Below are 57,671 nucleotides of genomic sequence, written 5' to 3' on the forward strand. Positions count from 1 at the left end.
TGTCATGAGTCGGTCTGCTCCACCGCATGTGAATAAGGCAAGAGGCGGCGAACCCGGGGGATACGCTCCAGCTGTTCCAGATGCTCAAACAGTGCTTGCGCTTGAGCCGTGGGCATTGCCGGTGTGGCGCAGCCCATGAACTTGTCGTGCAGTTGCGCCCGGGACAGAGGGTTGACTGCCGCCCCTAGCGGCCTTGCGCAAAACCGTTCGACGCTGCCGCCGTCATTGCGTACCACCTTGACCCATGCACCTTCTGGCGCCTGATCCAGCCACTCGGTGTTCCAGCGCTCGCTGCTGTGCATGCGCACCCGCTTCATCAGCCGTTGCATGTCCGGGCGGTTGATCGCTTCCGGTGTCAGCGCCGCGAGGGTGATGTCGCCCAACAGACAGGTGCCGGCCATGGCGAAGGGCATGCTGAATTGCGCTTGCTGGCGCTGGGCGGGCAAGTCATGGGTCAGGTTCTGGATCACAATGGGAGGAACGTCGCAGATAATTTCGGCGATATCCGTGACCGCTACCCCACCGCTCCCGAGTATGTCCTTCAGGGCATCCACGGCGGCATGGGATGACAGGCAAAGCGGGATGCGCTTTATGTCGACGCCCGGGTCAAGCAGGTTCCAGGGCTCCCCCAGAGGTGGCAACGTCTTGAGCACACCCGCGTTGAACATTACCGCCAGGCCATTGGCATGTTCGACGATGTCCACCGGCCCGCGGCTGCCCTGCTCGGCCAACAGCGCGGCCATCACGCCCGCCTCGCTGGTGCGCCCGGCCATCAGGGCCTTGGCATCGGTGCCAAAACAGGCCTTCATGGCCGCCGTGCCGGACAGTGCAATCCCCAGTGCCGAGGCGGTACGTTCGGCATCCAGCCCAAGGGCGTGGCACGCCGCCGCGCAGGCCCCGACGACGCCCAACAATCCGGTGGTCCACCAGCGGCGCTCATAGAGCTGGCGAGTCAGCGCATTGGCCAGTGCGTATTCACACTCGGCCCCCACCACAAACGCCATCAGCAGCGCCGCACCATCCAGGTCACGCATCTGCGTCACGGCCAGGGCCGCTGGCATGATCACTACCGAGCCATGGACGACTCCTGGGTAGCAGTTGTCGTCAAAGTCCAGCGCGTGCCCAGCCGTCGCGTTGACGAAGGCCGCTGCCGGTGCGCTGAGTCGCTGGGCATGCCCCAGCAACTCTGAATGCCCGGTGGCGCTGACGGCGAGGCCGATCGTTCGCGCCTGAGTGGCGACGTCGCTGTGACTGCCGGCCAGCGTGACCCCGAGCGTATCGATCAGGCAACGTTTAGCCGCGTACCGGACCGCGGACGGCACCTGTTCCAGACGCACGGTCGAGCTCCAGCGCGACAGTGCAACGAGGGTTGGGATAAGGTCGTTCATGGTTACTCTGGAAGCTCACCAGCCGGGGCTCCCAGCCATTTTTGCGAAATCGCGTCCAGCGTCCCGTCAGCCTTGGCGGCTCGAATGATCTCGTTCACCTTGGTACGCAGTTCAGGCTGATCCTTGTTCATCCCGATGTAGTTCGGCGAGTTGGACAGCACAACCTTGAGCGCGATGTCCAGGTCCGGGTTTTTCTGCTTGAGGGAGGCCGCGACCGTGGTGCCGATTGCGACCATTTGAGTCTGTCCCGACATGAAGGCGGAAATGGTGCTGTTGTTGTCCTCGAAACGCTTGGCCACTGCCTGTGGTGCCGTGTCAGTCAACTCACGGTCCTGCATCGACCCACGGGTAACCGACACCGATTTGCCGGCCATGTCAGCCAGGGATTTGACCGGTAACGCAGCGGCACCAAACACCGCGTCGAAGAACGGCGAATAGGCGATGCTGTAATCAATCACTTTCTCGCGCTCGGGTGTCTTGCCCAACGAAGAGATGGTGAAATCGGCCTTGCCCGACTGAATGTAGGCCACCCGGTTAGGTGCAGTCACAGGCACCAGCTCAAGCTTCACGCCCAGCTTGTTCGCCATCAGGTTCGCCACATCGATATCCAGGCCCTGGGGCACCATGTCGGGCCCCACGTAACCGTAAGGTGGGTAGTCCACCGGCACGGCGACACGTAGTTCCTTGCTTTCCAGAATGTGATTCAGCGCATCGCCTGCCCGGGCGAACGTGCTGGAAAACATTGCGCAGAGGGCTGTCACGATGAGGGTTGTTTTAAAAGACTGGCACGGGTTCACGTTCATGCGGGTGCTCCAAGGGTTAAACGGCTCAGGATTCGAAAACAGGTACAGATTGGGCGGCCGACCGCTCAGCCCAGGTCCCACCATTCGCCGAGACTCAGCAGTTGCTCTTCGGTGTGAGTGACCGAGGCTTCGGTGTTCTGACTGGAGCTGGCCGACATCAACGCCACCAGGATTTCACTGACCAACATGGCCGGCACGATGGTGTCGTAGAAGGACGGGGTCTGGTTTTTCACGATGATGGTTTCAGCCGCCAATCGGGCGGTGGGCGAAGTGACGCTGTCGGTGATGGCGATAACGCGCACGCCCTGCTGATGCAGGTAATTGGTCAAGGTGATCAGGCGCCGCGAATAGCGCGGCAAACTGCACACCAGCGCGACGTCCTTTGGACTGGTCTGGTTGATGATCGACATCACGCCGCTTTCGCCGGCGCCTTCGACCAGACGCACGTTCTTCGCGAAGTAAGAAGCCACATGGGAGAATTGAAACGCGACCCCGAACGACGAACGCATCCCCAGGCAATAGACTTGGCGGGCCCCCGCAAGCAGGGCCACCGCACGAGAAATCGACTCGAGATTATCCTGGCTGCACATCAACTGGATCTGTTCGATGGCGTTGTTGGCCATACCCTCAATCACGCGATGTGCGCCAACGCGCTGCCGGAGTTCAACCAGATCGTGGGCCCGAGAGCCATAAGCACTGTTATGTCCACGTAATGATTCGATGAACACTTCACGCAGTTCGTCGTACCCGGTCATGCCCAGGCGCTTGCCCAGACGCGTCATCGTCGAAGGCGGCACATTGGCCAGGCGCGCCAGATCACGCATGGACATCACCGCGACCTCATGCGGGTTGTCCAGAATGAAACTGGCTGCAGCGCGTTCCTGCCGGGGGAAGGTGTCGAACTGTTGTTTCAGTTGTGCACAAAGACAGTCACGGTCCATCGGCATAACCACGAATGAGTGCGGAAGATGCAGGTGAAATTGCAACAGCTGTGCCAGAAAAAAAACGAGTGAATCAAATGAACCAGCATTGAGAGCCCGTGTTTTTAGGCAGACAGAAGGTACTCAGTCGCCTGCCACCCAAATTCGATTGGCCTGATTCACTTTTTGATTCGCTTGAGTCATCGCGCACTGGACGGCAGTACAGTCACGACAGCGAAACTCAATGTCGCTCCTGATGTTTACGCGCCCCCATGGTGCAGCGCACCCGTGTGGTGCGGGAGGAAGGCATCACGACCTCTTGTCCTCGGAGGACTGATTCACCACCCTGCCCCAGCCTGACTGAGGCTCATGTACCGCCTACTCACCTCGTGGGGTGAGTAGGCGGTTTTTCGTTTAACGACCACCTGACGACCATGCCTGTGCGTCGTCCTAGAACAGAGCCCTCAAATCCAGACTGCCAAGACTCGAGGCCAGCTGAATACGCGCATTCTGCCAGCCCGCCACAGCACTGATTTGCTGCTGTTGGGCGTTAGCCAAGGCCGTCTGGGTAGTGATCACCTCAAGAATACCGGTCACCCCCTTGGCATAGCGCGCCTGCGCCGCATCGAAGGACTGCCTGGCACTCTCAAGAACCTCCTGGCTGGTGCGCACGTTTTCGGTACCGACTTTCAAAGTCTGATAATCCGACCAAACACCGGATGCCACCTGCAATTCGGCATCGCTAAGCGCCGCCTCTTTACCCTCAATCTGCGCCTGCGCACCACGGACCTGGTAGGTTCTGGTAAAGCCCTCGAAGAGAGGGATATTGACCTGAAGGGCAACGGAGCGATCCCGTATGGTCTCCCCCGTGAACTGCTGACCAACGCCCGAGCTTTGTGGTTGATTGTCATAACTGTATTTGCCGACGAAGCTGATGGTCGGCCTACCCTGGGCACGGACCATCTGCTCATTGGCCTGGGCCGCCGCCAACTCCGCACGAGCGGCAATCAGCGAGGGGTGCCTTTGCTGAGCGGTTTTGAGCAGATCCTCGACAGATTGCTCAAAAGCCCTATCAGGTGGAGCTACGCCCTCCTCCCCAAGAAGATGCAAAGGCAGATTGGGGCGCCGTCCCATGTCGATAGCCACCTGCCCCACCGCGCTTCGCCAGTCGCCTTCGGCTTTATTGCGGTTGAAGGTCGACTGGTAGTAGGACGTTTGGGCCTGCAATTGATCGCTGATCGCCGCCACACCATGGCGGACCCGCAACGTGGCAGCATCCAACACCTGCTTCGCATCCGCTTCAATTTGCTCGGTTGCCTGCCTGTCTTTCTGAGCGACAAGAGCGGCATAATAGTCTTTGACCGTGCTGGCAAAGACCGTCTGCAGAGCGCTGTCTTGCTCGGCCAATGCCGAGGCGAGTTTACTCTGGGCATAGTCGGCGCTCGCTGAACGAGCACCGAAGTCGTACAGCACCCAGTTCAACGTCATCACAGCGTTCTGAAAATGGCTGTTGGATCGGACCACGAAAGGGTTGGACGATGTCCCATGGCTCGTCGAGCTGTCTTTCGCCTCCTGCACCGTGCCACTCAGGGTTGGCAGGTAAGCGGCCTTGGACTCGCTCACCTGCGCGGTCTGGACCTTGACGTTGGCCCAGGCCTCCCGGGTCTTCGGGTTGCGACACAGCGCACTGGAGACGATATCCAGCAAGCTCAGATCGACTTTTGAATTGTCCATGCAGCCATCCACCGCTGGCGATGAGTCGAACATGTGGTTGGCCGCGGTAGCTGGGACATTATCGAACTGACGCAACGGATCGTCGGGACCCCATCCAGCAGCAGCTACGGGGTCCGCCCCGATAGCAACAGCAGCGCATGCCACCAGATGGCACACCATCGCCTTACGAATTTTCAGCATGCTTTGCAAACCCATCCTGGCCCTTCACTTCACACTCAAATGATCGTCACGCCATGCGTGTTGAGTTCGGCAGTGTTCCAAAAGCTGGTCGCTGAATATCGAGCAAAAAGATCCGGCGGAATACAGAGTGGGCGGGCCTGGTATTCGACTGTTTTTCGCACGGTGTGCAAGCCCGGCATACCCAGCTGGGCATCGTAATCCGGCTCGTCATACACCACGTTTTGCAAGTCGTGTTCGAACCAGGGCTGACCCAACTCGGTGTAAAGCCGCTCAAGGGTACGTCGTGGATCTTTGACCAGGTGATCGTAGGGGACCAGGATCAGACGCTTGGCCTGTTCGCTGAACCAGGCTTCACGCAGATTGCTCCAGGCCAAGCCGATCAGACCGGTATCGGAGTTCATCAATGTTTCTGCCCGAGCGTAGACGGAAGCGCCCGGTTGGAAGTTGAACATGCGCGACAGTTCCAAGGGGTTCTTGGCAAGCATTCGTTCGATGCTGTCGATGATCCAGCCGACCTCACGGACACAACAGATGATGCGCGACGGGGGGTACAGGGCTCCCCATAGTGCTGCTCGCCCCGTCCAGGTGCGGTTGGTATCGAAGAGCACCCGGTCCTCGGGCATGCTCGCAATCTGATCGGTGTAGTAGGACTCGACGACCGCGCGCAGGATCGTCCCACGCTTGTGGTCATCGAAAAAGCTGCCGAACTCACCGCCGCACATCTTGGCGTGTGTGGCGCCCACCAAAGCAGCAACCGGACTGGTTATCGCGGCTGAAAAACGTGGATTCTGACGCAGCAGGGCCGACAACAGCGTCGACCCTGAGCGCGGTAAACCGGAGATCGCATGAAACTGAGTAGCCAAGGGGGCTCCCTAGGTGTTGGCGGCTTCCGAACAACAAGCCAAAATCACCGTGCGCTGACAGGCAATCCCCTTGGCAGACAGAAGCTGCCAAGGGGATCTATCGGTTTATGGAAATGACGCGGGCAGGCGATCAAGCGGCGTGCGGAGAAGCACTCAGCATGACTTTCTGGTCCGCCAGCGAAGGTGGCAACAAGGTGGTGTCGGCGACCCCGCCATCAGCACTGAACGTCGACATGGCCTGAATCAACTGGCTTACGCCGCTGCCGCCCACTGGCGCAGTGCTGCTACCAGCACCGTAGAGCGATCCGATACCAACCAGGTCCGTTTGGTCCAATGTTCGATTGCTGGCCGTAAGCTGGTAGTTCATCACCGAGTTCTGGTCAGCGTTATCGGCAAGGCCCAGTGCGTGACCGATTTCATGCTCCAGTACCTGGGAGAGCGTGGCATCGGTACCGGTATAGGTCTGCTGTCCATCGGCGCCCGTGGTCAGTGCATCCTGCGTCGTGTCTTCAACCCGAATGATGGTGTCCGACTCCAACTGGCCAGCCTTGGCCTGATAGCTGGTGTAGCCAACCACCCCGGTACTGGCGGTATCGAAATCACCAAAGCCGATCCGGATGTCCGACTGCGAGGAGTCAGCCACTTCTTCGAACGTCACACCCGGCATCGCGTTGGCCCAGGCGCCAAAGGCCGCCTGCACAACAGTCTCCTCGGCACTGCCCATGTAGCCGGAGAACGGAGCAGCCTGAGTGCCCGCGCCATCCGCCAGGCTCCAGGTGATGACCTGCTGGTCCCACTTGGCGCCTTCAAGAACGGCAGAGCCGGAACCCGCAGTGGGCGTGAGCGCCGCAGTGCTCGCAGCCTGCTGCTGAGCAGCCTCTGCCGATTCAGCCGCCGAGAAATGGCCGTGGCTCAGATCGTACTGCGCGATCGAGCCAATGTTGGTCCCCATACGAGAGGACACGAGGGACTGCGTGCCGGCAAAACCGTATCCGCCGCCATCGTCCCCACCACCGTAGCTACCTGGCAGGTCTTCCCCAGGTCCGGTACCGGTGTAACCGTAGCCACCAATGATATCGCCGGTACCGTCATCGCCTGAATAGACAGAGTCGGTTTCAACGCCGCTGCCACTCCAGTTGTAAACGACCGAGGTGCCATCAGCGCGGTCATCGATGATGCGGTTATTGATGCCGGTCGAGGAGAAATTGTCCTTGTTACCCTGAACGACCATCGTGTTGTTATCGCCCTGAAGGGTGATCTGATCCGATGAGCCCTGGATCACGTTCCCAGAGCCATTAATCGAGAGGCTTTTCCCGACAGTGACGGTAATGGTGTTGTTGCTACCGGACAGCACATTGGAGGAACCATCGAGCGTAATGTTGCTGGTGTTCGCGGAGATCGCGTTGTTGTTGCCGGTGATGGCATCAGTGGCATTGCCATACCGGTTGCTGATGGTCAGGCTCTGCCCGTTGGCCGAAATCGTGTCACCCGACCCCGTGATGGCGGATCCATCACCCATGACGCTGATGGTATTGTTGCTGGCGGAGATACTGTCCGAGCCGCTGGCTGTGATGTCGTTGCCAGCGCCTACAACGTTGATCGCAGCGCCTGTGTCGAGAAAGACCTGGTTGCCTATGGCATTGATGGTATCCGTACTGAACTCACTGCCACCCGTTGTCCCAATGTGGATGAGATCCCCAGTGCTGGCATTGATGGTGTTGGCGCCCCAACCATCGCTGATCAGCGTGACATCGTTACCCAGTGTAATGCCATGGCCATAGCCATTGAGGTTGACTGAACTGCCATCTCCGAAGCTAAAGGCGTCGTAGTAACCGACCACATTCTCGTTTGCGCCGGTCATCGATACAGCGGCATGGCTAGCCGACAGGGTATCGTTCGAACCCAGCAGCGTCACGGCACTGCTATCGGCCGACACCGTGTTGCCATCACCCGTGATGACGTCGCTGGCACCACCGCTGGTATTGGAGATGGACAGGCTTTCGCCACTGGCAGAGATCGCATTACCCGCACCAGTGATCGCATCGCCGCCACTCACCAAGTCCAGCGTGTCGTTGCTGGCGATGATGTTGTCACCCCCATTGGCGGTGACGGTATTGCCGCTACCTACAACGTTGAGGGACGAACCGCTGGCCAGGCTGATGCTCTGGTTATCGCTCACGTACAGCTTATTCGTGAAGTAGTAATCCGAGCTCACCGTTGCGCCGATAGACAAGATGTCATCGGACGTCGCGTAAATCGTGTTGAAACCATCACCCACGCTGCTCAGACTCGAGCCGGCGCCCAAGGAGATCGTGTCGCCGTAGCTCGTCATCGATGCCGTGGTGTTGGGACCGAAGGTGACCGAGTTGTAATTACCAGAAACGGTTTCACCCTCCCCGGCCAGCGACAGTGTGTCAAAGGTGCCAGTAACCGACTCGCCAGAGCCCTCAAGGGTCACGGCACTGTGGTCAGCCGACAAGGTGTTGTTGTCACCACTGATGACGTCGCTTGCTCCTCCATTGTTCGAAATCGACAAGCTGTCGCCGCTGGCGGAGATCGCATCACCACCACCGGTGATGGAGTCGTTGCTACCCAGAATATTCAGCGTGTCGTTGCTGGCCGTGACAACATCCCCGCCATCCACCGCCAAGGTGTTGCCGCTGCCCACTACGTTGACAGAAGCGCCTGTGCCCAAGGTGATGTTCTGATTACCATCCGTATACAGGGTATCGTTGAAGTAGTAGCCCCAGTTCGACACCGCATTCAAAAGCACAGCGGAATCGGACGCTGCGTAGATGGAGTTGAAACCGCTGCCGGAGCTGGTCAGGCTTGAACCGGCACCCAGGGTCACCGTCGCCCCGTAAGTATTGAGGGACGCGGTATCTCCCTCCCCGATGCTCACCGAATCGTAGTTACCCGAAAGGCTCACACCTGATCCGTCCAAGGTGAGCGAGCTGTTACTGGCCGAAATGGAGTTGTTATCCCCCACGACAACGTCGCTCGCGCCACCAGCCCCCGTCGCAATGCTCAGGCTGTCATTACTGGCATTGATGGTGTCGCCCGCCCCCGAAATCGAATCGCCCGATCCCAGGAACGTGAACGTGTCGTTGCTGCCATACACTGCATCACCACCGGCGCCCGTGATCGTATTCCCCACCCCAACAATATTGACGTAGACGCCGCTGTCCAAGGCGATGTACTGGTTGTTGGAGACGTTCAGCGTATCGGTGTAGTAAGAGTCATAGCCGATGGTGACCTTGTCGTCAGAGGTCGCGTAGATGGTGTTAGAACCGTCACCATCACTGGTCAGCGTTACACCGGCTCCCAAGCTGACTGAAGCGCCGTAGGTATGCAAGACAGCCGATGCAGCGTCGTCCAGAGTGATGGTTTCGAAGTTGCCAGAGACAGACTCGCCGGTGCCAGAGAGTTCAACGGTGTCACTGCTCCCAGTGACGGTCTCACTCGATCCCTGCACGCTCAGTACACTGCTGTTGGCCGAAATGGTGTTGTTGTCACCGATCACAACGTCCGCAGCCCCACTGGCGCCACCGGAAATGAACAGCGAGTCGTTACTGGCAGAAATCGTGTCGCCGGAGCCGGTCACCGAGTCGCCGGAGCCCAGGAACGTGAAAACATCATTGCTGCCCCAGAGGGTGTCACCGCCAGCGCCCGTGAGCGCGTTGTCCGCCCCCTCCAAGTTGAGGTAAACGCCGCCGTCCAACGCGATGTTCTGGTTATTGGAAACGATCAGCGTGTCGGTGTAGTACGAGTCGTTGCCGATGGTCAACTTGTCGTCAGCGGTAGCAATGATGGTGTTGGAGCCGTCGCCATCACTGGTCAGGGTCACGCCATCGCCCAGGGTGATCGAGGAGCCGTAGGTGTGCAGCGTGGCAGAGCCACCATCATCCAGGTGGATGGTATCGAAGTTGCCTGAGACCGATTCGTTGCTACCCGAAAACTCGAGGGTATTACTCCCCCCAACGATGGACTCATCGGCCCCGTCCAGGATCAACACACTGCTGTTGGCCGAGATGGAGTTGTTGTCACCAATCACAACATCCGCAGCACCACTGGCGCCACCGGAAATGAACAGAGATCCGTTACTGGCAGAAATCGTGTCGCCTGAGCCGGTTACCGAGTTACCTGAGCCCAGGAATGTGAAAAAATCGCCGCTACCCGAGACAGTGTCTGCGCCGGCGCCCGTGAGCGAATTGCCCGTCCCCACCAGGTTGAGGTAAACGCCACCATCCAACGCGATGTTCTGGTTGTTGGAAACAATCAGTGTGTCGGTGTAGTAGGAGTCATTACCGATAGTCAACTTGTCGTCAGAGGTCGCCGTGATGGTGTTGGAGCCATCGCCACCACTGATCAGGGTCGCACCATCGCCCAAGGTGATCGAGGCGCCGTAGGTGTGCAGCGCGGCAGAGCCACCATCATCCAGGTGGATGGTATCGAAGTTGCCTGAGACCGATTCGTTGCTGCCAGACAGCTCAAAAGTATTACTCCCGCCAACGAGGGCCTCACCAGAGCCAATCACTGTCAGCGTGCTATTGGTGGCCGAAATGAGATTGTTATCGCCTGTTAGCACATCAGGCGCGCCACCTGAAGGGGTCGATATGATCAGACTATCATTGTTCGCGGAGACGTTATTGCCAGACCCGGAGAGCGTCAGCGAGCTATTCGGCTCAAGATTTACTTGAGCATCATCAAGCGACGTAGTCATTCCTTGGCCAGCGACTGTAGCCGTTTGCTTGCCATCCCCGTCGGTGTCTAGCTCCATAGCGCCAGTGCCACTTTGATTAGTGGTAAGCGCGACGGTGGGATCACCTGGGAGGGAGTTATCTTGAATAGTAGTTGTCGAGTCACCCAAACTGTCTATTGTATTTTTTAGTCCAGACCCATCTGGTGCCTGCATTGCATCCTGTTGAGATTGCAAGTAGCTGTTTAACTGATCCTGCGTAGTCGGCAAAACATTATCACTTGCCGGCGTCTCAGTACCAAATACGCCAACATCCGTTGGTAGCGGTACATTGGCAGCAGCCAGTGCAGTATTCGCGACACTGTTTGAGTTCTGTGTGGCAGGTGAATAGGTGAGTCCTAATGCCTCAATATCTTGATACGTCGAGACAATTTTTTGCCATTGGGCGCTTAGATCATCCCCAGTCATGAGAGTTTGCTGCTTGTAAGCTGTGCCAGCGTCAGGATTCCTTTGGCCTGTCACTGGATCATTCTGTGGAACCACGTCTACTCCTCCGGCAGACGTTGTGTCGCCGGGTATGAACGCCCCATTCCCTTCAACCTTCAGAGTCCCCCACACAGAAGGTGTATTATAAATCACATCATTCGCAGCGAGCGCAATATTACCCACTGTTTGAACTGGATTCATATCCAGTTTATTATTAGCAGTTGTTGGTCCCGCAGAAATATAGTAAGCGCCCTGAGGGGTTGTGTATATCAGCGTCTGATGATAAGTCATCACCCCTAACAAAGATCTGACAGGGACAAATGCAACCGATATTGAAGAACCATTTTCGGCATCCGACATACGCACATCCTCCTATTTATAAATTTGTTGACCTTGCAAAACAATCAACAACCCTCTCGAGCCTTTTCGGCTCGCCACCGGCCCCATACGGCCTAAAGGTAATTTGAAATAACGTATGGGATACCAGTGACTGCTCCAGCAAAAAGCCTCCGGCCATATCTTTTCTATCCGGACTATCAGCTGGGAGCTTATGATTAAAACTAGGGCCCAGAATCTCCCCCCCTTTTTTATCTGGGAGGGCTCCAGCAGCCGCCATGACTATCTCAATGTCAGAAAAAAGCATTCCTGCCGAAAAATATTTATTGCAAACATCCGTTAAAATATAGGTGCGCCGGGACTCCTCATTGACCATTTTTTTAAACTCGCCTTGTATCTCTTCCTTGAACTCTCGCCCCTTAATCTGAAGTTCGCCGCTACCCGCCACCTCAACCGAATCCTCATCGGACTCACGAAAAAATACAGCCCATATCAAGGCGACTGAAACAGCGCAAACTAACGCAAAGCTCATACCTCTGGTGATTTTCATTTAGAAATTCTCCTCAAACATAACCAAACCCTGGCAATTCGAAAGGGGTGAGATCTCAGACATAATTATCTCCTTTAGTCACTCCTGAAAAACATTCAACTTACCCAACCAGACAGAACCCAATACCAAGACACAACAAAAGAAAAAACCAACTCAGCGAACACAGGAGTCCTCAAGAAACAAAGCCCTGCCGCAACCGCGCAGCGAAATAAAACGAAACACCCCAAAAAACAGATATAATAGCAAAATAAAGAAACACCGATTTGTAATAGAAAAAATCTCGCCAAATCAGGAGTCTCTTCATCAGCTCATCAGAAGAGGCCAGTTCCCTGCCATCTTCCCCAATTATTTTCAGCGGATAAAAAGATCCATTACCGTTCCTAAGAATAAACCCTTCAACATTTACCTTCACACGAGGGACCCTCCCCCCTAGCTCCTCAACAACTCCTGGAGCAATTCGATTTTCCGTCCGATACTCAACCCCATTGTCAGTAGTGAAAATGAAATATGGCACCTGTTTCATGGCTAACTTTTCATCGTTTTTTGAGAACTCACCAGCCGTCCTTATAAGAGGAGCCTCAGGAGGCAGTGCCCCAGAAAACTTCTTAATATCGAAATAATTAAATATCGGCATAGACACTGTAAATATTACTGTCACCACGACAGAGAGAGATTTTATTTTATGAGCACGCCCCAACCCCTCGGCCTTTCCACGCCACATCATGCAAATAGCTGAACCCCAAGAAAGCCTAGATTTAAGCTCAACCATTTCCCCACTCCCTAAAAATTGAAAAAGCACACAACCACACCAGTGACGCTAACAAGTCACCTCATACCTAAAGCAGCCGGTCAACCTTATAATTCATGCCAACCGTCCCAGAGTCAACACGAACACCATCGCTATAAATTTCACACCTAAAATCTTTAATCGCACAGCTATAGCTAAAGCGCGCCTCCTTCCCCTTACTGCCAAAAAAATCATCAGGAAACATAGCGTGAGATGAAGCACCCTGGTTATCTGAGTTCTTTTCAGCGGTGTACACTTCATGCGATGCCCTTACTACATATTTTATGTGACAGGGAGGATGCCTATTGAATTTATCCCAAGCTGTCAACTCAAGCTCCCCACAGACACCAGCTACCCAGCAAGGAGATTTACCATCCCACTTATCGGCAGCTTGAACCGTATGAGCAAAGAGTAAAAAACGCACAAAAAAAAATAAACACTGATTTTCTTCACGACATCCACCACAGCCTAAGATTCAAATTTCTCTCAACCGCCCACTGGCAAATTCTTAAAAAACTCAATACGCCTTTCAGTTTCTTCCAGAACACAATCCACGGAAAAAATCGTCACCCACATGCTACTGCCGCCCTGTAATCCTCCAACATAGCTGCAATTCTCATCTCTATAAACTTGCCACGCGCTCTGCGCTTTTTTTAATTGCTCTTTTGTTTTTCGAACGTCCTCGCTACCAACCTCCGGCAGCTTATTCAGAGCATCTCTGTAATGTGCATCAAGCACTGCATTCAAGTCTTTTAGTTTTTCCGCCTTGCACTGTGCGATTCCAATGGAGCTATTTTGCGTCGAACATGGCTTATCATCGGCGACTGCATGCATACAACCAGACAATCCGATCAGCATGATAGCCAGTATTTTTTTATACGCAGCAAAATCAGAAATATCTACCACCCCCAAAACCCCTCATAAGTCAACTGTTGTGATTTTACTTTTAGCAGTTCAAGCATTAGAGCTTAGAAATCAACCTGCACAATCGCACGCTCATGATGCGTTGCGTCTTTATCGTTAGTTACGCCGACCACATAAAATTATCAGCGTGATGACTACCGAACATTACCCCGTCGCCGCCCCTTTAGTTTCATCAGCTTCTAGACTTCGTGTCGCGCCGTCGAAACACATACAATCTAGACCCATAGATTCACCGTTCCCGCAACGCCTCACTTTGGTACTTCAACAACGGCGTCAATAGATATTCAATAATCCGCCGTTGCTCAGTCTTGATTTCAACCGAACTGCTCATCCCCGGTTCCAGCTGAATCCTCTTGCCGTCGGCCACGATCTCATGTGCACCGAGTTGAATTCGGGCCAGGTAAATCAAGCCCAATTTGTCGTCCTTGACCGCATCCTGAGAAATCGACATGACCCTGCCAGCGATCGTGCCGTAGTGGGTGTAAGGAAAGGCATCCAGTTTGATCTCAGCGTCCTGACCCGGCCGAACAAAGCCAATATCCCGGTTGAGAATCTGCGCATCGACTTCCAACCCGGCATCGTCGGGAACAATCACCAGCAAGGCTTGGGCAGGCGTCACTACCCCACCGATGGTGTGCACCGCCAGTTCCTGGGCGGTACCGCTCACGGGAGCCGTCAGGTGTGTCTGCCCCTGTCGTTGCCGGGACTTGGTTTCATCACCCTGGTCCTGGGCCAGTTGCTGCTGCGCCTGGTTGAGCAGATCGAGCTGTTCACGGCGAAACTGAGCAACAGCCGTATCGATATCGTCGCGTTGCTCCTGAATGGTGGCCTGTAGCTCCTTGGCATAACTCTGCTGCCCGGCCAACTCCTGCTCTTGCTGAATGCGCGCTTGTACCTTTTCCAGGTACGCGTGACGGGGCACATAGCTCTGCTTGAGCAAGGTCTGGTAGTCCTCCTCCTCGGCCCGGGTCATGGGCAGGGTTTGCTGCAGGCTGCTGATTTTGTGCTGGGTGGTCTGCAGCTCCTGCAGGCGCTTTTGCAACTCCGAGCGCAGTCCGGTGAGTTTGCTGCGTTGCTCGTAGAACGCGCTTTCGGCAAAGCGCTGGGTATCGCGCTGACGATCCTCACTCGCGTCCTGGACCGCCGCGACAACCGGCGCCCGGTTGGTCGTTTGTGTATCCAGCAAGGACTGGGCGCGATTGATCACCAGCATCGCGTCTATCCGAGCCGTTCTGGATTTGCTGACATCCGCCGTGGCCTCGGTCGGGTCCAGGTCGATCAGCGCCTGTCCCTGGGTCACATGCTGACCGTTATCGACCATGATTGCCTTGACGATGCCGGCTTCCAGCGGCTGGAGGGTCTTACTGTTGCCATTGGGCACGACCTTGCCTTGCGCCACGGCGACCACATCAAGCTTGCCGACGACGGACCAGACCAGGGCAATCGTGAACAGCAGCATCAACATCCACATCAGGCCACGCCCGATTGGCGATGCCGGGGTTTCGAGCACCTCCAGTGCCGCGGGCAAGAACTCGACCTCATCACGCTGGCGCCGTGACGGAGCGCTGTGGGCTTTTTCAGCCTCGAGGGCGGCACGGGCAATGTCGCGATAGTGCCGCAACCGGGGAAAGAAACGATCAAGCAGCGACATGAAGATGCCCCGTCTGATGCCGCCACAGCGAAGCATAGCGCCCGTTCTGTTCGAGCAGTTCCTCGTGGCTGCCCTCTTCAACAATGGTGCCTTTTTCCACCGTGATGATGCGCTGGGCAATTCGGACGGCAGACAGGCGGTGGGCAATGATGAACACCGTGCGGCCTTTGCAGATCTTGTGCATGTTGCCGTGGATGATGGATTCGGACTCGGCGTCCAGCGCGGAGGTAGCCTCATCGAAGATCAGGATCTTCGGTTGGGTCGCCAGGGCCCGGGCAATCGCAACGCGCTGTCGCTGGCCGCCGGACAAACCGTTGCCTCGCTCGCCCAGTTCGGTGTCGTAGCCCTGTGGCAATTCCAGGATGAACTCATGGGCGCCTGCCAACTCGGCTGCCTCCACCACCTGATCAAAGGACATGCCGGGCGAAGCAAAGGCAATGTTGTCGCGTACCGTGCCTTTGAACAGCATGTTTTCCTGCAAGACCACCCCGATCTGCCGGCGCAGTGACGCAGGGTCAAGCACCGAGAGGTCCATGCCATCGATCAGCACCCGTCCACGCTCAGGCGCATAAAGGCGCTGGATCAGTTTGGTCAGGGTACTTTTGCCGGATCCGGAAGGCCCGACGATGCCAATGACGCTACCTGCCTGAGCCGTCAATGAGAGGCCACGCAAGATCTCGGGACCATCGGCCCGATAGCGAAATACCACGCGGTCGAATACCACCTCGCCTTTGACCGGCGGCATCGAGGCTTGTCCGGCAGAGGCTCCAGACTCGGCCTTGTTGTCGAGGATATCGCCCAGTCGGGCCATGGACAGGCGCACCTGCTGGAAGTCCTGCCACAGCTGCGCCAGGCGCAGGATCGGCCCACTGACGCGACCGGAAAGCATGTTGAAGGCGATCAGTTCACCGACCGATAGATCGCCATCAATCACCAATCGGGCACCGAACCACAGCAAGGCTGCTGTAGTGAGCTTGCTGATCAGGGATGCGACCTGGTTGGCCGAGCTGGACAGATTGGAGGCCTTGAAAGCGCTGGACACATAGGCGGCCAATTGCTCCTCCCAGCGCCGTTGCATCAAGGGCTCGACCGCCATCGACTTGAGGGTTTCTATCCCCGTCACGGACTCCACCAGGAACGACTGGTTTTCCGAGCTGCGACGGAATTTCTCGTCGAGCCGGGCCTTGAGTACTGGAGTCACCAGAACCGACAACGCGACGTAGCACGGCAGTGAGATAAACACGATCAAAGTCAGCCAGGGCGAGTACGTCAGCATCACCGCAAAAAACACCAGGGTGAAGAACGTGTCCATGACCACCGTCAGTGCATTGCCAGTGAGGAAGCTTCGGATATTCTCCAACTCTCGCACTCGCGCCACACTGTCGCCCACTCGCCGGGCCTGGAAATAGGCTAGCGGTAAACCGAGCAAGTGATTGAATAAACGAGCACCCAGCTCGACATCCACGCGGTTGGTCGTGTGACTGAATACGTAAGTGCGCAATCCCCCCAGCAATGCTTCGAACACGGAGATGGTAATCAGGCCGAATACCAGCACATCCAGGGTCGACATTGATTTGTGCACCAGCACTTTATCAATCACCACCTGCATGAATAAGGGCGATACCAAACCGAATAATTGCAAGAAAAATGAACCCGCCAGCACTTCCATAAATTGCTTGCGGTACTTGACAATCGACGGAATAAACCACGACAGATCAAACTTTCCACCGCCTTGCGCAAGAACAGCCCGCGAAGTAATCAGAATCAACCGGCCAGACCAAATCGCTTTAAAGTCGGTCAAACTGATTTGAAAAGTGCGTTGTTGCACCTCGTCGTGGAGCAACACATTATCGTTGGCACATTTGGCCAGCACCAGAAAGCGGCCGTCGCGAAGCTCAGCGATAGCCGGCAGTGGTGTCTGTGCAAGCCGACTGATCTGGCTAGTGGTGGTGCGGGCCCTAAGTGCGATCTGCCGGGCCAGACGCACCAGGGTCAAGGCATCGATAGGCCCCGACAAGCCCGACAGGTGCTTGAGGCGTTCAGTGCTGACCGCAACACCTGAGAGCTGGGCAATGACAACGAGTGAAGCAATGCCACTGTCGCCGTCGGCAGTCTCAACTCGCTGGGAGGGCGTATCCATTGTTGTTCTTCCTGACACAAAACTCTCCCTAAGCCTGCACGTTTGCCAGACCCTGTAACAAACCGGATACGCTGCCGAGATCTAAAGTCGATCAGTCGATGAAATACGCTTAAAAATCAGAGTAATAAAAATAACGCTGCGGCGTTGTTGGCGCTGGGCCTTGCCGTTAAAAACCGACGAAACGTTACACTTTTTAACAGGCAATAGTGGCGCTTTCCTACTACTTTTCGTCTCGCACTAAACTTTCACCGCTCCGTTCAGCCTGGGTTCAGAATCAAAATTCAAGATGAAACTTTCACCCCTGCACAATCAGCTGGAATGAATATTGCTATATCAGAAAGAAAATTTATTCTCTCAACTAAGATGAAAAAAGCATAATTCCATCAACAACGCTTCCCAATGGGGGCGGCATCGGATAGGTCTTTCAACTAAGAAGCCATTTTAGTTCGACAAAAAGTGCCGCCAGGTGTGTGCCCCTTGCACTAGGTGCGCCGGACATCAGCCGCCTCCAGCAGTGGCGATTACCAGCGCCTCACTGCCGGCAGATCAGGAATAGGGGCGGCCTGTGCCCCCTGGACCGCCTCCCAGCTCCACCAGCCTACAGGGCCGTAGACGCGGTCGTACCAGTGTGTCTTGCGGACCTTTTGCGCAAGGTAGTCGGGGGTGTTCATGCCGAAGACTTCCAGCGGGAAATCATCCTTCATGTCCAGAAGCCAGAAGTCGGGGAAGAACTCGCACTCGGCGGCGTCGTAGCGCAGTGGTTTTTCGAAGCTGCGGCCGGCGACGGTCAGCTTTTTCTCCAGGATGGATTCGTAGTCGGAGTCCAGCGGTATTCAGCGCTCGCTGACGTGCATCAGCGCCAGTGCCATTGCAACGACGCACTTGCTGGCGTCAAAGCGTGCCAGGGGCGAGATGACCACGGCACGGCGGCCTTTCTTGATCACTGCCTCCACAACGGCAGTATTGGCCGTTTCAGCACTGGAGCGCGGGGTGGCGCACAGCAGGAGCACTTCGCTGAGCATCACCCGACCGGCCTTGATGCGTCGTGCCGTCTTACGAAGCACACTAAGTTATTTACCACTGAAATGAAGTTGCATTGTCGCTAGGCATCGGAATGTATGAAGCAAAGCGTTCTTACCCTTAACGACTTAAATAACCGGAGCACTTCATCGTGAGAAAATTGAGATAATTTCTTCAACCAGGTCTTGCTTAGGCATACCCATTCGCTTAAAAAATAAACCCTAATAAAACAAAAAACACAACAAACATTAATACCCAACCAAAGTCTTTTAACGCCTTAAAGAAGCAAGACCGCCGCTCATAAAAAGGAAGAGCAGAGAGTACCCGCCCTACTCCTAAACCAATCTCTCCATTACCCTTGAGAAACGACTCTTTCATATACCCATAGAAAAAACCGTAAAAAACCATAACCCCCCCGGCAAGAATCCTAATTTTATCACCACCACTCATTGGAGAACCAGAATCCGTGAGAACGGATAAAATCAAACCGACGAAAATTAGAAAAACACCAAAAACCGGCAAGACGTTACTCTTCGCATTGCGAGCCCTTAGATTCTCGAACAATCTAAACGGTCTAAATACTCTTTCAGTCTTCAGTCTATTCTCAAGTCCGGAGCAGTAATATGGCAAAAACAACACAAACCCCAACAGCAACGTAATCGTACCCACAGACACCTCTACGGATAAAACCAGAAAGCAAACACGCCTAAACCTTAAATTTAGCAAACTTCAAAAATAACTTTCCAGCTTCCAGCATTCCTGCCCCCTCTCAAATATAGATAATCATAGCAACACTAATCCCTGCAAATGCGCAGGCAAGATTCATGAAAAAAGCTGAAATTACTTTCATGACCTTGTACTCACTTTCCGAGATCAGCTTTGCAAGCATCCCCAACCCACCACCAACAGCCACAGCCACAGCCACAGCCATGCGTATGTAGTTTACCGCGATGCCATGGCTATCAATCTGAAAGCTAAAAAACACAATACCAGCAACAAGTCCGAGAGTCGAATAAATAAAAAACTCCAAGCTACTTCTTACTGAACTTCTTCTTTCACCCATATCTCGCCTCCTTGCAAAAAAATAACTAGATACTCCACCCATACTGGGGATCCATAAAAATTTAAATCAGAGCCATTATCTCTACCGTTCCTTAAAATTAAAAATCGCAAAAGCTTCCGGGGGATCAGGAGGTATTCAATCACGCGCCGATTATCGATTTCCACCTCCGCCGTCACCGACATACCGATAACTGGCAGGTGCCATGCACGCCATCAAGAAGACGCAGTACCTGCGGGTCATGAACAAGTCCTTTTGTGAGGCCAGGAGGAGAGATAAAGGCATACTGGCTTCGCGGGCGAGGAAATTATGCCAGAGCCTGTTGCAGGTCAAGTTTTTCGCTTAAATCATTCTTAACTCTTAAAAAACCTGAGACCTCAAAACTTGAAAACCCACCATATTTTACCTTAAAAAACATCAAACTGCTTCAAGGCGAACATCATCGCAATTATTAGAAAAGCAAGTCCTGTCATGGTGGTCCATTGAGTTTGCACGGTACCAGCAAACCAGGAGCCTCTGGAGGGGTACTTACCCAACGTCACCAATTTGACTATCGGCCACCCAATAGGAAAGCAAACAGCAGTGACAATCAAGCCTGCCAATACATCTCCCATTTAATAGCGCCTCCCTCTATCCATTAGCAGTCCCCCACAGCATACCTACACACACTAAAGGCACCTAGAAGTTTTGCTTCTACAGCCGCCAAACACGGCTTGTAACACGGCCCTATCAAACGCTGCTTTCAAATGCGTTTTTTTCAGTTGCCTGGCAGATCAGCACACTGGCCAGATGGGTGATTATTTAGGTAGCTCAGGTAGTTGGATGTCACGTTCATCAGCCATGACATCCCAGTTCCCCCCAAAGGACCGTTCGCTGAGCGTCACTCGACCGGCCTTGATGCGTCGTGCCGTCTTGCGCAGCACGCCATGGATCTGGCCGCTGTTGCGTTTGCCCTCCATGGCTGGATACCAGATGTTCAGCCGGGCTTCCTGCCACAGCAGGCAAAGCAGGCCCAGGAGTGTCATGGAGCGTTTGCGGTCGCCGGTGGAGAGTCTATGGGTGACACCGTCCCTGCCGACACTGGTGGTCCTGGCCGGCAGCTCGACCAAGCCACGGCCCCCCTCGACCACACCCGCTTCATAGCCCTGCATGCCTGAGCGCTCAGGTGCTGGGGCGTAGTAGCGACATTCGTTGGCGTGCTTGGGACCTGTACCGGCGAATCAGGCCAGGTGAAAGCCGTCGAGAAGGGTTTGCCGTCAATCACGACCGGGAATCGCTCATACACCATGCCAGGGCTCTCCTTGCCTCAATCCATCATTCAGTGGGCGCCGTTGATCGACTGTAACCCTGCCAGTGGCGCAGCTCTAGCTGCCAGGGCGTTACAAGGTATTTGCTACTGGGGGGATCGCAGGGTCTGATGCACGACAAGTTATAGCCCAAAGCAGAGCAGCATCTGGTCCATGGGAGGGCTCATCGAAATCTTTACAAGGCTCGCAGTATCAGCTCCACCCCCGCAGCTGAAAACAACTGATTATTAACCAGCCGCCTAAGATATTTATAGGCGCCTGGATAGTCCCCCTGCTCTTGGAGGCCACTCAAGGCAGAAATCTGGTCCGAAGTCATATTATAAGATTCACATCCCTCTCACCGAACGATTATGTTATCCAACAGCTCCAAAACCGCTTTATCAATATTTTCAAAATCATCACGAGATTTATTAAAATGATAAATGACCTCGTATTTTTTTATGTACATGCGATCTAGCTCATAAGTAGTAATCCCGGGATCAACATAGACCAGCCCGCCATCCGCCCCTTGAAAAACCACTACCTTCGCACCGTTAACCACATATACGCTTCGGCCATGCTCCGATTTGATCGACTGCATTCCTTTAATGTTTAAAAACGAGCGCCCGAGAGGGCTGCCCCAAGGCCTCATCCTTATTGTAACCTTGTTACCTTCGACAACACCGTCACGAATCAATTTAGAATCATCAAGATCATAGCCAAAGGTCAAAACCTCTCCCCCACCAAACCTGATCCCAGAGCAATCATGCTCATTTATTTTTAGCTCGAATGGGCCATACACACACCGTCCGGCAGACCAATGGGCCGACTCGCTCGAATGTTGCATACTATAAAGCCTTAACAGTATTAGGCCACCGACTATGCCCACCCCCAAAATCAACAAAACGTTTTTAAAATTAATGCTCATCGAAAGACCTCAGAACAAAACAATAAAAACAAACGCCACCTATCGAAGAAAAGCCATTTTACTTTATGCTCTAGTTATAAAGTGCATGACCACTAACATAGGCAGCATTTATCGCTCCTTCAAACTCGAACTCGCATAAGCCTCCAAGGGACTCGGGAGGATCCTGCTGCTGTAGATCGGGCATAGCTTCCTGCTGCGCCTCGAATCCTGCACGGGCTGCCTTGATTTCGGAATTGTTGATGACCGCTTCCTGGTAGACGGACATAAGCTGCGCACGGTCCGAGGGCGATGACGCTGATTGCGCCGCGAACACACTGGCAGGCGCTATGCACGCCATCAAGAAGACGCAATACCTGCGGGTCATGAACAAGTCCTTTTGTGAGGCCCGGAGGAGAGATAAGGGCATAGTGGCCTCGCCGGCGAGGAAATTATGCTAGAGCGTGTTGCAGGTCAACAATCGTATGAGGCGAAGGCGGTCCATCGATACGCTTTGGCTTGGTGAAGAGAGATGTGATCACGAGCAGTGAGAGCGGCGCTATCGAATGTCTGGATAGGTATTCGCCCTTTTTCCGCACATCTGCCGCAACACCTGGCGACTCACCGCATTCAAAACGGTCGACGGCGACGCCTCGTCGGTCAACCACTGCTCTCTGTTCAACCGGGTGTCACCGCCCAGGTCGCGTTGACTCAGGTATTGCAGTTTACCGACGCAGCCGGCGAGTGAAATCAATCAGTTGCTGCCACACAAGTGGCAACCGGTCTGATCACGCAAGGCGTGAAGCCCAAGCGCATATCCATTTTTGGCAGCAAGAATCGGAGTGTGAGCACATTTCGCCCACCCTACGATGAGACTCCAAACTTAGAGGCGTCCACCATGGCTTCCGTACAACTGGCCTTTGCCCATTAGCCATTCCAACAATTTTTTGGATTGCCCGGCATCAGCTATGCAATTCTCGAGATTTTCTAGTTTACGAACAGCGCCAAAGGCAACCCATGAAATTATCCGATTACGTTCGACTACTTGCTCTGGCGGCGATCTGGGGCGCCAGTTTCCTCTTCATGCGCATCTCGGCTCCTGTTTTGGGCGCGTTGCCGACTGCTTTTTTCCGCGTGTTGTTAGGTGCCATTGGCTTGGCCGTCATTCTTGTCATTTTAAAAACAAAAGTCGACTTCAAAGGCAAGTTGCAGCAGATCATGGTGTTGGGCGTTATCAATTCTGGCATCCCATTTTTGATGTATAGCGTGGCGGCACTACTGTTACCTGCTGGCTATTCAGCAATTTTCAATGCGACCACACCAATGATGGGCGTCTTGATCGGTTGGATGTGTTTCAGCGATTCGTTGACACTAAAAAAAGGTGCCGGCGTGTTGATCGGGTTTATGGGCATTACGTTGCTGACCAGCACCGGCCCCATCACAGTGTCAATGAGCGTGGTCATGGGCGCGTTGGCCTGTTTAGTCGCCACCAGTTGCTACGGTGCAGCAGGATTTCTGACTAAACGATGGGTAGCTGACAAGGGTGGGCTGGACGCGAAACTCGTAGCTTTTGGCAGCCAGATTGGCGCGACGCTGTTTCTCGTGCCGTTCTTCGCCATTTCAACCGCAGCAAACCCACCGGCGACCTGGGGTAACCCGGAGGCTTGGATAGCACTGGTTGCGCTGGGTTTCATCTGCACTGCGTGTGCATACATCCTGTACTTCCGCTTGATCGCGGATATCGGGCCGGTGCGTTCACTGACCGTGACCTTCCTTATCCCACCCTTCGGAGTGCTGTGGGGTGTGATGCTCCTTGGTGAACGTCTTTCGGTCGCGCATTTGTACGGCGGCGGGCTTATCTGTTTAGCGGTGTGGTTCGTTCTCAGCAAGAGCAAGCCGAAGCAAGAACCCTCACCAGCTTCGGATTGACCCAAGCACTGAACTTCCCCGGGCACTCCGTACCGGAAAAAAACTGTCACCTGGCTCGATGCACCGCCGGCCAGCGGTGGACTTTTAACTACCGGTTCCAGGATCTCGATAGTAAGAGCGGCGCAAGACGACCTCCTTGGCGCTCAAATCGAACAGCTCAGCGCCTGTAGCAGACAAAAAGGTAGGAATAGACCCGCACCGCTCTCCTATCCCTCATTGCTGATACCGGGTACACGCCCACGCCTAACCTGAATGGGCAGCGGGGTGTGCAGTTCAGGTTGAGCCCCTCAGACACCTCCTCTTCTGCCGTCGCTGCCTGATAACAAAAACCATAATGATCGACGTCAATCGGGAGTACCCGCATGTTCAGATCAGTCTTCACACTGACCTTGATCGGCAGTCTTGTGTTTGCCCAACAGGCCATGGCCGATGGCCTGACCGTCATCTCCTACGGAGGCGCCAGCAAGACTGCCCAGGTCGACGCCTTCTACAAACCCTACAGCCAGCTCACGGGCATCCCCATCATCGCCGGTGAGTGGAACGGTGAAATGGCCAAGCTCAAGGCAATGGTGGACACCGACAGTGTCAACTGGGATGTCCTGGACGTCGAGGACACGGACCTGGCGCGCGGCTGTGAAGAAGGACTGTTCGAACGATTGGACCATAGCCGGATAGGTAACTCGGCCGACCTGATTGCGGGTGCCACACACGAATGTGGAGTCGGGATTTTTGTCTGGTCGAACGTGCTGGCCTACAACGCCAACAAGCTCAAAACCGCTCCTGAAAACTGGAAAGACTTCTGGGATGTGGAGAAATTTCCCGGCAAACGCAGCCTTAGAAAATCCGCCCGTGGTGCCCTGGAGTTTGCACTCATGGCCGATGGCGTTGCTCCCGGTGAAGTCTACACCGTGCTCAGGACACCCGCCGGCGTGGACCGTGCCTTTGCCAAACTCGACGGGCTCAAACCCTACATCCAGTGGTGGGAAGCAGGAGCACAGCCACCGCAGTACCTGATGTCCGGCGATGTGGTCATGAGTTCAGCCTATAACGGCAGGATTCATTTCGCCCAGAAAAGCAACGCCAACCTGAAGGTGGTCTGGAATCAGAATCTTTACCAATTCGATGAATGGGCCATCCCCAAAGGAACTCCCAACCTGGACAGGGCTTATGAGTTCATCGCCTTCGCCATGCGCCCCGAACAACAGAAAATCTATACCGAGCAGATGGCCTACGGCCCCTCCAATAAACGGGCAGACGCCCTCCTCGATCAAGCGCTGAGAAAAGATTTGCCCACCGCCCCCGAAAACATGAAAAACGCCCTGCAAATGGACGTGGATTTCTGGACGGAGTATGGCGAAGGCCTGGAAGAGCGTTTCATTGCCTGGACCAGCAAACGCCCGTGAAACGCCTGCTTAACGCCAATCTGGGATTGGCGTTTTTTTCGTTTTTAAACAGGAATAAATACGTCTTTGCTCCTACTCTTCACAGGTAGTGAGCCCACCCAGCAATCCTTACAGTCATGTGCCTGTAAACGCCAAACCGTGCATCCCCTTCTCCAACATCTCGCTCACTGGCACCGCTTCGATGATCGAGAGACAGGCCAATCATGACTCAATACCTCTTTATCAAACCTGACGTGAATGCGCTGCTCACCTTTCGCGAAAAACTGTCGAAACAGACCCGTGCAGAAATCCGCTTCGATGCTTCAACACGGGCGATTTATGCGTCCGAAGCGTCGAACTACCGTCAGTTGCCGATTGGCGTCGTCATCCCCCGGACACTCGACGACCTTGTCACCACCGTCGCCCTGTGCGCGGAGGCGGATTTACCGATACTGCCCCGGGGGGCTGGCACCTCCATGTGTGGCCAGTCCGTCAACGCTGCCATCATCATCGATGCGTCAAAATACCTCACCCGCATTGAACACATCGATGTCCAGCACAGCATCGCGCGGGTCGAGCCGGGAGTCATCTGCGATCAGTTGAAGTCCATGGCCGCACAGTCCGGCCTGACCTTCGGCCCCGATCCAGCCACCCACAGCCGATGCACACTCGGAGGCATGATTGGAAACAACTCCTGTGGCGCGCACTCGGTGATGGCGGGAAAAACAGTCGAAAATATCGAACGCCTCGAGGTGCTCACCTATGACGGCGCACGTTTCTGGGTCGGTCCCACCGATGAGGCGACCTACCAGGAGCACCTTGAAGCCGGCGGTCGCCGTGCCGAGATCGTCAAATCGCTCAAGACCCTGGTCGACGCCAACGAGGCGATCATTCGTGAGGGTTTTCCGAAACTCAAGCGCCGGGTCTCGGGTTATAACCTCGATCAGCTACTCCCAGAAAACGGCTTCAACATTGCACGTGCCCTGGTCGGTGTCGAAGGTACCTGCGTCACGGTTCTGAGAGCCGAAACACGCCTGGTGACCAACCCTGCACATCGGGTCCTGGTGGTCCTTGGGTTCGAAGATATTTTTCTCGCCGCCGACTCCGTCCCCCAATTGCTACCCCTGACGCCTATCGCGATGGAAGGTCTGGACGATGGCATTATCGGAGGGTTGCGTGAGCGCGGTATGAAGCTGGCCGATATTGCCGAGCTTCCCAACGGCCATGCGTGGTTGATGATCGAATTCGCGGGCGACTCCCTTGATGCGGCCATCAGAGCGGCCCGTCGGGCAATCGACGTGACGGATGCATTGCCCGGCTCGCCGAGCGCCCGCCTGATTACCGACGCCAACCTGATGAACCGTATCTGGACCATTCGTGAGACCGGCGCCTCTGCGACGTCCCTCAGTCTGGACCCCAGCCAACCGGATCCTGTCGTGGGCTGGGAGGATGCCGCCGTTGAACCGGAGTTCCTTGGTCAGTACCTGCGAGAATTCTCGGCACTGGTCACCAGCTATGGATACAAGACAAACCTCTACGGGCACTTCGGTGATGGCTGCATCCACTCACGGATCACCTTCGACCTCAAGAGCCAGGGCGGCGTGAACAACTGGCGAGCCTTTCTGGATGAGGCCGCCCACCTGGTCGTCAAGTTTGGCGGCTCGCTATCGGGTGAGCATGGCGATGGTCAGGCCAAGGGCGAGTACCTGCCCATCATGTATTCACCGGCCATCATGCAGGCATTCAGCGAATTCAAGCACACCTGGGACCCACGCAACAAAATGAACCCGGGCAAGTTGATCCACGCCATGCCCGTCGACCATCATTTGCGCCTGGGACCGGACTATCAGCGCAAGCCGGTCACGAGCCTCTTCACCTATGACAAACGCCTGGGCGATCAGGGTTTTGCCCGCGAAACCGAACGCTGCATCGGCATGGGTAAATGTCGTTCACTCGAGGGCGGCACCATGTGTCCGAGCTTTCGAGCAACCCGCGAAGAACGCTACTCCACCCGTGGCCGCGCCAGGATGTTCTTTGAGTTGCTCAAGGGCGAGGTGATCGAGGACGGTTGGAACAACGAACAGATCAAGGACTCGCTGGAGTTGTGCCTGGGCTGCAAAGGCTGCAAGACCGATTGCCCGACGAATGTGGATATCGCTCGCTACAAGTCCGAGTTCCTCTATCGGCATTACAAGCAACGCCGTCGCCCGTTGATGGATAGCCTGATTGGACGAATTGGCGAATGGCTGCCACATGCCTACCGTTTGGCCCCCCTGATCAACTTCGCCATGAGCAACCGGCTGCTGCGTCTGCTCGGCCAGCGCCTGGGATTGGCCCCGGGTGTTCAGTTCCCTGCGATTGCCGCACGCAGCTTTCGCCACGGGCCAACCGCTCGCCGCCTGCTGACGGCTCAGGCCTTGACCGGTACGAAGGATGTACTGCTCTGGGTCGACAGCTTCAACAACGGCTTCACACCGGATGTACTCGAGGCCGGGGTCCAGGTCCTGGAAAAGCTGGGCTATCAGGTTCATCTGATGAGAAAACAGACTTGCTGCGGACGTCCCTACTATGACGTGGGGATGCTCGACCGAGCCAAAGCCAACCTCTTGGCGATACTCGAACAACTGGAACCGGCGCTGCTGCGCAAACTGCCTGTCGTCGTCCTTGAACCCAGCTGCCTGTCGGTCTTTCGCGATGAAATGCCAGCGTTGTTTCCCGATGACATGCGGGCCCAGCAATTGACCCGATCCATCATGACGCTGAGCGAATTCATTCGGGAGCAAGGGCTGACCCTGCCTTCATTGAGCGACTCCGTGCATGTCCACGGTCACTGCCACCAGAAATCGTGTGGTGGGATGGGAGCCGAACAGGCTCTGCTGGGGAAACTCGGTGGAAACGGCCAGGTAATACCCAGCGGTTGCTGTGGCGTCGCCGGCGCCTATGGTTATCACGGCAAGACAGCACCGATTGCGCAGACGATCGGCCAGCAGGAGTTCAAGCCCCATCTGGACAAGGTTCCACAAGACGCCAGCATCGTGGCCGACGGGTTCAGTTGCCGCGGGCAGATCCGCAAAGTCAGTGGTCGAGAACCTCTCCATCTGGCGCAACTGCTGGCAAAATTGCTGCCCTGAAAGGGTCGATGCCGCACAGGGCAGCCTCTTCGGGGGCCGCCTCGTTTTTACCGACAGAGGCAGGCAGGACCTGCCCCTTGAATCCCCCTTCGTCTAAACGGTGGACCGGACATGAAACTAGCGACCGCCCTGGAGCAGACCATCCTAAGAAAAGCCACCGTGGTGGCTGGCGCGCACGCCCTGGATCGGGAAATCAGTTGGGTCCATATCGTTGATCATCCCGACATCCTCCATTGGCTGAGCAGCGGCGACCTGTTGCTGACCACGGGATACAACTGGCCACGGGATGACCAGGCATGCCGGGAGATGATTCGTAGCCTGAACCAGATTGGTCTGGCGGGCGTCGTGCTGGCAGTCCCGCATTTTCGCGAGCACTTTCCCTCTGCCACGGTGGAAGAAGCCGACCTGTGCAACTTTCCGCTACTGGAGCTTCCTTGGGAGGTGCCCTTTAGCGAGATTACGCAAGAAATCCTGGCGAAGATCATCAATCTGCAGAGCGAAATCATTCGTCGCTCCGATCTCATTCACCGGGCGCTGACCCGGGCAGCCATTGAAGCCAACAACCTCAACGCCTTGGCAGTAGCACTGTCCGGAGCCCTGGAACTTCCCGCACGTATCGTCTCGTCATCAGGCACCGTTCTGGGCAGCAGCGATCCCCATATCGACGACGCATTGGAACGACGCTTCATTGATCAGCTGCAACAAGGCAAAGCCACCATCACGCCCCTCGAAAGCTCGCAGCCCAGTGTGGTGACGCTGGACAAGCCAGGGACCAGCACCCGACTGGCCTGCCCCGTTCTCCTGCAAGGCGAACTGATGGGTGTGGTCTGGCTGCAAGGCCAGGGCGAACCGTTTGAAGAACTTCATTCGCGCGCCCTGGAGCATGCAGCGGTGATCGCGGCCCTCCACCTGACCCACCAGCGTGAACTCCTCGATCAGGAAACCCGACTCGGTTATGCCCTGGTCGCTGGCTTGCTGGAGGGGAAATTCCCTGAGACCCCGCGGGCCATCGAGCGGGCGCTGGTCTCGGGCTGGAGTGAAAGCCGTCCCTACAGGGTCTGCCTGCTCCTCATCGACGAGCCCATTCCACTGAGCCTTGAAGGCTTCAAACGACGCAAAGAGAAAGCCGAACGCATCACCCGCATCATGCAGGACCTGGATATCGCCCCCCTGATGTCCGTTTCACTGAATCAGATCAGCTTGATCGTACCGGCGGATGTTCCCGCCCAAAGTATCTGGAAATCACTGCGTAATGATGGCGGTGCCATGGCCGTCAGCCGCGTTCATAGCGGCGTTTCAGGCATGGCATTGGGGGCGCAAGACGTAGCGGCTTTGCTGCCTCTGCTGCGCCCCGGCAAACTGCACAGCTTCAACGAGGTGCTCTTCCCCAGGGCACTGATGGGCGATGAGGATGCTCGTGCCCTGCTGATCGAGCGCTACATCACCCCGCTGGCCAACAACAAGAACAGCGCCATGCTGCTGGAAACCGTCTGTGTACTGGCAAACGAAGGCTATCAGTTGGTGAACTCCGCCAAGGCGCTCAATGTACATATCAGCACCTTGCGCTACCGGATGGAGCGTATCGAAACGCTGTTGGAGGTGTCGCTGGATAAACCCGAGTCACGCTTTCAACTTCAAGTCGCAGCCGAGATGTACAAGCTCGCTCAGGACCTCTGACCAAAACCGCAGCGCCGACAGACAGGCTGCCGGCGCTCCCGAAACCGGTCGCTACGGACCGGTCATGCCATCAATGCCCTCCCAGGTAAGCCTCCCTGACCTGGGCGTTCTCCAGCAACTCACGTCCGGACCCCGTCATGCGGATCTCGCCATTGACCAGCACATAGGCCCTGTCCGAGAGCCTCAGTGCATGGTTGGCATTCTGCTCGACCAGGAAAATCGTCATGCCGTCGCGGGCCAGGTCACGCACGATCTGAAAGATCTGCTTGACCACGATGGGCGCCAATCCAAGGGAGGGTTCATCGAGCAGCAACAGATCCGGGCGGCTCATCAATGCCCGGGCAATCGCCAGCATCTGCTGCTCTCCGCCGGACATCGTCATCGCTCGCTGGTTTCGACGCTCACGCAGGCGTGGAAACATCTCGAACATCCGCTGCTTGTCCGCCTCGGCATTGTCCATACCGATGGGAATGGTGCCCATCAGCAGGTTTTCCTCGACCGTCATGTCCGGGAATACGCGCCGTCCTTCAGGCGACTGGGCAATACCATTCGAGGCGATGTAATGAGCCGACTTGTCGCGAATATCAGCGCCCCGATAGAGGATCTTCCCGGAGGTTGCCCGAGGCTGCCCAAAAATGGACATCAGCAACGTCGACTTGCCGGCCCCGTTGGCCCCGATCAAGGAAACGGTCTCGCCCCTGTTGATCTCCAGCGATACCTGGCGAAGTGCCTGGATGGGACCGTAGAACACATCGACTTCGTGAAACTGCAGCAGTGGCCCATTCATGCGAGCTCCTCCTCTTCGCGCCCCAGGTACGCGGCGATAACGGTTTCGTTATGACGAATATGCTCGGGCCCGCCTTGGGCAATGACATCGCCATGATCGAGCACCACGATGTGGTCGCAGATGTCCATGACCATTCCCATGTCGTGCTCAATCAACAACACGGTCATGTCATGCTCGTCCCGCAGCCGGCGAATAATGCCGCTCAGCGCCACGGTTTCGGCAGGATTCAAACCCGCCGCCGGTTCATCCAGGCAGACGATTCGTGGCCGTGTGCACATGGCCCGGGCTATTTCCAGGCGGCGCTGTTGCCCATAGGACAGCTCCCCCGCCAGCCGGTTGGCACAATCAACCAGGTCAACCACCTCCAGCCAGTAGAACGCATGGTCCAGGGCTTGCTCTTCAGCACGACGAAAGCCCTGGGTGTCGAGCACGCCGGCCAGCAGGTTGCGATTGACCCACAGGTGCTGTGCAACCAGCAGGTTTTCCACCACCGACATGTCCTTGAACAGCCGGATATTCTGGAAGGTACGGGCCAGCCCCGCACGATTGACCAGGTGGGTACCGCCAAACATCTTGTAGTAGAGACGGCGAGCAAACCGCCCCGGGGAAACGAAGTCAGTCGGATGAAAAGGTTCGCCCAGTATTTTTCGTATATCGGTGTGCCCCTCACGGGCGTTCAACGTGATCTGCCCACCGGTGGCCTTGTAAAAACCGGTCAGGCAATTGAATACAGTTGTCTTGCCGGCCCCGTTGGGGCCGATCAGGGCAGTGATCGACCGCGGCCTGACGTCGAAATTGACGTTGTTCAGAGCCTTGATGCCACCGAAATGCATCATCAGTTTTTCAACCTGCAAAATGGCGTCGCTCATGGCATCACTCCCTTGCGTGCGGCCACGCCCACACGGCTGACACGAATAAGGCCTCGGGGTTTCCAGATCATCATCAACACCATGAGCACACCAAACAGCAGGACCCGGAATTCGGCAAAGTTGCGCAAAAGCTCCGGCATGACCGTGAACACGAAGGCAGCAATCACCACCCCAAGCGTCGAGCCCATCCCCCCCAGTACCACGATGGCGAGGATCAGCGCCGACTCGAAGAAGGTAAAAGACGTGGGATTGACAAAGCCCTGGTAACTGGCAAAGAACACCCCCGCGATACCAGCTGTTGCCGCGCCCAAGGTGAAGGCCGAAAGCTTGACCAGTACGTGGTTCAGCCCCATCGCCCGACAGGCGATTTCGTCTTCACGCAAGGCCTCCCAAGCCCGGCCGATGGGCATGCGGGTCAGGCGTTTTTTGAGGTAGAGCACCAGCATGACCACCAGCACCAGGACGGCGTAGATAAAGATGAACTTCATGTTGGGGTTGTAGGCGACACCGAAAAACTCATGGAACGCCACTCCACCGTCCTTTGCCTGACGCCCGAACTCCACGCCCAGGAACGTCGGGGCCGGAGCCTGAACACCGTTTGGCCCGCCCGTGAAGGCCACCCAGTTGTTGAGCACCAGGCGAATGATCTCGCCAAACCCCAGGGTCACGATGGCCAGATAGTCCCCGTGCATGCGCAGCACCGGAAAACCCAATACGCAGCCTGCCAGCGCCGCGCACAAGGCAGCCAACGGCAACGCACTCCAGAAGCCAAGTCCCAGGTATTGGTAACCGAGTGCCAACCCATAAGCGCCAATCGCATAAAAGGCCACAAAGCCCAGGTCCAGTAGCCCGGCCAGCCCGACAACGATATTGAGTCCCAGCCCCAGGAGCACGTAGATCAGTCCGAGAATAACCACCGTCAGGATGTATTTGTCGGCGATGAAGGGGATCGCCGCCGCCATCACGATGGCTGCCGGGAGCATCCAGCGTGACCATGACCGATGCCCGGCCGGCAAGACCTGCGCCCCGCCACCCGTTCGCCCCGTGCCGCCGGACAAGCGCTGACCGAGGGGCCCCTGAAGCACGATGCCCACCATGAAGCGCCCTATCACAACCACCGAGACCATCGCCAACACCCGGCTCGCATGCAACTCAAAACCATAGCCGTCCAGCACCACACCGACAATCGGCCCGAACACGATCAGCGCCATGAAGCCAGCCATTACCGCATCGATTGTGCAGGTACGCCAGTTGATAGCATTCTTGGAAATAGTCATTTCACACCTTCGTCACGTGCGGCCGCCCGAGCAGTCCCTGGGGGCGGAATATCAGAATCAGAACCAGCAGAGCGAAACTGAAGACGTCCTTGTAATCAGTGTTCACCAAGCCCGAAAACTGGGCCTCGGCCACGCCAAGTACCAGGCCTCCCAGCATTGCGCCCGGCAGCGAGCCAATCCCTCCGAGGACGGCGGCAGTGAATGCCTTGATACCGATGACAAACCCGGCGTAGAAGTCGAACGTTCCGTAATCCAGCGTGATCAGCACACCCGCCAAGGCCGCCATGACAGCCCCGATCACGAACACACAGGAAATGATCCGGTCGGTATTGATGCCCAGGATCGAAGCCATCTTGCGATCCTGCTGGGTCGCCCGGCACATGCGTCCAAGACGGGTGCGCTTGATGACCAGGTTCAGGACCAGCATGCCGGTCAGCGCCGCCACCAGGATGAACAGCTTGGTGTAGGTCAATTGCACGTAGCCGCTGTCCAGCGTCCAGCGCAGCGACCCCTGGAGCAGAGTCGGAATACCCTGCTGCCTGGCCCCCTGGCTGAGCTGTACGTAGTTTTGCAGGATCAGTGAGATACCAATCGCACTGATCAGGGGAGCGAGTCGTGTTGACTGACGCAAGGGCTTGTAAGCCACTCGCTCGATCACAAAGCCATACACTCCGGTGACCACGATGGTGAAGGCGAAAGTGCCCAGCATGAGTATCCCGAAAGACTCAACGCCGAAGTAACTCAGCAAGGCCAGCGTAATGGCCGTGATATAGGCTGAGATCATGTAGACCTCGCCATGGGCGAAGTTGATCATCCCGATAATGCCGTACACCATGGTGTAGCCAATGGCGATCAAGCCGTAGACAGCACCCAGTGTCAGGCCGTTGACAGTCTGTTGAATAAAGAAAGCATCCACGTTGGTTCTCCGCGCCTTTGAAAAGGCCCGCGCTCATTGCACGCAGGCCTGAATGTCAACCGGGCCAGTTCTTCTAGAGCTGGTGGTAGCGCCCTTGTGCATCCCACTGGTACATCACATAAGGCGACTCTTTGAGGTCACCTTTCTTGTCCCAGCTTTTCTGGCCGAGAATGGTGTCGACCGTATGGCTCTTGAGCCAATCGGCAGCCTTGAGCCCTTGGGTGGTCCCCACGCCGTTGAACGCCGCCGCCATTGCCTGCAGGGCGGCATAGGAGAACAGGGTGTAGCCTTCCGGTTCGAAGCCCTTCTCGCGAAGCTTCACCAACACCTGCTGCCCGCCCGGCAAGCTGCGTGGGTCGGCATAAAAGGTCATCAATACACCGTCGGTAAACTGCGCTCCGCCAGCCGTGGTGACCAACTGGTCGGTCACCACACAATCATCTGATACGAACTTGGCCGTCATCCCCTGCTCGCGCATTTGACGCACCAGAGGGCCTGCTTCCGGATGGCAACCACCGAAGTACACCACTTGCGGCGAGACCGAACGCAATTTGGTCACCAGCGCGTTGAAGTCCTTTTCACCCCGGGTGAGGCCTTCGTAGAGGACCGTGTCGACGCCATATTCCTTGAGCTTCAAGCGAGTGGTGTCGGCCACTCCCTGTCCGAAGGTGTCCTTGTCATGAATGACCGCCACCTGGGTAGCCTTGAGCGTGTGGGCAATGTAGTCCGCCGCGACCTGGCCCTGCTGGTCGTCCCGACCGGACATGCGGAAGAAGGTCGCCAAGCCGCGCTCGGTCAGCTTGGGACTCGAGGAAGCCGGCGTGATGGTCAGCACACCGGCTTCGTCATAGATTTCCGAGGCCGGCATCGAGGACGAAGAACAATAGTGCCCGATGACCCCCACGACCTTGTCGGAGTCGACCAGTTTGTTGGCGGCCGCCACCGCCTGTTTAGGCTCGCAGGCGTCATCCCCCTTCACCAGGACGATTTTCTCGCCATTGATGCCTCCCTTGGCATTGATATCCTCGGCAGCCTGTTGGGCGCCCCGCCACATCTGTTCGCCAAAGGCCGCATTGGGCCCTGTATGCGGCCCGGCAACACCGATTCTGAGGTCGGCCAGAACGGGGGTGGAAAGAGCCATTGCGAGGGTGATCGAAACGCCACCCACAAGGGTGTGAATATTGCGCTTTTCCATTCTGTTACTCTCTTTGCTATTGGACTTATTATGCTTTTGCGAAAACAACAGCCGAACAAACGATCAACACAAATCCCGCTATTCGCGCGACTCGCCGATCATTTATCGAACTATTACTTCAGTAGAATGGGCAGTACTTAATGGGAGGCCACATAAACACAAAACGTTTATTTAACCGATGACGCCTTTTTATTTTTAGAAGTACATGATCAAAGTTTTAAACTTCGAGTCATCACCATTGAAACAACTACCAGCAGAGCACCGAACCATATCGATAACTGCATGCCCTGCCCCAGGTACAGTGCCAGAAAGGCCGTGGACAACACGGGGGTGGCATAACTGAGCACTGCAACCTGCTGGGGATCGGCTTTCTTCATCGCCAGGTCCCACAGATAGAATGCGCCGCCCATGGGGCCGATGCCCATATAGACAAGGGCCAGGGTTTCGCGGGTATCCAAGGAAGGCCATGGATGCCCCATGCGAAACCCCACCAGACAGACGACCCCGGATATCAGGCAGAACAACCCGACAGAAGCGCTTTGCACGCCCGGGTACTTCTTGGCCAGCAGGGAGTAAATTGCCCAGACCAATGCGGACAGAAGCGCCAGCCCATAACCCAGCAGGCCATCAGCCCCCACCAACTGTGAGGTATCACAGCTGATGATCGCCCCCAGAAAACCGACGATACCGGCCAGCAGACAACGCTTGCTCAGGGTTCCGTTTCGAACGAACAACGGAGCCAGAACGACGATCATGACCGGCCAGAGATAGTGGATCAGGCTGACACCGATGGGATCGGCCATTTGCAAGGCATAGAAATAGATGACGTGATAGCCCAGCATGCACACCGTGCCGATAAGCAGCAGCGGCCAGGGCATCGACCATGCCTTCACCCAGGGCAACCCCATCAATGCGCCAATACTCAGCGCAATACCGGTCATGAACAACGGCGGGACATCAGCACAAAAGGTCACACTCAGGGCCAATGTGCTCCACACCAGGATGGCACCGACGGCAGCCAACCAGTATCCCTGCGTACGCACGCCGCACGTGACCGTGCTCATAAGCAACACCCCTGCTGACAAAACGATTGATGCCCTCTCTCAGGACACAGGGAGCCGGAGGCTCCCTGCAGCCGAAGATCAGCCCACCAGTTTCTGATGGCTCTCGACCATCTGCGCCATGCTGGTGAAACGGAAGTCGTAGGTAGCCTCAGTCGCCGGCACGTGGGTTGCCCCGAAACCTTCCTGGCCGTGGCGACGATGGATCCACGCCCCTGCCAGACCTGCGGCGTTGGCAGGGACGTGATCGTGGTAGAGGCTCTCTGCGGTATGCAGGATCTCGTTCTTCTTGATGCCGGCCTTGGCCAACGCCTCGATCATGTAGGTGAAGTTATTCGGGTTGGGTTTGTAGGAACCCACATCCTGCGCCGTGATGATGTGATCGAATTCGACGCCCAGCTTGGCGTTGCTGAGTTTGAATTCATTGCGGTCAATGTTCGACAGGATGACCAGCTTGTAGTGTTTTTTCAGGTAGCGCAGCGCCTCGACCGAATCCGGGAACGCGGGCCAGTCCTTGACCGAAGTACCGAACGCTTCACGCTCGGCGGCATCGGGCTCCACCCCCAGTTCCTTGGCAATACGGTCATAGACCAAACGCAGGATATCGGGGTACAAGGCATCCGGTGTCAGCGACTGCTGGGGAGACTCGTGGCGCCCGAAGACTTCGAGAATCTGGTCGCGCGTCAACGCCTTGCCACTGCGCTTGACCACAGGCTGCAAGGCATTGACGATGCCCGATTCCCAGTCGATCAGGGTACCGTAGCAGTCGAATGTCAGTGCTTTGAAATCAGTGAGTTTCATCATGGTGTCCTTCTTGGAAAGAAAATGGATATCAGGGTGGGGCCGCCGGCTCATGACGGCTCCAGGTTACGGCTTCAGAAAACTCTGCGGCCCGGCTCGACCTGACGTTCCGGTGCCAGGTAAACCACTTCGCCCTCACCGGCCTCGGCCCCCAGCATCAAAACCTGCGAGGTGAATCCGGCAATGCTCCGGTCGCCCAGATTGACGGCACACACCACCTGCTTGCCGATCAGCTCCTGCGGCTGATAGAGACGGGTGTACTGCGCACTGGTGGTCTTGGTGCCCAGCTCGCCGAAATCGATCCAGAACTTGTAGGCCGGCTTCTTCGCTTTTTCATTGAGTTCGACACGCACGATTTGCCCGATACGAATGTCGACATGGCTGAACGCTTCATAAGGTGTCATCAAAGATCCTCAAGTTCTGGGCGCAAGGCCAACGGATACGAACTTCGTATCCAGATACTCCTGGATACCCCATTGACCCCCTTCGCGCCCGATCCCGCTCATCTTCACCCCGCCAAAAGGCGCTTGGGGCGTCGACGGTGCTCCGTCGTTGATGCCAACGATGCCGTAGTCCAGTGCCTCGGATACACGGTGTGCCGTGTCCAGGTCCCGGGTCCAGAGATAAGCGGCCAGGCCAAAGGGTGTGTCGTTGGCGGCGGCGACCACCTCGTCAACCGTGTCGAACACCAGCACGGGCGCAACAGGGCCGAAGGTCTCCTCCTGCAAGATGCGCATGCCCGGTGCAACATCGACCAGCACCGTCGGTTCGAAGTACAACCCCTGCAACGCCCGCCCACCGACGGCGACCCGTGCCCCCTGGCTGACCGCATCGTCCACGTGCTCGCGCACTTTGTGCAGCCCTTGCTCATCAACCAGGGGACCGATCTGTGTGTCCTCAAGGGCAGGATCGCCGACACGCAGTGCTGCCACCTTGGCCGACAGTACCGCTACCAGCGAGTCTCGGATCGAACGGTGCACGTAGATACGATTGGTGCACACGCAGGTCTGCCCGGCGTTGCGAAATTTGCACTGCAGGATCTCTTCGGCCGCGCGCTCGATGTCCGCATCGGCAAATACAATGAACGGAGCATGTCCGCCCAATTCAAGCGACACCCGCTTCATGGTAGACGCCGACTGACGATACAGATGCACGCCCACATCGGTGCTGCCGGTAAAGGTGAGCTTGCGTATGCGCGCGTCCTCGAAAAACACGCTGGAAACGGCCGCGGGCTGATTGCTGGTAATGACCTGAAAGGTTCCCGGTGCCCCACCCACTTCCAGCCAGTACTTCTCCAGCAAAAGCGCCGTCAGCGGTGATTGCTCGGCAGGCTTGACGATCACTGTGCAACCGGCGGCGAGCGCAGGCGCTACCTTGCGCGTGATCATCGCCGCGGGAAAATTCCACGGTGTGACTGCATAGACGGGCCCTACCGGTTGGCGCAGCGCATACAGGCGCTTGTGTTCGAACTGACTGGCAAAGGTCTCGCCATACAAGCGCTTGGCCTCTTCGGCATACCACTCGGCAAAGGCAGCGGCATACATCACCTCCCCACGGGCCTCCTTGATCGGCTTACCCATCTCCAGGGAGATGGCCTTGGCCAGCTCATCGATCGAAGCCACCATTCGGTCGAACCATTTCCTCAGCAATTGGCTGCGAGCATAGGCCGTTGTTTGCTTCCAGGACGCAAAGGCCTGCAGGGATTGCTCCGCAACCACCTCAGCCTCGGCCTCCTTGCAATCAGGTACCCAGGCAATGGGGTTTGCGGTTGCCGGGTTGACGACCGCATAGACGGGAAGCTGCTGCGAACGCTCGCTCAAGGATGGCAACACCCATAGAGCCGCTTTACCGGTCAGTGCTTCCAGATTCTTACTCGACACGTTATTTCTCTCCGCACAGGATCGATCATTGGAACGCTCATGAACGGGGGCATCCCCCCGCCAAGGGTTCAGGCACCGCTGACTTGCAGGGCGGCCTCAAAATTCACCAGGGCTTGAGTGACATCCGATTCGGAGATCACCAACGGGCACAGAAAACGCACGACATTGCGATAGACGCCGCACTTGATGAGCAAAAGGCCCTGTTCACGTGCCGCGTCGATCACTCGCTGCGCCAGACCAGCATCCGGCTGCTTGCTCACAAGGTCCGTCACCAACTCGACCGCGCACATCGCACCGGTGGCGCGCACCTCACCGATGCTCGAAAAGCGTTGCTGCAGTGCTCGCAAACCATCCCCCAACTGCTCACCAATGGCTTGGCTGCGGGCAACGAGTTGCTCACTCTCGAAGATGTCGAGCACGGCCAAAGCGGCGGCGCAACCCAGCGGGTTGCCCCCATAGGTCCCTCCGAGGCCACCGGGCTTGGGCGAGTCCATCAATTCGGCGCGTCCAACCACCCCCGAAAGAGGAAGGCCGCCGGCGAGGCTCTTGGCCACAGTGACCAGGTCTGGCTTGATACCGGAGTGCTGGAAGCCGAACATCTTCCCCGTACGACCAAACCCGGTCTGGATCTCATCGCAGATCAGCACGATGCCGCGCTCATGAGTCAGACGGCGCAGTGCCTGCATGAACTCGACAGGGGCCGCGACAAAACCGCCATCTCCCTGGACCGGTTCGATAATGATCGCAGCGACGCGATCAGCCGCGATCTGTGTGTCGAAGACTTCCTGCAAGGCTGCCAGTGCCTGCTCGCTGCTCACGCCGCGATAAGGGTTTGGATAAGGCGTGTGATAAACGTCCGGCGCAAAGGGCCCGAACGTTTGCCGGTAAGGTTGGCTCATACCGGTCAGTGTCATCCCCAGCAACGTACGACCATGGAACCCGCCACGGAAAGCAATCACCCCCGGACGCCCCGTATGGCTTCGAGCGATCTTGACCGCGTTCTCGACAGCCTCGGCACCGGTGGTGAAAAAGACCGACTTGAATGACGCCTCGGGCGATACCAACGCGTTCAGTTTCTCAGCCAGCGCCACGTATGGCTCATAGGCCGCTACCTGGAAGCACACGTGGGAGTAGCTTTCCAACTGCTTGCGTACGGCCTCCACCACCCTGGGGTGGTTGTGACCGACGTTCAGAACGCCAATGCCACCGACGAAATCCAGATACTTGTTGCCATGGTCGTCCCAGATATAGGCGCCCGCGGCTCGACTGACCGTGATGGGATGAGCAACGGCCACACCGTTGGAAACATGTTTGGCACGCATCGCTGCGAGAGGACTTGCTTGGAAGGAAGACATGCTCAGAACACCTTGTGTGAAGATGTTTGAATGCTAGATCGCCCCCATCGGGCTAACCATGGATGAAAAATAGTAGAGGGCCGTCTGGAAATCCTATCTTTCATACAGCAAACCACGGTCAGCCCTGCCACGGACAACGACAGGCCGCGCCCGTCGTTTACCCTGCGGCATAAAGGCGCTGGACTTACCCCTGAGCCGCAAAACCCTTTTCGACCTCCTGAGCCGCGCGCCTGCCGGATAACAAGGCGCCATGCACCGTCGCGAACATCTCTCGGTGGGTTGCCTCGCCGGCGAAGAACAAGCGACCGGCGATGGGAGCAGCCAGATCGTCGCGGGTGTGAGCCGCCGTTCCCAATCGATTGAACGAGTAGGCACCGTAACTGAAAGGGTCCTGACTCCAGCGCGTCACCTGATAAGCGATTGGATCAGGTGTGTTCGCACCAAAAACCTGCCGCAGACGCGTCATCGCAGCGGTCACCATCTGCTGATCACTCCAGTGCTCAATGGCGCCGCCGAACTCACCCGCATTGAACGCCAGCAGCACCGGCTGTCCCGTGAGGCGCGCCAGGTTCAGCCATTGGCTCCACTGACCGTGCTGCGCCTGCGAGGGAATGAACTCCAGCCAATCCTCTGCCGGCCAGAACTGACGGGGGAAGCGCAAGTAGCACTTGTTGAAGTGCCCCATTCCAAGTCTGGCAATCGCCTGAAGCTTTTTTTCGGGCAGTGCGGGTCTGAACTCAATGGCTCTTTGCTTCAAGACACCCAGTGGCACAGTGATGATCACCTTGTCGGCCTCCAGTGTGCCTTTCGACGTCACGATAACGACACCCGAAGCGTCCTGGGTGATGCTGGAGACGATGTGCCCCAGGCGTATATCGAGGCCACGAGCCATATAGTCGACCAGTTTCCGATACCCCCCGACAGGCACCGCGTCCTCACCCGGATAGCCCCCCATACTGTCGAACCAGTGCGTCGACAGTTCTTCTCGACTGCCGGCATACTCCTGCTCTGCGGTACTGTTGGTGATGAAACCGAGGAGCTCCTTGTCCGGCTCCGACAGCCCACCCCAGTCAAGCTGATCTTCAACGCTGGCGCGTACCGAGTGGTCCTGGGGCTGTCGCTGGGCTTTGCGCAGGGCCTGCTCATAGGCCTTCCTGAGCTGTTCAAGGCGTTGCTGGCGTGCCGGGCCAACAGGCTTGCCATCAACGTCGTAGTCAAGGGTACTGTCGTAGCTGGTTGACACCAGATCGATACCGGCCTGGTGCGCGAGCGTGGTCAGTGGATTCCCATCGACGCCATGAATCCAGCTCGCCCCCAGATCCACAGGCGCGTCAGGCCAGACGGCGCTGGTCCAGGTGCGCCCGCCCAAGCGCTCGCGCCCCTCCAATACCGTGACCTGATACCCTCGAGCCGCGAGTTGGCTGGCTGCTGCCAGACCCGATACGCCCGCGCCGACAATGATGACTTTTTTGCGCGCCGGCCCAGCGAAGGCGCCACCTACCCTAGCCGAAGCCGCCACCATCGTGACAACGCCAGCCTGCTTGAGCAACGTACGGCGATTCATTGGCCGAGTTCTCCAGCACCCAGGATGGCCGAAGCACTGACACGGGTGGTCGTGACAGGAAACGCATCAGCCTGCGGATAGGGAAACCATTCAGGATCATCGACCGCACGAGGTGCAATCATCACCATTTTTGAGCGGCGGAACTGCTCAAGCCCCTCAACGCCCAATTCACGTCCAGTGCCGGTCATTTTCCGGCCACCAAACGGTACACAGTCGTTGTCATTGAGCGGGGTATTGACCCAGACGATACCGGATTCGATCTCGTTGATCGCACGCATGGCCTCTGCCAGGTTCTCGGTATAAATACTGGCCCCCAACCCCATCTCGGAATCATTGGCCAACACGATCGCCTCGTCGAGACTGCGAACTTTGCAAATCGGTGCGATCGGGCCAAAACACTCACCATGCATGATGTCCATGTCATGCCTGACCTCAAACACAGTGGGTTCGAAGAACCACCCCCGGTGCAAATGGCCTGGCCTTTTCCCACCGCAGACTAATCGCGCGCCCTGCTCGAGGGCCTGGGCCACGAGCCGTTCTACTCGATTGAGCTCTCGCTCTGACGCAAGCGGCCCGATGTCCACATGCTCCAGACCATTTCCAATTCTCAACTTGCGGGCCTCGGCACTCAGCGCCTGGACGAAAGACTCGTACACCTGCTCGTGAACATAAAAGCGCTCGGCGGAGGTGCACACCTGTCCGCAATTGAGAAATGCCGCATACGCGGCTGCGCGCGCCACCGTCTCCACACAAGCAGAAGGCATCACGATAAACGGGTCATTGCCACTGGTTTCGATGAGCGTGGGTTTGAATCGCAAGGCCGCGCTTTGTGCCACCGCCTGACCGGCGCTGACGCTGCCGGTAAAGGCAATGCCATGAGTATGCGGATGCGCCACCAGGTGGCGCCCGACCTCAGCCCCACCGGTCAGCACCTGAATCAAGCCTCTGGGCAGAGGTGCGAACGCTGGCATCAGCAAGAGCTGCGTGAGCGAGGTCTGCTCGGATGGCTTGACAATGATGGCGTTGCCGGCAGCCAGCGCCGCGGCGGCCTGCCACCCCATGAGCAGGACGGGAAAGTTGTAGGGAACGATGGAAACCACGGTGCCCAGCGGCTCCTTCAGACTCATGTGCAACTGCCCGGCGATGGCCGGCCCTGCAACACGCCCTTGCTCCTGGCGTGCCAGTTCGGCGTAGTAACGCAGCGCTGAAGCGCAGGCACGGACTTCCCATTCAGCCTCGCGGTAGGGCTTGCCCATTTCTCGTGTCAGGCATTCGCCAACCGTAGCGCTGAGCGTGTACAAGTTGTCCGCCACCTGGTGCAAGGCCTCCGCACGCTCCAACGCACTGAGTGCCCACCAGACTTTCTGCACCTGATTGGCCAGGGCGATGACCTGCTCCATTTCTTCGGCCGTCGCCTCGGCGTAGTCACCCACAGGCTGCTCGGTCGCCGGATTGATGATGGTGCTGACGCAGCCGCGGCCAGCCTGATAATCGCCATTGATGAAATGCTGCGCCGACCGCTCACGCATCAATTGGGCAGTTGCCGTCATACAGACTCTCTCTTTGTAATGATGAAAGGTGCCTATCGTGACCGGGCTCATTTGAGACAGTCTTGAAGGGCATAATGGAAATAGGCCAGGCGCAGTCCGCCACGCTGCAACCAAGGGCTTTTGGGGAGTTGTCCTGGCAATTGGCGGTAGACCTTGCAGTCCTCCATCGCACTCAGCGGCACGCCGGCAATGGCCCGTGCGAGCGTGCGGCCCATCCATGGCATCGTATTGATCCCTGAGCCGAAGCAACCCAGGTTGAACAGCACTGACGCGTCCTCCAGGGAACGCCCCCAAGTCGGGGTGAACTTGCGTGTCAACGTCAACAGTCCACGCCAGAAGTAATCGACACCCAACACTCCGCTGTCTGGGAACTTGCGGGCCAATAAGCTCAGCAACCTATCGCGCATGGCGTTGTCATGTAGCGGATCGCCCCATGTATCGCTGCGCGCGCCCAGCAGAAGCCGGTCATCTGGCAGACGACGGTAGTAGGTCACCAGCATGCGTGTATCGATCATCGGCGATCGGTCAGACAGACCGATGCTCTCCCATTGCCGGGCCGAAAGAGGGGCGCTCACCAGAATATTGGAAATGGCGGGAAGCACGCGTCGCGCGATGCTCTTGGGCTCAGGGTCGTCGCGATAGCCATTGGTGGCCAACACCACCTGCCGGGCACGCACTACCCCATGGGGTGTACGCAAGAGGTGCAGCCCCCCCTGTTTTTCCCAACTCACCATGGGCGTGTTGGCACAAATTCGTGCGCCGTGCCGACGCGCGCTCTGCGCAAGCCCCTGCGTGAAAGCAAGAGGGTTCAGACCCCCTCCTGTTTCCACATGCAAGGCGCCAAACTGTTCAGGGCCGCCGTGCCCGATGACAGAGAACTCATCACGGGTGAGGATTCGGCAAGGAATTGCAGCCATCCTCAGCCATGGCAACTGCTCGATCAGCTCTCTGAAGGCACCCGGAGAATGGGCCACTGTAAAGTTGCCGTTACCGCAACGCTGAAGATCAAACCCCTCCTCTTTTGCCAACGAGTAGACCAGTTCCTGCCCTTCACGTTGTGAGTCGAAGAACGCGCGTGCGTCAGGCTCTGGCCAACGTTGAAATATCTGCTCGACAGACAGCTTGCTGGCAGGAAGGGTGTTGAAGCCCGCATTGCGGCCGCTCGCCCCCCAGCCGATGTCACCGGCCTCCAGCACCAGCGCCTCGATGTGATGATCGCGGGCCAGATGAAAGGCGGTGGACAGGCCTGCCAACCCGCCCCCGATAATCGCCACCTCGACCTCTGTGTCACCGGTCAGAGGGGTGAACGCCATCCTCGGGGTCATGGCACCCCAGTAGCTGGCATGAAAGTGTTGGCGGTCGTATAAACTCGGGTGAAAGATCGTCGGGCTCATCGGATTCCAGTCAGCAACAGCTCAAGTTGCGGACAGGATGGAATCGGTCGCCCACCCGAACAACCTGCGTTTTTTGTGGTAGGGTGTTAAAAAAACTAACACCTGGACAAGCATGTCGAACCACCGACTTCCTCCTCTGAACGCTGTTCGTGCGTTCGAAGCAGCCGCTCGCCTGGGCAGCTACGTTTCAGCCGCCAATGAGCTGCATGTGACACAACCAGCCATCGGACGTCATGTGAAAGCCCTGGAGGAGTACTTGGGCACGTCACTGTTCAAGCGAACGCCTCGCGGTGTTCTGCTGACCGCCGACGGATGGCGCTATTTCGAACAGGTCAGTTCGGCATTGACTCAAATAGCCGACGTCTCCTATGAGTTCACCTCTCGTCGCGAGCAACGCTGGTTACGCCTGCTGGTAGTACCCGGTCTTGCCGGACAATGGTTGCGTCACCAACTGCCAGAGTTTCGGGCACTCCACCCCGGTATTCGTATCGCGTTGGAACCCAACGCTTCGTTTCGCCAAATCTCGGCGGAACGTACCGACCTGGGGATTGCCTTTGGCGATCCCGAAGACTTCGAGGGCGCCACTGAACTGCTCTGTCAGCCAGCCATTTTCCCGGTGTGCGCTCCCGACTTCCTGGCCCAGTGTCCTCCCTTGCAGGTCCCCAAAGACTTGCTGAATTTGACGCTACTACACGAGGACGACGGGTACTGGTGGAGGCACTGGTTTCATAGCCAGGGGGTCAAAGCCAGATTAAGCAGCGAGATGTCTTACGTCAGCGCAGACCAGGTCATTGATCTGGCTCTTTCGGGGGCAGGCGTGGGCCTGACCAACTCGCTACTGGTGATGGATGAACTGGAAAAGGGCCTGCTGGTTCGTCCGATTGGGCACGAAGCGCGCCTGGAGGGGTACCTGCTGCTGAGTCCGCCCGGCGGTCTCAAACCTGAGGCCAAGGCTTTCCGACTTTGGCTTCTGGAAAAGCTCAAAAACCTTTCGATATAACTTTTCTTAACACCGTACTCTGAAAATTGTGTGTTGCGCGTGCCCAGGCGGCTCTCTAGTGTTTTGAGGTACCCCTCAAGGCTCTGTTCATATCGAAAACCGAGAGCTCACACGATGAAAAATAAAAAAAGCCACCTGCTGCGTGCCACCCTCGCTACAGCGTTGATGTTTCTGATGTTCAGCACTGGCGCTCAGGAACGCCAGCTTCACGTACTCAATTGGTCCGAGCTCATTCCGCAAACGGTCCAGTCCGACTTCTCGGCAAAGAACAACATTCGGTTGCACTACGACATCCAGGACAGCGATGACACCCTGGAAAGCAAGTTGCTGACCGGCCACTCCGGCTACGATGTCGTCTACCCGTCCTCATCAAACATGGTGAAGCAGATCCAGGCGGGTGCGTATGCGCCCTTGGACTGGTCAAAGATCCCCAACAGGACTCATCTTGACGCTCAACTTCTGAAGAAAATTCAGACGCATGACCAAGGCAATCAATACGGCGTGCCTTTCCTATGGGGCACCGATGGCATGCTGGTCAATGTGCCAAAGGTCAAAGCCATCCTGGGCGAGAACGCCGACCTGAACAGTTATGACCTGCTATTCAATCCGGCAGTTACCCAGAAGCTGGCCAAGTGCGGCATCTCCTTTCTAGATTCGCCTCAAGACGTATTCTCCCTGACACTCGCCTACCTCGGCCGCGATCCCAACAGTACGAACCCAGAGGACTACAAGGCCGCTTACGAGCAGCTCAGGAAAGTGTGGCCCGACATCAAACAGATCAACTCGACCTATCGCGACCAGATCACCCGAGAGGACATCTGTGTCGCCATGGCGTGGAGCGGCGATGCGGGGGTGATCAACCGTATCATTCGGGATAACAAGCTCAATCTGGATATCCGCTACATCACGCCCAAAGGTCAGACCCCTATCTGGTTCACCATGATGGGCATACCCAAAGATGCGCAAAACAAGGAAGAGGCCTACGCCTGGATCAACAACCTGCTGGACCCGACCGTTGCAAAGGTCATCACCGAGTACAACAGCTATCCAAGTTCTGTGCAGGAAGCCCAGCAAGAGAACCGAACGATAAAAGACGGGCGCTACGCACCGGATGAAGAAGAGATCCGTAGCTTCTACACCTTCGCTCCACTGGACTTGAAGAGCGTACGCGTGATGACTCAATACTGGCGGCGCCTCTACAGTAAATAGTGCCGGCATGATTTGCCCGGCTACTTTTCGCTTATAGCTCCTGCTTTTAAAAACATGCCCAAAGGGACGCAAAAACAAGCAGAACATCAATAAACTTGATGTTCTGCCTAAGAAACAGCGATCTAGATGATGCATTGATAATTTCAAATAATCTCGAAATTGAGCTATCCCAGAAACCAGCAAGCTGGCGAGAATATCCAGGTAAAACTCAACACCCTGGGCAGGCAGTGGGATTTATAAGTCGTTCGGCCCACCCGCCCGGGATGGGACAGCCTCGTTACTTAACCAAACGAAATGCCGCTGGTTGCGCCGTGATCATCCGGATCAGATGGTGTGCCAGAAAATAGGTGGTGTAGCAGGTATCACCCAGGAGAATATCGTCTCGCTTCAAGGTGTCGAGCATCGATCCGAGGACGGGTGTCGACGTTTCAGCCGATGTCGACGTTCAAGGCGATATCCCAAGTGCCGGCACCGTTTTTCGCCAGGCCGATCATCATCAGGCCGAGCGCCTCGAGTGTCTGGGCCATGTGCAGGCCGCCGACATCCAACGGGCGCAGCCCAAGACTCTCGATGAACGTCGAGACGCGCGCCTTGGCCTCCGGGTCGTCGGCGGCGATGAACGTGTCGAGGCGTCCCCGCTTGGCAAGGACGTGACCGAAAAGGGTGTTGAATGCCTTCACGACATGCGCGCTGGCGGGGACGATCCTGGCGATCTCCTGCGCACCGGAACTACCGGCGGGAGAGACGAGGCGCGTGAGGTCCGGGGAGACCGTGTTGGTGATGTCGATGATCACCTTGCCATCGAGCGCGTCCCCGTAATCGGCCACCACCGACGCCGCAACGGTGTACGGCACGGCGAGGATGACGATGTCGCCGGCCGGAGTGGCTCCGTACGTCCCTGTGATCGCTCCGGCTGCGAGCTTGGCGGCCAGCGCCTGCGCCTTGGCGGCGTCGCGGCTGACCACCTCAACCGTGTATCCCGCCTTGGCGGTACGACCGGCGATCGCCGCGGCCATGCCTCCTGAGCCAATGATGCTGATAGTGTTCATGTGTAGTTTCCTCGTGAATGGGAGTACTCAGCGGGCAGGGAAGTAGTGGCCGTTGTCCAGGTCCTCGAGCAGGCCGGGTTGAGCAGGCTCCCAGCCGAGGGTCTGGCGGGTGATCAGGTTGGACGCCGGGAGGTCCAGGGTGACCAGATTCGCGAGGAACCCAAAATATCCCGGCAGCATCAGTACGTCCGCGGGAATGCTCACGGCCGGCACGCCCAGGCGGCTGCCAATGGCCTCGGCGATCTCGCGGAACCGGATGCCCTCACTCTCGACCCCGTGCCAATATTTGCCAGCCTCCCCCTTCTCCAGCGCCAGGCGGAACAAGATGGCGAGGTCACGGGCGTGTACGGCAGGCCACAGGTTCGCGCCTTCTCCCGGGTAACCGATGACGCCCTTTTCCTTCGCCAGCCCGATCAACAGCGGAAGGAAGGCGACGTCGGTGGTGCTGTGCGCGATCGTAGGAATGCGCACGATCGACGACCGCACGCCCCGCTCCGCGAGGCCGATCACGGTGGTTTCGACGATGTTGCGAACCCGCAACGTCCCCTTGTACGCATCGCCGCCGGGAAGTGACGGGTCTTCCTCGGTGGCTGGTCGGCCCAGCTTTTCCCACCCGGGCCCGCCAATGCTCCCCGACACGACCAGCGGCTTGCCGCTTCCCGCCAGCGCCTCGCCGTACGCGAGCATGATCTGGAGTTCCGCAGCGGCCACGGCGTCGATCCCGCCAATGGGGAGCAGGTCTTGCCGGTGCGCAACGTGAATAACGCCGTCAACCTCCGCCGCCGCAGCCTTGAGACCATCGAGGTCGGAAATATCCCCGCGACGCACCTTGGCGCCGAGTGCGATCAGTGCAGCCGCGGACTTGTCGGACCGGGCCAGGCCGGTGACCTCGTGGCCGGCGGCGATGAGCTCGGGAATGATGTACGAACCGATGTGACCGGTTCCGCCAGTGACTAAAACGTGCATGTCATGACTCCATATGCGTGATGGGGTGCGAGAAATGGTGATACGGGAACGCTCAGCCAAGGCTGCGGGTGCGACCCGACGAACTCATTCAGCACACGATCCATGCTGAGCTGATCACTTGTAAAACGCAAGTGATCTATTGAATTTTACTTGCGCCATGCAAGCAATGCTAAGATCGCCGTCATGAAGACAACCTTGAAAGAAGACTTTCGATCCCACTGCGCGGTGAACTACGGCGTGGAGATTTTCGGCGACCGATGGTCGCTCCTGATCATTCGCGACATCGTTTTTGTTGGAAAGAAGACGTATGGCGACTTCCTGAAATCGGAAGAGAGAATCGCGACCAACGTTCTTGCTTCCCGACTGGCCTTTCTTGAGGAGCAAGGCGTTCTGTCGAAGGCGCCTAGCCCCGATGACAAGCGCAAGGACTTTTACACGTTGACCGAGAAGGGCCTGGACCTCATTCCAGTTGTGATCAGCATTGTGCTCTGGAGCGCGAAGCATGATCCGAAGTCGTACGTGCGACACCGCGAGGCGTTTATTGCTCGATTAAGTCAAAACCCCGTGCAGGTGAGTGAGGAAGTGAAGGAACTGGTGCGCAATGGCGGGTGCATCTTTCCTGAGAGCGGGGGATGAACAAGACGGCAAACGCGCCCTGTCACGGCGCACAAACCAGATGCCACCCCCGGCAGGACGCTTGGGGGAGGACAAGCTTCTGCATCAACGCAGCCAGGGCAACATTGAATGGTGTCTCCCTGGGTTTACCGGGTCCTACGACGCGCCGAACAATCGATGGGAGCGCCTGGGCCTGGGGCGCCCGTGGTGCCGGCGCTCGACCCGGTCAGGATGATCGAACCACCCTGCCCCATCAGCGGCAGCGCTTTCTGGACAGTAAAAATCGTCCCCTTCATATTGGTGTCGAAGGTTTCGTCAATATGCTCGGCGGTGATCTTGCCGAGCGCAAGCTGGCTTCCCGCTCCGGCATTGGCGAAGAGAATATCGAGAGTTCCGCGCTCAGCTTTCACCGTCGCGTAAAGTCGGTCGAGGTCGGCCTGATCGGAGACAGAGCCCTTCACTGCGCGGGCAACGGCCCGAAGCGCTACGGCGAGCTCAAGCGCCTGATCCCGGGCGTCAGCGACAAGGTGCTGATCCAGCAATTGAAGGATCTGGAAGCCGATCAAGTCCTGATGCGGACCGACTACAAGGAAGTGCCACCTCGCGTGGACTACGCGCTGACCTCGCTCGGTCGCAGCCTGGCTGAAGCGATTGTGCCGCTGTGCACCTGGGGAACCGAGAACGCGGCGCAAATGGCAAGTATCTTCGCCAAGCGCGACGCTTTGTCCTAGCAGAATACTGAAGAACTGCCGAGTCGGACGACGCCGCGCATTCTTGGAGGGCGGTAGGCGGACATCGCAACTGACCAGACGTTTGCATGCCAGATCAACGGACGGCCTTCAACAGCGTCTTCACCTGCCCCATCAGGCCCGGTACATCGACGTCAGTGATCACCTCCACAGCACGTTCGCCCAAACCTGGCCCCTTGCCTTGTGGCCAGGACAGCGTGTTGCCGTAGCCCGCAGTAAAACTGGTATCGATATCGACCAGTACCGTCATTCGGTGCCGGATCAATGAAGGATCCAGCCAAACCCCGGCGGCAATTTCATCCCACATGGGTAGCGGCTGGTCGTACTTTTTCAGGTATTGGCCAAGTTCGGATCCGGTGCGGGCAATTTCTTCGTCGTCATCCTTGCTCCACAGGGTGCGCGTGGAAGGATCCACCGGGATCTGGGTAATCCGCCGCCAGGGTTCGTGCAGGACCAGGGATGCCGCCTCCGGATCAAAACGCATATTGAACTCCTGGCGGGGTGTCTGCCGGTATTCGTCGGCGAAGGTGTTGTTCGCAGGCTCGGGCAAAAAACTGCCTCCCATGAATACCAGTTCCCTGGCCTGGGCGGCGAACTGCGGGTCTAGTCGCGCAGCCAGTGCCACATTGGTCAGCGGCCCGCCAGACCAGATTGTCACTTCGCCAGGATATCTGCGCACCATGTCTACCATGAACTGCGCAGCACTCTGGGCGGCCGGCTGGGCGTGGGGCAAGCCCTGGGCAAAAGCGGGAATCTCGAACGGGGTTTGCGGGTGCTTGCCCGCCACACCCGTGCTCCATGCGCCCTTGTAGACCAGCGGCCCATAGAGGGCTTCCCAGCGGCGGGTGCGAACCTCGCTGTTCACCAATGGAAATACGGCACCCGGATACACCGGCACGTCCGTGCGCCCGACCACCTCCAACAGACGCAACAGGCTGGCGACATTCTCGTCGCGCCAGCCATCACCACTGGACACGGTAAAACCCAGTACTTCGACATCCGGCGCATAAAGCAGCATCAGCAGGGACTTGAGATTGGAGCCGGCAGGCCCCCAGGCATCCTGATCGACGATGATCCTGCGCTTGGCAGTGGCGGCATCAGTCATCGCACCGAAGAGTGATAACGCCAGCAGCAATGCCAGGGTGTGAAATGTACGTAGCCCGTTGCGTTGAATCATCATCACCCGTTCCTCATACACGCTGGCTATCTCCGCAACTCAGGGCACGGCTAGCAACAGCAGTTTGGTATTGACCGTCTCGAAACCATTGTCGGACACCATCACCAGCAACCGCCGCCCATCCGGCAAGCGCGGCCCCCAGGCCATGCCTTCGAAGTTATAGGGCCTGAGTGACAGTTGTCGACCGAAGTCGAACACCAGTGTCTTGCTCAGCGGCTTGACCTGCGCCTCGGCCAGGCGGCTGATGTTCGAGATATCCGTACCCCCCTCCAGCGAGACCCGGTACAGCCGACAGCGAAAATCGAATGCGCCCGCTTTGTTCTTCGCCCCGGAACGCTCCAGCACCAACATGTCGCTGGAACCATCCAGGAGGATTTCGCTGATGCCGTTGTCGGCAATCCCACCCACGCCCGGTGCCTGGATCGGGTCGAGACGATAGGCAAACTGTTGCAGGAGATTGCCCTGGCGATCCAGCCGTGACAGACGGGTCAGGCCGCCCTGCTGCAGGCTCGACAGTGGACCGTCCTGCAGCAGTGCATCTTCGACCGACACCCAGAACGACTGGCCCCCCGGATCGAACGTCAGCCCTTCGAATGATTTGTTGCTGCGCGGGCCGCTGCGGCCTGCCGGATCTCGTTGCAGAGGCCTCGGCAACGAGAGTTCGGCCGTGCATCTGCCGCGCTTGTCGGAGAAACTGATCGATGGGCCGATGCCACGCTTGTAATAGCCTTCCGAGGACCACAGCAGCCCGCCTTGCGGGTCCACGCGCACAGCCTCACCGTCAGAAACCGGTCCGTTCTGGCTTAGCGGCACATAGTTCTGGCCTTTGCAGTCGCTTAACGGCCAGGTCGCATTCAGCTTCAGGTCATGGCGCCTGCCGTGCCTTTTCAATGAGCCGCTGTAAAGGCGGCCGGCGCCATCGAGAGAATGCTCATCGGTAATGAAATACCAGCGATCCTGCCCAGGGTCATAGTCCAGGCCAGAAAGTCCGCCCACTACGGTACCACCTACGCGCAGGCCAGCTGGCAAGTCAACCAGATCGATGATTTCCGGGGCCGACACCGCGTTCACAGGGAGCGCGAACAGTTGAGCGCCCCCAAGCAATAACGCTACAAACACCGATCGGGCGCGCATCAGAAGGTTTCCACACTCAAGCTCAGCGCCACATTGCGCGGCGCGCCCTGCATCAGGCTCGGCGAGGAGGAGCTGTAGGTCACCCAGTACTGCTCATTGGTCAGGTTATTGACCACGGCATTGAGGGTGGTTCTCTTGCCGAACAGCCTGGTCTGGTACTGGGCGCCGACGTCGAACAAAGTGTAGCCATCGACCTTGAGAGTATTGGCCGCATTGAAGTCATAGCTCGAGTAGTAATTGGCTCCCAGACTGAATGCCCAACCCTGCAAGGCACCGGGGGCATAGCGAATACGACTGGCAGCCTGGAAATCCGACACACCCGCCGCATTGTGGCCTTCGAGGCCAGGCACTGCATGGTATTTCGAATCAAGCCACAGGGCGTTGGCAGAGAGCGTCCACTCGCTGGCCAGGCTGACCTCACCGCCCAGCTCGGCCCCTTTGTAACGGACATTGCCTTGCTGACGGAACGCGTTGGTGCTGTCGGTGTACTGTGCCCCTCGGTCGATCTGAAACAGCGCCGCCGTGGTGTTCCAACCCTGCCCCTGGGTCTTGATCCCCAATTCGTACTGCTTGCTCTCGATGGGCGCAAACACTTCGCCGTAGTTGGAGTTGCTGATACTGGCCACGCCGCCCTTCTCCAGGGACTCCACATAGCTGGTATAGATCGTGGTGTCTTTCCACGGGCGATACATCAGGGCGTAAGTCGGCGTGACCTTTTTCTCCTGATAGTCACCCGCCGCCCCGACCAGTTGTACGCCAGTGTTGCGGTCGTAGTTTTTTTGCTGGAAATCGGTGTAGCGCCAGCCGGCGATAATCGACCATTGCTCGGTCAGGTCGATGGTGTCAGCGACAAAGGCGGCGTCCTCATCGATATTGAGGAATCGATGACGATTGTGCCCTGCGGTACTGATGGAGTAACCGGACAGATCAACCGGGTCGTACAGGTTGCCACCGTTGATAGTCGCACTTGCCGCATTGGCGTCGCGGCGCTGCAGAATGTCCAGGGACGACGCCCCGACCACCAGCTTGTGATAGAACGGCCCGGTTTGGAAACTGCCTTCCAGGGAGGCCTGCAGCTGGTCGGAGGTAAAGGTTTCCAGTTGCGCCGACTGGGCGATGCGATAGCTGCCGTTATTATTGAGCAGGTTCAGGCTGCCTTCGCGCCAGCCGGTGTATTGCTCGCCATAGCGGTAATGCACATTGGCCGTCCATTCAGGCGACAGCTCCCACTTGAAGCCGGTGGTTGCCAGGGACGTCCGCGTGCGGAAATACGAACCGTCTTCGGCGAGTTTGCTATCGCCTGGGATGGTATGGGGGATACTTACACCGGCACCCGGGAAGATACCGTAGTAGACACCCTTGGCCAGACGTGTCGATTGCAACGCATCGAAGTCCCAGGTGAAGCTGTCGGTCAGACGCGCATCCAGCGCCAGCCCCCCTGAATCACGGCGCACATGACCGCCATCGACATAAGTATCACCGCCTTCGTGCACGGCATTGACACGGTAGCCGAAACGCTGCTCGGGCCCAAAGCGGCCGCCGTTATCGACGCTTTCCGAGAACACGCCATCGGACTTGTAGCGCGCGCCGAAGTCGAGCACAGGGTTGTCGGTGGGACGTTTGAGCTGGTAATTGACCACGCCGCCCGGTGAACCAAAACCGTACATGAAGCCCGACAACCCCTTGAGCACCTGCACCTGGTCAACCATTTCCAGGGGGAGTTCCGCGCGGTTGATGTAGCTCAGCCCGTCGACCTTATAACCGTTGACCTGATCCAGCAGCAGGCCGCGCACGGACACGTAGGAGACGACGCCGACGACAGCACCGGCGGTTTGACGCACCGAGCTATCCCCTGCCAGCACTTCGTCGATGCTCGACGCCTGTCGTTCGCGAATATCCCTGGCGTCGACTGTCTTCAACGAGAAAGGCGTGTCGATCTCCGCCGTGCTGCCAAGCGCGCCGTTGGCGGTCACCCGCCGCAGCGACTTCACCGGGGCGTCCGTACCGGGCGATGACGCCGAGACCTGAACCTCCGGCAGCACCACCGTCTCGCCACTGGCCTGCTCACTGGCTGCCTGAGCAAGAGGTGTCAGCGCGAAACCGCCCAGTCCGGCACAGAGAGCGCCCGCACAATACAACACCCGCTTCGATTTGCCTGCCTGATAAGCCATGTCCTGTCTCCCAACAAATACCGACAAATAAGTGGTTGTGGCTTTTCACGAGGCGCAGGAACCCGTAACAGCAAAATCAGGATTTGCCGCCATCATGAATAAAGCCGGTTGCAAAAAAACGTCTACAGCACGCTCAGAGCGCCTCTTTCACCCACAGATAAAAGGCGAACACGCCGTCCAGTCCGATCAGAATCGCCGTCAATCGAGCCCACTGCCGCCGCGCCAGCACGATCAGCGTGTAGATAAAACAGCCGATGGCCATACCCGCCATCAGGTCCGTCGTGACCAGGGTTACCAACAACATCAACACCGGGGGAATTGCACTTTCTGCCTGCGTGAAGTCCAGATCGCCCATGGATCTGAGCATCAAAAAACCCACCACCACCAAGGCGACGGCACTCGCCTGTGCCGGGACGCAATGGATCAATGGCCAGAACAGAATCGATACGGCAAACAGCCCCGCCACCACCAGGGCCGTCAGCCCCGTACGCCCTCCGGCCTCCACACCGGCGACCGACTCCACGTAGGCGGTCACCGTCGTAGTCCCCACGACGGCGCCGATCACACTGCTTAGCGCATCACTGGAAAAGGCGGCACGGGCATTGGGAATATCCAGCCCCGGCGCTTGCAGATTGGCCCGCCGGGTAACGGCGAATAAGGTAGCGGTGCCGGAAAAGAACTCAGAAACAAGGAAATACAGGGTCACCGGCAAAAGCACTGAAAAGTGCGTAAAGAAGCCGTGCAAATCGAAGGCAAAGAGCATCTGCGGATTGAACGGCGGCAGCGCGAAAACAGCTTGTGGCGTGGCGGTCAAAGGCGCGCCGTCACTACCGGGCACGAACAGGCCAGCCACACTGACTGCGACCATTCCCAACAGCAGTGCACAGGGTACGCGCAGGGTCAGCAACGCAGGCGTCAGCAGCAATCCTGCCAACGCCAGTAATTGCGCCGGCTGACCAAGAGGCCCGATGGTCATCCCGCCGCCTGGCAAGTTGTATATGACCCCACAATTACTCAAGCCAAGCCAGGCGATAAAACCGCCAATGGACAAGCCGATGCCCCGTTTTATCGGTTCAGGAAAGCCTTCGATGATGCGTTGGCGCCAGCGACTCATGGACAGCAGGAAAAACAGCAGGCCATTGCAGAACACCATGGCCAGACCGATCTGCCAGGACACGCCCATCTTGCTCACCAGCACCTGGGCGAACACGACATTACTGCCCATCCCTGGCGCCAGACCGATGGGCAGGTTGGCCCACAGGCCCATCAGCAGCGTGCCGGCCACTGTCGCGATCACTGTCGCCCAGAGCAGGTCCGCCTGGGCGATACCGGTAGGCGCCAGAATGGCCGGATTGAGCACGATAATGTAGGCCATGGTGGTAAAAGTGGTCAGGCCCGCCAACAGCTCGCGCCGCACCGTGCTGCCATGCTCCGCCAGACGGAAATACCTGCGCCACGCCTCAGGACGCGGTGCAGCGGCTGCAATGCTGGCAGGCCCGCGATTCACATCGCCACCTTGGGCAGTTCAACCGCCAGCGGCCCATACACCGCGCGGCATACGTCCTCACACTTGGCCAGGTCGAAACGGCCATGGCTGCGCACGCCTGACTCCATGTCGATCCAGTAGGCGCTGCCGCAACCCAGGTCGAGCTGTTGCAGCACGCTGCGTACATTCTGCGGATTGAGACCGCCGGAATAGCCGCAGAACGGAATATCCCCCTTGAGCGCGATCCACTGCTCCGGCTGCATGCCTGTGCCAAATGAAACATCGTAAAGCCAGTCGACGCCGGACACCTCGGGGAACGCGGCCTGACATTGCAGGGCCGCCCGCATGCCGTGGCGGGAAGCGAAACGCATACAGTGCTCGATCTGCTGGCCGTTACTGCCACTGAAACCATGATTGATCTGTAGCCGGGAAAACCCATCCAGATTCAGATCCGGCTCGCCGCCGCTGGCGATCAGTGCCGCCGGTACGCCACAGATGTGAGCCGACAGACGCAAACCGCTGCACCGTATGCGATCGACGGTCTCGGCATCCGGAAACAGCCTGTTGTCGAGTCGCGCCGGGTCGATCAGCACGCCCCATTCGATCGGATATTGCTCCGATAGCGCACGCATGCCGGGAATCAACGCGTCGCTGTCAACGCCGGTGAAAGTGATGAAGGCCGGAGCCAGAAATCCAGAATTGCTCATAAGTAGTCCGTATCGGTCAGCGCACGCTTGCTGGAAATTGTTGAAGGTCGGCCGAACGCAATCGACTCTCGACATCGGCGCGTCGGGGATAACCGCTACGCGCGCCGAAATCCCGCACGGCGAAACACGCCGCCGCACAGGCAAAACTCATCGACTCGGCCAACGTGCCGCCCCGCAGCGCACAGGCAAGAAACGCCCCGGCAAAACAGTCGCCTGCACCGGTGCTGTCCACGGCTACTTGCGGGAAGCCCGCGTGCCAGCAGCTTTCAGTACGGCTGACGGCCATCGCACCCTCGACACCCAGTGTCACGATCAGCAGGCGCGGCCCGCAGTGAAGCAACCCCTGTAGCGCCTCAATGGAAGGTTGCAGCCCGGTCAGTTCACTGAAGCTGTCGCGGTTCATGAACACCACATCCGCACCGCCGAGCAGCGTATGGAATGTCTCGGTATCAGGGGCCATCGCCGCTTCGATATCGATGATCACGTCGGTGCCGAATCCCTGAGCCGCCTCGGCCTGGAGCAGAAAGCGCGGAAGATCATAAGGCGCACTGTAGAATGCCCGGCTCTGTTCAAGCAGCCCGAGCCTGTCACCGACCGGGGCCGGTGGCACGGTCATGGGGCTGTAGACAAGGGCCTTCTCTCCATCGGGTGGGACCATGATCAGCGCCGAAGCACTGGCCGCCCCAGGCGTGCGCGTCACCTGTGCGGTACTCACACCAAAACGGGAAAACTCGGCCAGCAGCATGGCGGCGTAAACGTCATCCCCCACTCGACCGCAGACGCTTACCGTCAGCCCGAGGCGGCTGGCCGCACAGGCCACATTCGACTCAGTGCCGCCTGCGAAGCAACCGAGCATCCGCCCCAACCGCTTTTCACCGGCCACGGGAACCTGATGGGTCGCAAAGTAGA

46 protein-coding genes and 3 pseudogenes (2 of these 49 running past the window's edge) are annotated in these 57,671 nt (G+C 57.4%); 8 read left to right on the forward strand and 41 right to left on the reverse strand.

Features of this window, described 5'->3' with window-relative positions:
- From HX881_RS20430 to HX881_RS20520, 19 genes and pseudogenes are all read right to left on the reverse strand, one after another.
- On the reverse strand, nt 1-6 hold the 5' portion of the coding sequence (locus tag HX881_RS20430) for an amino acid ABC transporter permease (RefSeq protein WP_177086264.1). 651 nt of this gene lie to the left of the window's left edge; 6 of the gene's 657 nt are visible here — the first part of the coding sequence; its start codon is at nt 4-6; its stop codon lies beyond the left edge, outside the window.
- Entirely contained in the window at nt 3-1,388 is a 1,386-nt protein-coding gene (locus tag HX881_RS20435; RefSeq protein WP_177086266.1) for an MmgE/PrpD family protein, read from the reverse strand. The genes HX881_RS20430 and HX881_RS20435 overlap by 4 nt, the downstream gene beginning before the upstream one ends.
- Before the next feature lie 2 nt (nt 1,389-1,390).
- Nucleotides 1,391-2,191 (reverse strand): transporter substrate-binding domain-containing protein, encoded by an 801-nt coding sequence (locus HX881_RS20440; RefSeq protein ID WP_177086268.1) that lies wholly within the window; start codon nt 2,189-2,191, stop codon nt 1,391-1,393.
- Between the two features lie 65 nt (nt 2,192-2,256).
- Nucleotides 2,257-3,177: a MurR/RpiR family transcriptional regulator gene (locus HX881_RS20445; RefSeq protein WP_245223099.1), complete on the reverse strand. Its 921-nt coding sequence runs from the start codon at nt 3,175-3,177 to the stop codon at nt 2,257-2,259.
- 384 nt (nt 3,178-3,561) lie between these two features.
- Nucleotides 3,562-5,025 carry a TolC family protein gene (locus HX881_RS20450; protein WP_177086270.1) on the reverse strand — a complete coding sequence of 488 codons (1,464 nt, stop codon included), beginning with the start codon at nt 5,023-5,025 and terminating at the stop codon, nt 3,562-3,564.
- A 35-nt stretch (nt 5,026-5,060) separates the two neighbouring features.
- Entirely contained in the window at nt 5,061-5,888 is an 828-nt protein-coding gene (locus HX881_RS20455) for a sulfotransferase family protein (RefSeq protein WP_177086272.1), read from the reverse strand.
- Nucleotides 5,889-6,018: 130 nt separating this feature from the next.
- Nucleotides 6,019-11,433, reverse strand: a complete 5,415-nt coding sequence (locus HX881_RS20460; protein WP_177086274.1) for a beta strand repeat-containing protein — start codon at nt 11,431-11,433, stop codon at nt 6,019-6,021.
- A gap of 16 nt (nt 11,434-11,449) precedes the next feature.
- Nucleotides 11,450-11,959 (reverse strand): hypothetical protein, encoded by a 510-nt coding sequence (locus HX881_RS20465; protein WP_177086276.1) that lies wholly within the window; start codon nt 11,957-11,959, stop codon nt 11,450-11,452.
- 172 nt (nt 11,960-12,131) lie between these two features.
- Nucleotides 12,132-12,728, reverse strand: coding sequence for a hypothetical protein (locus tag HX881_RS20470; protein WP_177086278.1), 597 nt, complete (start codon nt 12,726-12,728; stop codon nt 12,132-12,134).
- A 504-nt stretch (nt 12,729-13,232) separates the two neighbouring features.
- Complete coding sequence (locus tag HX881_RS20475; protein WP_177086280.1) at nt 13,233-13,652, reverse strand: lysozyme inhibitor LprI family protein; 420 nt, start codon at nt 13,650-13,652, stop codon at nt 13,233-13,235.
- A 247-nt stretch (nt 13,653-13,899) separates the two neighbouring features.
- Nucleotides 13,900-15,321, reverse strand: coding sequence for an HlyD family type I secretion periplasmic adaptor subunit (locus HX881_RS20480; RefSeq protein WP_177086282.1), 1,422 nt, complete (start codon nt 15,319-15,321; stop codon nt 13,900-13,902).
- On the reverse strand, nt 15,308-17,461 hold the full coding sequence (locus HX881_RS20485; protein ID WP_177086284.1) for a type I secretion system permease/ATPase: 2,154 nt from the start codon (nt 17,459-17,461) through the stop codon (nt 15,308-15,310). The genes HX881_RS20480 and HX881_RS20485 overlap by 14 nt, the downstream gene beginning before the upstream one ends.
- 521 nt (nt 17,462-17,982) lie before the next feature.
- Nucleotides 17,983-18,165: a hypothetical protein gene (locus HX881_RS33275; protein WP_425503522.1), complete on the reverse strand. Its 183-nt coding sequence runs from the start codon at nt 18,163-18,165 to the stop codon at nt 17,983-17,985.
- Between the two features lie 129 nt (nt 18,166-18,294).
- Entirely contained in the window at nt 18,295-18,525 is a 231-nt protein-coding gene (locus tag HX881_RS20495; RefSeq protein ID WP_177086286.1) for a hypothetical protein, read from the reverse strand.
- 163 nt (nt 18,526-18,688) lie between these two features.
- Nucleotides 18,689-19,150: a hypothetical protein gene (locus HX881_RS20500; protein WP_177086288.1), complete on the reverse strand. Its 462-nt coding sequence runs from the start codon at nt 19,148-19,150 to the stop codon at nt 18,689-18,691.
- 100 nt (nt 19,151-19,250) lie between these two features.
- A complete protein-coding gene (locus HX881_RS20505) occupies nt 19,251-19,544 on the reverse strand; it encodes a hypothetical protein (RefSeq protein ID WP_177086290.1) in 294 nt (97 codons plus the stop codon).
- A gap of 794 nt (nt 19,545-20,338) precedes the next feature.
- Nucleotides 20,339-20,743, reverse strand: a pseudogene (locus HX881_RS20510) (DUF1173 family protein); the annotation flags it as partial.
- 442 nt (nt 20,744-21,185) lie between these two features.
- Nucleotides 21,186-21,755 carry a hypothetical protein gene (locus HX881_RS20515; RefSeq protein ID WP_177086292.1) on the reverse strand — a complete coding sequence of 190 codons (570 nt, stop codon included), beginning with the start codon at nt 21,753-21,755 and terminating at the stop codon, nt 21,186-21,188.
- Nucleotides 21,756-21,825: 70 nt separating this feature from the next.
- A complete protein-coding gene (locus tag HX881_RS20520) occupies nt 21,826-22,119 on the reverse strand; it encodes a hypothetical protein (RefSeq protein WP_177086294.1) in 294 nt (97 codons plus the stop codon).
- 629 nt (nt 22,120-22,748) lie between these two features.
- On the opposite strand from HX881_RS20520, the gene HX881_RS20525 reads away from it, so the two are divergent.
- From HX881_RS20525 to HX881_RS20540, 4 genes are all read left to right on the forward strand, one after another.
- Nucleotides 22,749-23,660 (forward strand): DMT family transporter, encoded by a 912-nt coding sequence (locus HX881_RS20525; RefSeq protein ID WP_177086296.1) that lies wholly within the window; start codon nt 22,749-22,751, stop codon nt 23,658-23,660.
- 362 nt (nt 23,661-24,022) lie between these two features.
- Nucleotides 24,023-25,063 carry an ABC transporter substrate-binding protein gene (locus tag HX881_RS20530; RefSeq protein WP_177086298.1) on the forward strand — a complete coding sequence of 347 codons (1,041 nt, stop codon included), beginning with the start codon at nt 24,023-24,025 and terminating at the stop codon, nt 25,061-25,063.
- A gap of 203 nt (nt 25,064-25,266) precedes the next feature.
- Nucleotides 25,267-28,173 (forward strand): FAD-binding and (Fe-S)-binding domain-containing protein, encoded by a 2,907-nt coding sequence (locus HX881_RS20535; protein WP_177086300.1) that lies wholly within the window; start codon nt 25,267-25,269, stop codon nt 28,171-28,173.
- A gap of 111 nt (nt 28,174-28,284) precedes the next feature.
- Nucleotides 28,285-29,850 (forward strand): PucR family transcriptional regulator, encoded by a 1,566-nt coding sequence (locus tag HX881_RS20540; RefSeq protein ID WP_177086302.1) that lies wholly within the window; start codon nt 28,285-28,287, stop codon nt 29,848-29,850.
- Nucleotides 29,851-29,920: 70 nt separating this feature from the next.
- Here HX881_RS20540 and HX881_RS20545 read toward each other — a convergent pair whose 3' ends face one another.
- The 13 genes from HX881_RS20545 to HX881_RS20605 all read right to left on the reverse strand — a co-directional run bounded on the left by HX881_RS20545 (nt 29,921) and on the right by HX881_RS20605 (nt 44,499).
- Nucleotides 29,921-30,637, reverse strand: coding sequence for an ABC transporter ATP-binding protein (locus HX881_RS20545; protein ID WP_017128928.1), 717 nt, complete (start codon nt 30,635-30,637; stop codon nt 29,921-29,923).
- Nucleotides 30,634-31,506, reverse strand: a complete 873-nt coding sequence (locus HX881_RS20550) for an ATP-binding cassette domain-containing protein (RefSeq protein ID WP_177086304.1) — start codon at nt 31,504-31,506, stop codon at nt 30,634-30,636. Before HX881_RS20550 ends, HX881_RS20545 begins: the two co-directional genes overlap by 4 nt.
- The gene (livM, locus tag HX881_RS20555) at nt 31,503-32,783 is read right to left on the reverse strand and encodes a high-affinity branched-chain amino acid ABC transporter permease LivM (RefSeq protein ID WP_177086306.1); all 1,281 of its coding nucleotides are present in this window, start codon (nt 32,781-32,783) and stop codon (nt 31,503-31,505) included. The genes HX881_RS20550 and livM overlap by 4 nt, the downstream gene beginning before the upstream one ends.
- Nucleotide 32,784: 1 nt before the next feature.
- The gene (locus HX881_RS20560) at nt 32,785-33,699 is read right to left on the reverse strand and encodes an ABC transporter permease subunit (RefSeq protein WP_017128925.1); all 915 of its coding nucleotides are present in this window, start codon (nt 33,697-33,699) and stop codon (nt 32,785-32,787) included.
- Nucleotides 33,700-33,772: 73 nt separating this feature from the next.
- On the reverse strand, nt 33,773-34,894 hold the full coding sequence (locus HX881_RS20565; RefSeq protein WP_177086308.1) for a branched-chain amino acid ABC transporter substrate-binding protein: 1,122 nt from the start codon (nt 34,892-34,894) through the stop codon (nt 33,773-33,775).
- A 209-nt stretch (nt 34,895-35,103) separates the two neighbouring features.
- Nucleotides 35,104-35,958: a DMT family transporter gene (locus tag HX881_RS20570; RefSeq protein WP_177086310.1), complete on the reverse strand. Its 855-nt coding sequence runs from the start codon at nt 35,956-35,958 to the stop codon at nt 35,104-35,106.
- A gap of 78 nt (nt 35,959-36,036) precedes the next feature.
- The gene (locus HX881_RS20575; RefSeq protein WP_042936738.1) at nt 36,037-36,756 is read right to left on the reverse strand and encodes a haloacid dehalogenase type II; all 720 of its coding nucleotides are present in this window, start codon (nt 36,754-36,756) and stop codon (nt 36,037-36,039) included.
- A gap of 74 nt (nt 36,757-36,830) precedes the next feature.
- Nucleotides 36,831-37,160, reverse strand: coding sequence for a tRNA-binding protein (locus HX881_RS20580; RefSeq protein WP_017128921.1), 330 nt, complete (start codon nt 37,158-37,160; stop codon nt 36,831-36,833).
- A 9-nt stretch (nt 37,161-37,169) separates the two neighbouring features.
- Complete coding sequence (locus HX881_RS20585) at nt 37,170-38,636, reverse strand: NAD-dependent succinate-semialdehyde dehydrogenase (RefSeq protein WP_343054793.1); 1,467 nt, start codon at nt 38,634-38,636, stop codon at nt 37,170-37,172.
- Nucleotides 38,637-38,704: 68 nt separating this feature from the next.
- Entirely contained in the window at nt 38,705-39,991 is a 1,287-nt protein-coding gene (gene gabT, locus HX881_RS20590) for a 4-aminobutyrate--2-oxoglutarate transaminase (protein WP_177086311.1), read from the reverse strand.
- 184 nt (nt 39,992-40,175) lie between these two features.
- Nucleotides 40,176-41,555, reverse strand: coding sequence for a flavin monoamine oxidase family protein (locus HX881_RS20595; protein WP_218171738.1), 1,380 nt, complete (start codon nt 41,553-41,555; stop codon nt 40,176-40,178).
- Complete coding sequence (locus tag HX881_RS20600) at nt 41,552-43,105, reverse strand: aldehyde dehydrogenase family protein (RefSeq protein ID WP_177086313.1); 1,554 nt, start codon at nt 43,103-43,105, stop codon at nt 41,552-41,554. Before HX881_RS20600 ends, HX881_RS20595 begins: the two co-directional genes overlap by 4 nt.
- Before the next feature lie 47 nt (nt 43,106-43,152).
- Nucleotides 43,153-44,499: an NAD(P)/FAD-dependent oxidoreductase gene (locus tag HX881_RS20605; protein WP_177086315.1), complete on the reverse strand. Its 1,347-nt coding sequence runs from the start codon at nt 44,497-44,499 to the stop codon at nt 43,153-43,155.
- A 112-nt stretch (nt 44,500-44,611) separates the two neighbouring features.
- On the opposite strand from HX881_RS20605, the gene HX881_RS20610 reads away from it, so the two are divergent.
- Together HX881_RS20610 and HX881_RS20615 are read left to right on the forward strand one after the other, a co-directional pair.
- Nucleotides 44,612-45,499, forward strand: coding sequence for a LysR substrate-binding domain-containing protein (locus HX881_RS20610; RefSeq protein ID WP_177086317.1), 888 nt, complete (start codon nt 44,612-44,614; stop codon nt 45,497-45,499).
- A 114-nt stretch (nt 45,500-45,613) separates the two neighbouring features.
- On the forward strand, nt 45,614-46,708 hold the full coding sequence (locus tag HX881_RS20615) for an extracellular solute-binding protein (protein WP_177086318.1): 1,095 nt from the start codon (nt 45,614-45,616) through the stop codon (nt 46,706-46,708).
- A 428-nt stretch (nt 46,709-47,136) separates the two neighbouring features.
- Here the strand turns inward: HX881_RS20615 and HX881_RS20620 are convergent, their stop codons facing one another.
- Together HX881_RS20620 and HX881_RS20625 are read right to left on the reverse strand one after the other, a co-directional pair.
- On the reverse strand, nt 47,137-47,757 hold the full coding sequence (locus tag HX881_RS20620) for an NADPH-dependent F420 reductase (RefSeq protein ID WP_177086320.1): 621 nt from the start codon (nt 47,755-47,757) through the stop codon (nt 47,137-47,139).
- A 27-nt stretch (nt 47,758-47,784) separates the two neighbouring features.
- A complete protein-coding gene (locus HX881_RS20625) occupies nt 47,785-48,723 on the reverse strand; it encodes an SDR family oxidoreductase (RefSeq protein ID WP_177086322.1) in 939 nt (312 codons plus the stop codon).
- A gap of 183 nt (nt 48,724-48,906) precedes the next feature.
- Between HX881_RS20625 and HX881_RS20630 the strand changes: the two genes are divergently transcribed.
- Nucleotides 48,907-49,359, forward strand: coding sequence for a winged helix-turn-helix transcriptional regulator (locus HX881_RS20630; RefSeq protein WP_042936887.1), 453 nt, complete (start codon nt 48,907-48,909; stop codon nt 49,357-49,359).
- A gap of 170 nt (nt 49,360-49,529) precedes the next feature.
- Here HX881_RS20630 and HX881_RS20635 read toward each other — a convergent pair.
- Nucleotides 49,530-49,850: pseudogene (locus tag HX881_RS20635) on the reverse strand (SDR family NAD(P)-dependent oxidoreductase); the annotation flags it as partial.
- On the opposite strand from HX881_RS20635, the pseudogene HX881_RS20640 reads away from it, so the two are divergent.
- Nucleotides 49,809-50,069: pseudogene (locus tag HX881_RS20640) on the forward strand (winged helix-turn-helix transcriptional regulator); the annotation flags it as partial. The pseudogenes HX881_RS20635 and HX881_RS20640 sit on opposite strands and share 42 nt — an antisense overlap.
- Nucleotides 50,070-50,163: 94 nt before the next feature.
- Here HX881_RS20640 and HX881_RS20645 read toward each other — a convergent pair.
- The 6 genes from HX881_RS20645 to HX881_RS20670 all read right to left on the reverse strand — a co-directional run.
- Nucleotides 50,164-51,267: a nucleoside hydrolase gene (locus HX881_RS20645; RefSeq protein ID WP_177086324.1), complete on the reverse strand. Its 1,104-nt coding sequence runs from the start codon at nt 51,265-51,267 to the stop codon at nt 50,164-50,166.
- Between the two features lie 36 nt (nt 51,268-51,303).
- Nucleotides 51,304-52,398: an esterase-like activity of phytase family protein gene (locus HX881_RS20650; RefSeq protein ID WP_177086325.1), complete on the reverse strand. Its 1,095-nt coding sequence runs from the start codon at nt 52,396-52,398 to the stop codon at nt 51,304-51,306.
- A complete protein-coding gene (locus tag HX881_RS20655; protein ID WP_177086327.1) occupies nt 52,398-54,569 on the reverse strand; it encodes a TonB-dependent siderophore receptor in 2,172 nt (723 codons plus the stop codon). Before HX881_RS20655 ends, HX881_RS20650 begins: the two co-directional genes overlap by 1 nt.
- A 133-nt stretch (nt 54,570-54,702) precedes the next feature.
- On the reverse strand, nt 54,703-56,076 hold the full coding sequence (locus tag HX881_RS20660; RefSeq protein ID WP_218171739.1) for an NCS2 family permease: 1,374 nt from the start codon (nt 56,074-56,076) through the stop codon (nt 54,703-54,705).
- Entirely contained in the window at nt 56,073-56,762 is a 690-nt protein-coding gene (locus tag HX881_RS20665; protein WP_017128903.1) for a beta/alpha barrel domain-containing protein, read from the reverse strand. Before HX881_RS20665 ends, HX881_RS20660 begins: the two co-directional genes overlap by 4 nt.
- A gap of 16 nt (nt 56,763-56,778) precedes the next feature.
- Nucleotides 56,779-57,671 carry the 3' portion of a carbohydrate kinase family protein gene (locus HX881_RS20670; protein ID WP_177086329.1) on the reverse strand. The gene runs 94 nt beyond the window's last position, so 893 of the gene's 987 nt are visible here — the last part of the coding sequence; its start codon lies beyond the right edge, outside the window; its stop codon occupies nt 56,779-56,781.

The sequence above is a fragment of the Pseudomonas gingeri genome (assembly GCF_013386115.1).
Taxonomy (GTDB): Bacteria; Pseudomonadota; Gammaproteobacteria; order Pseudomonadales; family Pseudomonadaceae; genus Aquipseudomonas; species Aquipseudomonas gingeri.

Coding starts and splice junctions, on each gene's coding strand:
- HX881_RS20485 (WP_177086284.1), bottom strand. CDS start 17,461: ATGGATACGCCCTCCCAGCGAGTTGAGACTGCCGACGGCGACAGTGGC.
- HX881_RS20650 (WP_177086325.1), bottom strand. CDS start 52,398: ATGCGCGCCCGATCGGTGTTTGTAGCGTTATTGCTTGGGGGCGCTCAA.
- HX881_RS20520 (WP_177086294.1), bottom strand. CDS start 22,119: ATGACCCGCAGGTATTGCGTCTTCTTGATGGCGTGCATAGCGCCTGCC.
- HX881_RS20625 (WP_177086322.1), bottom strand. CDS start 48,723: ATGCACGTTTTAGTCACTGGCGGAACCGGTCACATCGGTTCGTACATC.
- HX881_RS20535 (WP_177086300.1), top strand. CDS start 25,267: ATGACTCAATACCTCTTTATCAAACCTGACGTGAATGCGCTGCTCACC.
- HX881_RS20580 (WP_017128921.1), bottom strand. CDS start 37,160: ATGACACCTTATGAAGCGTTCAGCCATGTCGACATTCGTATCGGGCAA.
- HX881_RS20595 (WP_218171738.1), bottom strand. CDS start 41,555: ATGAATCGCCGTACGTTGCTCAAGCAGGCTGGCGTTGTCACGATGGTG.
- HX881_RS20540 (WP_177086302.1), top strand. CDS start 28,285: ATGAAACTAGCGACCGCCCTGGAGCAGACCATCCTAAGAAAAGCCACC.
- HX881_RS20515 (WP_177086292.1), bottom strand. CDS start 21,755: ATGAGCATTAATTTTAAAAACGTTTTGTTGATTTTGGGGGTGGGCATA.
- HX881_RS20615 (WP_177086318.1), top strand. CDS start 45,614: ATGAAAAATAAAAAAAGCCACCTGCTGCGTGCCACCCTCGCTACAGCG.
- HX881_RS20440 (WP_177086268.1), bottom strand. CDS start 2,191: ATGAACGTGAACCCGTGCCAGTCTTTTAAAACAACCCTCATCGTGACA.
- HX881_RS20610 (WP_177086317.1), top strand. CDS start 44,612: ATGTCGAACCACCGACTTCCTCCTCTGAACGCTGTTCGTGCGTTCGAA.
- gabT (WP_177086311.1), bottom strand. CDS start 39,991: ATGTCTTCCTTCCAAGCAAGTCCTCTCGCAGCGATGCGTGCCAAACAT.
- HX881_RS20470 (WP_177086278.1), bottom strand. CDS start 12,728: ATGGTTGAGCTTAAATCTAGGCTTTCTTGGGGTTCAGCTATTTGCATG.
- HX881_RS20645 (WP_177086324.1), bottom strand. CDS start 51,267: ATGATGATTCAACGCAACGGGCTACGTACATTTCACACCCTGGCATTG.
- HX881_RS20655 (WP_177086327.1), bottom strand. CDS start 54,569: ATGGCTTATCAGGCAGGCAAATCGAAGCGGGTGTTGTATTGTGCGGGC.
- HX881_RS20435 (WP_177086266.1), bottom strand. CDS start 1,388: ATGAACGACCTTATCCCAACCCTCGTTGCACTGTCGCGCTGGAGCTCG.
- HX881_RS20550 (WP_177086304.1), bottom strand. CDS start 31,506: ATGAGCGACGCCATTTTGCAGGTTGAAAAACTGATGATGCATTTCGGT.
- HX881_RS20575 (WP_042936738.1), bottom strand. CDS start 36,756: ATGAAACTCACTGATTTCAAAGCACTGACATTCGACTGCTACGGTACC.
- HX881_RS20630 (WP_042936887.1), top strand. CDS start 48,907: ATGAAGACAACCTTGAAAGAAGACTTTCGATCCCACTGCGCGGTGAAC.
- HX881_RS20570 (WP_177086310.1), bottom strand. CDS start 35,958: ATGAGCACGGTCACGTGCGGCGTGCGTACGCAGGGATACTGGTTGGCT.
- HX881_RS20530 (WP_177086298.1), top strand. CDS start 24,023: ATGTTCAGATCAGTCTTCACACTGACCTTGATCGGCAGTCTTGTGTTT.
- HX881_RS20460 (WP_177086274.1), bottom strand. CDS start 11,433: ATGTCGGATGCCGAAAATGGTTCTTCAATATCGGTTGCATTTGTCCCT.
- HX881_RS20525 (WP_177086296.1), top strand. CDS start 22,749: ATGAAATTATCCGATTACGTTCGACTACTTGCTCTGGCGGCGATCTGG.
- HX881_RS20565 (WP_177086308.1), bottom strand. CDS start 34,894: ATGGAAAAGCGCAATATTCACACCCTTGTGGGTGGCGTTTCGATCACC.
- HX881_RS20665 (WP_017128903.1), bottom strand. CDS start 56,762: ATGAGCAATTCTGGATTTCTGGCTCCGGCCTTCATCACTTTCACCGGC.
- HX881_RS20465 (WP_177086276.1), bottom strand. CDS start 11,959: ATGAAAATCACCAGAGGTATGAGCTTTGCGTTAGTTTGCGCTGTTTCA.
- HX881_RS20450 (WP_177086270.1), bottom strand. CDS start 5,025: ATGCTGAAAATTCGTAAGGCGATGGTGTGCCATCTGGTGGCATGCGCT.
- HX881_RS20545 (WP_017128928.1), bottom strand. CDS start 30,637: ATGAATGGGCCACTGCTGCAGTTTCACGAAGTCGATGTGTTCTACGGT.
- HX881_RS20480 (WP_177086282.1), bottom strand. CDS start 15,321: ATGTCGCTGCTTGATCGTTTCTTTCCCCGGTTGCGGCACTATCGCGAC.
- HX881_RS33275 (WP_425503522.1), bottom strand. CDS start 18,165: ATGAAGGATGATTTCCCGCTGGAAGTCTTCGGCATGAACACCCCCGAC.
- HX881_RS20600 (WP_177086313.1), bottom strand. CDS start 43,105: ATGACGGCAACTGCCCAATTGATGCGTGAGCGGTCGGCGCAGCATTTC.
- HX881_RS20605 (WP_177086315.1), bottom strand. CDS start 44,499: ATGAGCCCGACGATCTTTCACCCGAGTTTATACGACCGCCAACACTTT.
- HX881_RS20505 (WP_177086290.1), bottom strand. CDS start 19,544: ATGGGTGAAAGAAGAAGTTCAGTAAGAAGTAGCTTGGAGTTTTTTATT.
- HX881_RS20620 (WP_177086320.1), bottom strand. CDS start 47,757: ATGAACACTATCAGCATCATTGGCTCAGGAGGCATGGCCGCGGCGATC.
- livM (WP_177086306.1), bottom strand. CDS start 32,783: ATGACTATTTCCAAGAATGCTATCAACTGGCGTACCTGCACAATCGAT.